Annotated in this window: 59 protein-coding genes (1 of these 59 only partly in view); 25 read left to right on the top strand and 34 right to left on the bottom strand. The window is 71.3% G+C overall.

The window, feature by feature from the left end; all coding sequences use genetic code 11:
• Positions 1 to 152: 152 nt before the first annotated feature.
• Both FF100_RS27315 and FF100_RS27310 read right to left on the bottom strand, forming a co-directional pair.
• Entirely contained in the window at positions 153 to 659 is a 507-nt protein-coding gene (locus FF100_RS27315; protein WP_139038918.1) for an A24 family peptidase, read from the bottom strand.
• A 190-nt stretch (positions 660 to 849) separates the two neighbouring features.
• Positions 850 to 1,020 (bottom strand): Flp family type IVb pilin, encoded by a 171-nt coding sequence (locus FF100_RS27310; RefSeq protein ID WP_139038917.1) that lies wholly within the window; start codon positions 1,018 to 1,020, stop codon positions 850 to 852.
• Between the two features lie 305 nt (positions 1,021 to 1,325).
• On the opposite strand from FF100_RS27310, the gene FF100_RS27305 reads away from it, so the two are divergent.
• From FF100_RS27305 to FF100_RS27295, 3 genes are all read left to right on the top strand, one after another.
• Complete coding sequence (locus FF100_RS27305; RefSeq protein WP_139038916.1) at positions 1,326 to 1,862, top strand: pilus assembly protein N-terminal domain-containing protein; 537 nt, start codon at positions 1,326 to 1,328, stop codon at positions 1,860 to 1,862.
• Between the two features lie 83 nt (positions 1,863 to 1,945).
• A complete protein-coding gene (locus tag FF100_RS27300; RefSeq protein WP_139038915.1) occupies positions 1,946 to 2,566 on the top strand; it encodes a TadE/TadG family type IV pilus assembly protein in 621 nt (206 codons plus the stop codon).
• 44 nt (positions 2,567 to 2,610) lie between these two features.
• Positions 2,611 to 3,261 (top strand): TadE/TadG family type IV pilus assembly protein, encoded by a 651-nt coding sequence (locus FF100_RS27295; protein WP_246102414.1) that lies wholly within the window; start codon positions 2,611 to 2,613, stop codon positions 3,259 to 3,261.
• An 18-nt stretch (positions 3,262 to 3,279) separates the two neighbouring features.
• Here FF100_RS27295 and FF100_RS27290 read toward each other — a convergent pair whose 3' ends face one another.
• Complete coding sequence (locus FF100_RS27290; protein WP_139038913.1) at positions 3,280 to 3,792, bottom strand: retropepsin-like aspartic protease family protein; 513 nt, start codon at positions 3,790 to 3,792, stop codon at positions 3,280 to 3,282.
• Positions 3,793 to 4,061: 269 nt separating this feature from the next.
• Here FF100_RS27290 and FF100_RS27285 point away from each other — a divergent pair, with 269 nt between their 5' ends.
• The 5 genes from FF100_RS27285 to FF100_RS27265 all read left to right on the top strand — a co-directional run bounded on the left by FF100_RS27285 (position 4,062) and on the right by FF100_RS27265 (position 8,350).
• On the top strand, positions 4,062 to 4,739 hold the full coding sequence (locus FF100_RS27285) for a 50S ribosomal protein L25/general stress protein Ctc (RefSeq protein WP_139038912.1): 678 nt from the start codon (positions 4,062 to 4,064) through the stop codon (positions 4,737 to 4,739).
• A 94-nt stretch (positions 4,740 to 4,833) separates the two neighbouring features.
• Complete coding sequence (pth, locus tag FF100_RS27280) at positions 4,834 to 5,445, top strand: aminoacyl-tRNA hydrolase (protein ID WP_139038911.1); 612 nt, start codon at positions 4,834 to 4,836, stop codon at positions 5,443 to 5,445.
• A 79-nt stretch (positions 5,446 to 5,524) separates the two neighbouring features.
• Entirely contained in the window at positions 5,525 to 6,622 is a 1,098-nt protein-coding gene (gene ychF / locus FF100_RS27275; RefSeq protein ID WP_139038910.1) for a redox-regulated ATPase YchF, read from the top strand.
• Positions 6,622 to 7,287 (top strand): deoxyribonuclease V, encoded by a 666-nt coding sequence (gene nfi / locus FF100_RS27270; RefSeq protein ID WP_139038909.1) that lies wholly within the window; start codon positions 6,622 to 6,624, stop codon positions 7,285 to 7,287. Before ychF ends, nfi begins: the two co-directional genes overlap by 1 nt.
• Positions 7,288 to 7,351: 64 nt before the next feature.
• On the top strand, positions 7,352 to 8,350 hold the full coding sequence (locus FF100_RS27265; RefSeq protein WP_139038908.1) for a MaoC family dehydratase: 999 nt from the start codon (positions 7,352 to 7,354) through the stop codon (positions 8,348 to 8,350).
• Between the two features lie 326 nt (positions 8,351 to 8,676).
• On the opposite strand, the gene mtnA is transcribed toward FF100_RS27265, so the two are convergent.
• The 4 genes from mtnA to FF100_RS27245 all read right to left on the bottom strand — a co-directional run bounded on the left by mtnA (position 8,677) and on the right by FF100_RS27245 (position 13,289).
• Positions 8,677 to 9,774, bottom strand: coding sequence for an S-methyl-5-thioribose-1-phosphate isomerase (gene mtnA / locus FF100_RS27260; protein WP_139038907.1), 1,098 nt, complete (start codon positions 9,772 to 9,774; stop codon positions 8,677 to 8,679).
• 84 nt (positions 9,775 to 9,858) lie between these two features.
• Entirely contained in the window at positions 9,859 to 11,472 is a 1,614-nt protein-coding gene (gene serA, locus FF100_RS27255) for a phosphoglycerate dehydrogenase (RefSeq protein WP_139038906.1), read from the bottom strand.
• 279 nt (positions 11,473 to 11,751) lie between these two features.
• Positions 11,752 to 12,921 (bottom strand): phosphoserine transaminase, encoded by a 1,170-nt coding sequence (locus FF100_RS27250; RefSeq protein ID WP_139038905.1) that lies wholly within the window; start codon positions 12,919 to 12,921, stop codon positions 11,752 to 11,754.
• Positions 12,922 to 13,064: 143 nt separating this feature from the next.
• Positions 13,065 to 13,289 (bottom strand): hypothetical protein, encoded by a 225-nt coding sequence (locus FF100_RS27245; protein WP_139038904.1) that lies wholly within the window; start codon positions 13,287 to 13,289, stop codon positions 13,065 to 13,067.
• Between the two features lie 144 nt (positions 13,290 to 13,433).
• On the opposite strand from FF100_RS27245, the gene FF100_RS27240 reads away from it, so the two are divergent.
• Entirely contained in the window at positions 13,434 to 14,138 is a 705-nt protein-coding gene (locus FF100_RS27240; protein WP_139038903.1) for an ABC transporter permease, read from the top strand.
• Positions 14,139 to 14,152: 14 nt separating this feature from the next.
• Here the strand turns inward: FF100_RS27240 and FF100_RS27235 are convergent, their stop codons facing one another.
• The 5 genes from FF100_RS27235 to FF100_RS27215 form a co-directional block, all read right to left on the bottom strand.
• Positions 14,153 to 14,992, bottom strand: a complete 840-nt coding sequence (locus FF100_RS27235; RefSeq protein WP_139038902.1) for an ABC transporter substrate-binding protein — start codon at positions 14,990 to 14,992, stop codon at positions 14,153 to 14,155.
• Positions 14,993 to 15,058: 66 nt separating this feature from the next.
• Positions 15,059 to 15,304: a hypothetical protein gene (locus tag FF100_RS27230; protein WP_139038901.1), complete on the bottom strand. Its 246-nt coding sequence runs from the start codon at positions 15,302 to 15,304 to the stop codon at positions 15,059 to 15,061.
• A 58-nt stretch (positions 15,305 to 15,362) separates the two neighbouring features.
• The gene (locus tag FF100_RS27225; protein WP_171070351.1) at positions 15,363 to 16,157 is read right to left on the bottom strand and encodes a Crp/Fnr family transcriptional regulator; all 795 of its coding nucleotides are present in this window, start codon (positions 16,155 to 16,157) and stop codon (positions 15,363 to 15,365) included.
• A gap of 146 nt (positions 16,158 to 16,303) precedes the next feature.
• Positions 16,304 to 17,026, bottom strand: a complete 723-nt coding sequence (trmD, locus tag FF100_RS27220; RefSeq protein WP_139038899.1) for a tRNA (guanosine(37)-N1)-methyltransferase TrmD — start codon at positions 17,024 to 17,026, stop codon at positions 16,304 to 16,306.
• 117 nt (positions 17,027 to 17,143) lie between these two features.
• The gene (locus tag FF100_RS27215; protein WP_139038898.1) at positions 17,144 to 18,544 is read right to left on the bottom strand and encodes a deoxyribodipyrimidine photo-lyase; all 1,401 of its coding nucleotides are present in this window, start codon (positions 18,542 to 18,544) and stop codon (positions 17,144 to 17,146) included.
• Positions 18,545 to 18,925: 381 nt separating this feature from the next.
• On the opposite strand from FF100_RS27215, the gene FF100_RS27210 reads away from it, so the two are divergent.
• Complete coding sequence (locus FF100_RS27210) at positions 18,926 to 19,117, top strand: hypothetical protein (RefSeq protein WP_048429329.1); 192 nt, start codon at positions 18,926 to 18,928, stop codon at positions 19,115 to 19,117.
• Positions 19,118 to 19,143: 26 nt separating this feature from the next.
• On the opposite strand, the gene FF100_RS27205 is transcribed toward FF100_RS27210, so the two are convergent.
• Positions 19,144 to 20,229, bottom strand: coding sequence for a TRAP transporter substrate-binding protein (locus FF100_RS27205; protein WP_139038897.1), 1,086 nt, complete (start codon positions 20,227 to 20,229; stop codon positions 19,144 to 19,146).
• A gap of 252 nt (positions 20,230 to 20,481) precedes the next feature.
• Between FF100_RS27205 and FF100_RS27200 the strand changes: the two genes are divergently transcribed.
• Together FF100_RS27200 and FF100_RS27195 are read left to right on the top strand one after the other, a co-directional pair.
• Complete coding sequence (locus FF100_RS27200; RefSeq protein ID WP_139038896.1) at positions 20,482 to 21,060, top strand: tyrosine phosphatase family protein; 579 nt, start codon at positions 20,482 to 20,484, stop codon at positions 21,058 to 21,060.
• Between the two features lie 195 nt (positions 21,061 to 21,255).
• Complete coding sequence (locus tag FF100_RS27195) at positions 21,256 to 21,630, top strand: hypothetical protein (protein ID WP_139038895.1); 375 nt, start codon at positions 21,256 to 21,258, stop codon at positions 21,628 to 21,630.
• A gap of 438 nt (positions 21,631 to 22,068) precedes the next feature.
• Here the strand turns inward: FF100_RS27195 and FF100_RS27190 are convergent, their stop codons facing one another.
• Complete coding sequence (locus tag FF100_RS27190; RefSeq protein ID WP_139038894.1) at positions 22,069 to 22,866, bottom strand: Cof-type HAD-IIB family hydrolase; 798 nt, start codon at positions 22,864 to 22,866, stop codon at positions 22,069 to 22,071.
• A gap of 54 nt (positions 22,867 to 22,920) precedes the next feature.
• Positions 22,921 to 24,183 (bottom strand): lipase family protein, encoded by a 1,263-nt coding sequence (locus FF100_RS27185; protein ID WP_139038893.1) that lies wholly within the window; start codon positions 24,181 to 24,183, stop codon positions 22,921 to 22,923.
• Positions 24,184 to 24,410: 227 nt separating this feature from the next.
• On the opposite strand from FF100_RS27185, the gene FF100_RS27180 reads away from it, so the two are divergent.
• A complete protein-coding gene (locus FF100_RS27180) occupies positions 24,411 to 25,580 on the top strand; it encodes a polysaccharide biosynthesis/export family protein (protein ID WP_139038892.1) in 1,170 nt (389 codons plus the stop codon).
• 72 nt (positions 25,581 to 25,652) lie between these two features.
• Here the strand turns inward: FF100_RS27180 and FF100_RS27175 are convergent, their stop codons facing one another.
• Positions 25,653 to 26,621 carry a D-2-hydroxyacid dehydrogenase family protein gene (locus FF100_RS27175; RefSeq protein ID WP_139038891.1) on the bottom strand — a complete coding sequence of 323 codons (969 nt, stop codon included), beginning with the start codon at positions 26,619 to 26,621 and terminating at the stop codon, positions 25,653 to 25,655.
• Positions 26,622 to 26,916: 295 nt separating this feature from the next.
• Between FF100_RS27175 and FF100_RS27170 the strand changes: the two genes are divergently transcribed.
• Complete coding sequence (locus FF100_RS27170) at positions 26,917 to 28,026, top strand: branched-chain amino acid ABC transporter substrate-binding protein (RefSeq protein ID WP_171070350.1); 1,110 nt, start codon at positions 26,917 to 26,919, stop codon at positions 28,024 to 28,026.
• Positions 28,027 to 28,038: 12 nt separating this feature from the next.
• Here the strand turns inward: FF100_RS27170 and FF100_RS27165 are convergent, their stop codons facing one another.
• The 6 genes from FF100_RS27165 to dctP form a co-directional block, all read right to left on the bottom strand.
• On the bottom strand, positions 28,039 to 28,902 hold the full coding sequence (locus FF100_RS27165; RefSeq protein ID WP_139038890.1) for a PhzF family phenazine biosynthesis protein: 864 nt from the start codon (positions 28,900 to 28,902) through the stop codon (positions 28,039 to 28,041).
• A gap of 153 nt (positions 28,903 to 29,055) precedes the next feature.
• Complete coding sequence (locus FF100_RS27160; protein WP_139038889.1) at positions 29,056 to 30,579, bottom strand: malonate--CoA ligase; 1,524 nt, start codon at positions 30,577 to 30,579, stop codon at positions 29,056 to 29,058.
• A gap of 263 nt (positions 30,580 to 30,842) precedes the next feature.
• Positions 30,843 to 32,249: a malonyl-CoA decarboxylase gene (locus FF100_RS27150; protein WP_139038887.1), complete on the bottom strand. Its 1,407-nt coding sequence runs from the start codon at positions 32,247 to 32,249 to the stop codon at positions 30,843 to 30,845.
• A 160-nt stretch (positions 32,250 to 32,409) separates the two neighbouring features.
• Positions 32,410 to 33,762: a TRAP transporter large permease gene (locus tag FF100_RS27145; protein ID WP_139038886.1), complete on the bottom strand. Its 1,353-nt coding sequence runs from the start codon at positions 33,760 to 33,762 to the stop codon at positions 32,410 to 32,412.
• Positions 33,759 to 34,469 carry a TRAP transporter small permease gene (locus FF100_RS27140; RefSeq protein WP_139038885.1) on the bottom strand — a complete coding sequence of 237 codons (711 nt, stop codon included), beginning with the start codon at positions 34,467 to 34,469 and terminating at the stop codon, positions 33,759 to 33,761. Before FF100_RS27140 ends, FF100_RS27145 begins: the two co-directional genes overlap by 4 nt.
• Positions 34,466 to 35,485, bottom strand: a complete 1,020-nt coding sequence (gene dctP / locus FF100_RS27135; protein ID WP_139038884.1) for a TRAP transporter substrate-binding protein DctP — start codon at positions 35,483 to 35,485, stop codon at positions 34,466 to 34,468. Before dctP ends, FF100_RS27140 begins: the two co-directional genes overlap by 4 nt.
• Before the next feature lie 175 nt (positions 35,486 to 35,660).
• Here dctP and FF100_RS27130 point away from each other — a divergent pair, with 175 nt between their 5' ends.
• The 3 genes from FF100_RS27130 (at position 35,661) to msrB (ending at position 38,115) form a co-directional block, all read left to right on the top strand.
• Positions 35,661 to 36,317 (top strand): GntR family transcriptional regulator, encoded by a 657-nt coding sequence (locus tag FF100_RS27130; protein ID WP_139038883.1) that lies wholly within the window; start codon positions 35,661 to 35,663, stop codon positions 36,315 to 36,317.
• A 135-nt stretch (positions 36,318 to 36,452) separates the two neighbouring features.
• Positions 36,453 to 37,613, top strand: coding sequence for a YihY/virulence factor BrkB family protein (locus FF100_RS27125; RefSeq protein WP_139038882.1), 1,161 nt, complete (start codon positions 36,453 to 36,455; stop codon positions 37,611 to 37,613).
• A 91-nt stretch (positions 37,614 to 37,704) separates the two neighbouring features.
• The gene (msrB, locus tag FF100_RS27120; protein WP_139038881.1) at positions 37,705 to 38,115 is read left to right on the top strand and encodes a peptide-methionine (R)-S-oxide reductase MsrB; all 411 of its coding nucleotides are present in this window, start codon (positions 37,705 to 37,707) and stop codon (positions 38,113 to 38,115) included.
• Positions 38,116 to 38,251: 136 nt separating this feature from the next.
• Here msrB and FF100_RS27115 read toward each other — a convergent pair whose 3' ends face one another.
• The 7 genes from FF100_RS27115 to pdxH all read right to left on the bottom strand — a co-directional run bounded on the left by FF100_RS27115 (position 38,252) and on the right by pdxH (position 43,368).
• A complete protein-coding gene (locus FF100_RS27115; RefSeq protein ID WP_139038880.1) occupies positions 38,252 to 39,340 on the bottom strand; it encodes an SPL family radical SAM protein in 1,089 nt (362 codons plus the stop codon).
• Positions 39,341 to 39,428: 88 nt separating this feature from the next.
• Positions 39,429 to 39,692, bottom strand: coding sequence for a hypothetical protein (locus FF100_RS27110; protein WP_139038879.1), 264 nt, complete (start codon positions 39,690 to 39,692; stop codon positions 39,429 to 39,431).
• A gap of 188 nt (positions 39,693 to 39,880) precedes the next feature.
• Positions 39,881 to 40,357, bottom strand: a complete 477-nt coding sequence (locus FF100_RS27105; RefSeq protein WP_425463361.1) for a TIGR02301 family protein — start codon at positions 40,355 to 40,357, stop codon at positions 39,881 to 39,883.
• Positions 40,354 to 40,830, bottom strand: a complete 477-nt coding sequence (locus tag FF100_RS27100; RefSeq protein ID WP_246102412.1) for an NUDIX hydrolase — start codon at positions 40,828 to 40,830, stop codon at positions 40,354 to 40,356. The genes FF100_RS27105 and FF100_RS27100 overlap by 4 nt, the downstream gene beginning before the upstream one ends.
• The gene (locus FF100_RS27095; RefSeq protein WP_139038877.1) at positions 40,827 to 41,879 is read right to left on the bottom strand and encodes a hypothetical protein; all 1,053 of its coding nucleotides are present in this window, start codon (positions 41,877 to 41,879) and stop codon (positions 40,827 to 40,829) included. Before FF100_RS27095 ends, FF100_RS27100 begins: the two co-directional genes overlap by 4 nt.
• Positions 41,872 to 42,594 carry an SDR family NAD(P)-dependent oxidoreductase gene (locus FF100_RS27090; RefSeq protein WP_139038930.1) on the bottom strand — a complete coding sequence of 241 codons (723 nt, stop codon included), beginning with the start codon at positions 42,592 to 42,594 and terminating at the stop codon, positions 41,872 to 41,874. Before FF100_RS27090 ends, FF100_RS27095 begins: the two co-directional genes overlap by 8 nt.
• 165 nt (positions 42,595 to 42,759) lie before the next feature.
• Entirely contained in the window at positions 42,760 to 43,368 is a 609-nt protein-coding gene (gene pdxH, locus FF100_RS27085) for a pyridoxamine 5'-phosphate oxidase (RefSeq protein ID WP_139038876.1), read from the bottom strand.
• A gap of 145 nt (positions 43,369 to 43,513) precedes the next feature.
• Here pdxH and FF100_RS27080 point away from each other — a divergent pair, with 145 nt between their 5' ends.
• The 4 genes from FF100_RS27080 to FF100_RS27065 all read left to right on the top strand — a co-directional run bounded on the left by FF100_RS27080 (position 43,514) and on the right by FF100_RS27065 (position 47,372).
• Entirely contained in the window at positions 43,514 to 43,963 is a 450-nt protein-coding gene (locus FF100_RS27080; RefSeq protein WP_425463360.1) for an RT0821/Lpp0805 family surface protein, read from the top strand.
• Positions 43,964 to 44,135: 172 nt separating this feature from the next.
• Positions 44,136 to 45,071 carry a DnaJ C-terminal domain-containing protein gene (locus FF100_RS27075; protein ID WP_139038874.1) on the top strand — a complete coding sequence of 312 codons (936 nt, stop codon included), beginning with the start codon at positions 44,136 to 44,138 and terminating at the stop codon, positions 45,069 to 45,071.
• A gap of 149 nt (positions 45,072 to 45,220) precedes the next feature.
• Complete coding sequence (gene fabI, locus FF100_RS27070; RefSeq protein ID WP_139038873.1) at positions 45,221 to 46,078, top strand: enoyl-ACP reductase FabI; 858 nt, start codon at positions 45,221 to 45,223, stop codon at positions 46,076 to 46,078.
• Positions 46,079 to 46,166: 88 nt separating this feature from the next.
• Positions 46,167 to 47,372, top strand: a complete 1,206-nt coding sequence (locus FF100_RS27065; protein WP_139038872.1) for a pyrophosphate--fructose-6-phosphate 1-phosphotransferase — start codon at positions 46,167 to 46,169, stop codon at positions 47,370 to 47,372.
• Positions 47,373 to 47,434: 62 nt separating this feature from the next.
• On the opposite strand, the gene FF100_RS27060 is transcribed toward FF100_RS27065, so the two are convergent.
• Positions 47,435 to 47,665, bottom strand: coding sequence for a hypothetical protein (locus tag FF100_RS27060; RefSeq protein ID WP_139038871.1), 231 nt, complete (start codon positions 47,663 to 47,665; stop codon positions 47,435 to 47,437).
• 129 nt (positions 47,666 to 47,794) lie between these two features.
• Positions 47,795 to 48,667 carry a lytic transglycosylase domain-containing protein gene (locus FF100_RS27055; RefSeq protein ID WP_139038870.1) on the bottom strand — a complete coding sequence of 291 codons (873 nt, stop codon included), beginning with the start codon at positions 48,665 to 48,667 and terminating at the stop codon, positions 47,795 to 47,797.
• A 98-nt stretch (positions 48,668 to 48,765) separates the two neighbouring features.
• On the opposite strand from FF100_RS27055, the gene FF100_RS27050 reads away from it, so the two are divergent.
• Positions 48,766 to 49,647 (top strand): methyltransferase domain-containing protein, encoded by an 882-nt coding sequence (locus tag FF100_RS27050; protein WP_171070349.1) that lies wholly within the window; start codon positions 48,766 to 48,768, stop codon positions 49,645 to 49,647.
• On the top strand, positions 49,644 to 49,997 hold the full coding sequence (locus FF100_RS27045) for a DUF427 domain-containing protein (protein ID WP_139038868.1): 354 nt from the start codon (positions 49,644 to 49,646) through the stop codon (positions 49,995 to 49,997). The genes FF100_RS27050 and FF100_RS27045 overlap by 4 nt, the downstream gene beginning before the upstream one ends.
• A 240-nt stretch (positions 49,998 to 50,237) precedes the next feature.
• Here FF100_RS27045 and FF100_RS27040 read toward each other — a convergent pair whose 3' ends face one another.
• The 3 genes from FF100_RS27040 to argJ are packed head-to-tail and all read right to left on the bottom strand — an operon-like array spanning position 50,238 to position 52,658.
• Entirely contained in the window at positions 50,238 to 50,654 is a 417-nt protein-coding gene (locus tag FF100_RS27040) for a (deoxy)nucleoside triphosphate pyrophosphohydrolase (protein ID WP_139038867.1), read from the bottom strand.
• 46 nt (positions 50,655 to 50,700) lie between these two features.
• Positions 50,701 to 51,420 (bottom strand): SIMPL domain-containing protein, encoded by a 720-nt coding sequence (locus FF100_RS27035; protein WP_246102410.1) that lies wholly within the window; start codon positions 51,418 to 51,420, stop codon positions 50,701 to 50,703.
• The gene (gene argJ / locus FF100_RS27030) at positions 51,417 to 52,658 is read right to left on the bottom strand and encodes a bifunctional glutamate N-acetyltransferase/amino-acid acetyltransferase ArgJ (RefSeq protein WP_139038866.1); all 1,242 of its coding nucleotides are present in this window, start codon (positions 52,656 to 52,658) and stop codon (positions 51,417 to 51,419) included. Before argJ ends, FF100_RS27035 begins: the two co-directional genes overlap by 4 nt.
• Positions 52,659 to 52,983: 325 nt before the next feature.
• Between argJ and FF100_RS27025 the strand changes: the two genes are divergently transcribed.
• Together FF100_RS27025 and FF100_RS27020 are read left to right on the top strand one after the other, a co-directional pair.
• Positions 52,984 to 53,946, top strand: coding sequence for a LysR family transcriptional regulator (locus tag FF100_RS27025; protein WP_139038865.1), 963 nt, complete (start codon positions 52,984 to 52,986; stop codon positions 53,944 to 53,946).
• Between the two features lie 47 nt (positions 53,947 to 53,993).
• Positions 53,994 to 54,127, top strand: partial view of a 4'-phosphopantetheinyl transferase family protein gene (locus FF100_RS27020; RefSeq protein ID WP_139038864.1) — the 5' end (the start) only. It continues 589 nt past the right edge of the window; the window shows 134 of its 723 coding nt (coding positions 1-134); its start codon is at positions 53,994 to 53,996; the stop codon falls past the right edge of the window.

Here is a 54,127-nt window from a genome sequence, read left to right as displayed (position 1 = left end):
GGTCGGGGGAGTGCCCGCGCGTCGACCGCGCCTCTCGCGACGCCGGTTCGTCGGCGCGCGGGCGCGGTCGGGGACAGCGACAGGAGGGGAAGCCGGGAGAGACGCGACCCTGGACGGGCGCGATTGCCGGCCGGCATCCCCCGGGGGGGTTTTCAGCCCTGCAGCACCATCCGCCACAGGGGCGCCGACGGGCAGGTGACGAGGGCGGAGGCCGAGAGGGCGACGCCGTAGGGCGTGCCGACCTTCGCGTCGTGCAGGTGAACCGCGAAGGGGAGGCCCAGGGCGAAGCCGGGGAGGGGATAGCTGCGCATATACAGGATGGCGAGGGCCAGCGCGCCGCCGAGCACCGAGAAGTTCACGACATAGTCCGGCAGGGCGTCGAACCCGAGCCAGAGGGCGGTCGCGGCCGCGAGCTTGACGTCGCCGGCGCCGGTCACGCCCGCGCAATAGAGGGCAAAGCCAATCGCGAAGACCAGCGCGCAGGCGCCGGCATGGCTGCCGAGCTCCGGCCAGCCGAGGCCCGCCGTCCATGCGAGCAGCACGAATGCGCCGACCAGGATCACGCTGACCCGGTTGGGGATCTTCATCGTGAGCACGTCCTTGCTGGCCGCGTAGGCCATCAGGAAGGGAAACACGACGAGGAGGCAGAGGCTGGCCATGCGGACTCGCGGCAGGAAGAGGACGCGATCGTCGAGCGCGGCGGCAGGATCGGCCGCTGCGCGTTCGCGCTCCGGGCAAGGCCGGAACAGGGACCCGCGGCGTGTCACGCAGCGGCCGGCTGACGAGGACGGGCCTTCCCGGTCGCCGGGGACGCGCCGACCCGCCGGGTGCGGGTCGGCTCCGTCGTCCTCAGCCGTTCTTCAGGTTGCCGGCAATCGAGTTGAACTGCAGCGACAGGTTGTTGCCGACCGTGCGGGCCGCAACGATCACCGCGAGGGCGATCAGGGTCGCGATCAGGCCGTACTCGATCGCGGTCGCGCCGGACTCGTCGCTGACGAAACGCTTCAGCTTGGTGATCATCACTCTAGTTCCCGCCTGATTGAGCTCGATGAGTCCGCCGACAATCGACTGGCGCCGACCGGGACTGACGACAACCTAGGCCCGGCCTCGTTGAAGTTGAGTTAAAGCGATCGCGGATCCAGGGCCTCCGGTGCGTGATTCCGCACTTGGTTAACGATCGGTCGCCCGAAATGGCGCTTCGCCTGTCCCTCGGTCAGATCGGTGCGCGGACGCCGTCGGGCGACGCCTCTGGGCTTAGCGGTTTGTCAACCGTCAGACGCTTGACTGTCACGTGCCCGCGCCGCGTTCGAAAGACCTCCCCGCCGATGACCCCGCTCCGCCCGAGCCACACGCGTCCGAGCCTCTCGCGCCGGAAGTTCCCTTGCGGGACCGGTCTTCGCGCCCTCGCCGTCGCCCTTGTTCTGGTTCCGGCCGCCGCCGCGCGGGCGAGTGAGCAGGCCACCGTGACGGTGACCGTCGACAACGCCAAGGTGATCCGCCTGCCCGAGCGCACCGCCACGGTGATCGTCGGCAACCCGATCATCGCCGACGTGTCGCTGCAGCGGAACGGCATCGTGGTTCTGACCGGCAAGAGCTTCGGCAGCACCAACCTCATCGCTCTCGACGCCGCCGGGACGATGCTGGCCGAATCGGCGATCAGCGTGCGGGCCGGCAGCCCGTCGGTGGTGACGGTCCAGCGTGGGCTCGAGCGCGAATCGTATTCCTGCACGCCCGCCTGCCAGCCGGCGATGCAGCTCGGCGACGCGCAGCGCTATTTCTCGGAGGTGAGCGGGCAGACCGGCCAGCGCAACTCCCTGGCGACGGCGGGGGCCGGCGCCGGCAGCGGTCCCGCCGCACGCTGATCGCTCGCGGATTGCTGCAACCGATCCGAAACCCTTCGTTGCGTATCCAGCATCGACGGCCGCGCAACGATCGGGATCGCGCCATGCTCCGCCCTTGCTCGACCCATCGTGGTCCGCCCGATGCCCGCGGGGCCTTGCGGGCGCGGATTGCCGGCTTCGCGTCCGGCCGCGACGGGGCGACCGCGGTGGAATTCGCCCTGGTCGGTCTGCCGTTCCTCTGCCTCGTGGCGGCGATCATCGAGACCGCGCTGGCGTTCTTCGCCGGCCAGGTCCTCGACAACGCGGTGTCGAGTGCCTCGCGCCAGCTCTATACTGGACAGTTCCAGGCCGCGCGGGCCTCAGATCCGCCCCCGCCCGCCGGCAAGTCCTCGCAGGACGTTGCGCTGCAGAAGTTCAAGGAGGGCCTGTGCAACGGCCGGGTGACGATCTTCTCGTGCAGCGCCCTCAAGATCGACGTGCTGGCGATGTCGGACAGCGCCGATTTCACGCCGCCGAGCCCGATCGATGCGGGCTCGCGATCCTGGCGCAGCTCTCCCACGGTGTTCGGCACGCAATATCAGAATCCGGGCTCGAACCAGATCGTCATCGTCCAGGCGGCGGTGGAATTTCCGGTCTTCTTCGGCTTTCTCAACCCCAACACCCTGGCGAACGGCAAGCGAGTGCTCCAGAGCACCGTCGCCTTCCGCACGGAGCCGTTCCAATGAGCCCGCGGTCGGCACGAGGCGCGGGGCGCCGGGCCATCTCACGCGTGTCGCGCGCGCTTCCGGGCGTCCTGCGCGGGCTCCTGCGCTTCGGGCGCGCGCAGGACGGCATCGCGGCGGTCGAGTTCGCGATGGTGTTGCCGCTCCTGCTGCTGCTCTATCTCGGCACCACCGACCTCGCCGGCTACATCAGCAACTTCCGCAAGGTGACGCTCGCGGCCCGCACCGTCGCCGACCTCGTCGCGCGGGAGGGCGGCACGATCTCCAGCAGTCAGTTCGCCACGATCGTGAAGGCCGGACGGGCGGTGCTCGCCCCCTATGACGGCGCCACGGCGCGGATCGCCGGCAAGGCGATCGGCGTCTACGATGCGGGCGGCAGCGCCCGGGTCTGCTCCTATGCGGTGGATGCCGGCAATGCCGGCGCGGCGGCCCCGATCGGACCGACCGCCGTGCCGCCGGTCCCGGAGGCGTTCAAGAAGGCGGGGGTCCGCTATGTCGTCGTCGAGCTGACGATGACCTACAAGCCGCTGTTCGGCGCGCAGCTCGCCAACAAGTTCAACCTCAGCACGATCACCGAAACGATCGTCTGGCCGGTGCGCAACGGCAAGGTCTACAACGTCTCGGTGACGAGCAACCCGGAGATCGTGCTGCCGACGGTCGTCGACTCGCGCAACGGCGGCGCCTGCCCGAGCTCCTGATCGCGCCTCCCCGCCCGGCTATCCCCGCAGGGTCATCCGCCCCGCCGCGACCTCGAAGCCGCGCAGGCGGCGCAGGAACGACATGCCGAGCAGGCTCGTCTCGAGCCGGCCGCTCGGCAGCACCAGCGCCTCGACATCGCGGACCGTGATCCCGCCGACCCGCATCTCGCGCACCCGGACCCGCGCCGCCGGGACCGCGCCGTTGGCGGTGCCGACCCGGGCGGTGAAGTCGCGCTCCGCGACGCGCAGCCCGATCCGGGCAGCGTCCTCGCTCGTGAAGACGCAGAGGGTGGCGCCGGTATCGACCAGCATCCGCAGCACCTGCCCCTCGACCTGCGGATGCGCCCGGAAATGCCCGGACCCGTCCTGCGACAGGGTCACGCTGTCGGCGCTGCCCGGGGCGATCTGGGCCGCCTCGGCGGCCGGGGCCGGACCGCCGCGGGTGAGCTTGGCGAACCGCTCGGTCATCGACCCGCCGGTGAGGGCGGCCGACGCGAGCACGCCGAGGGCCCAGAGGATCGGGCGCGTCACGGACAATCTCCGGCAAGGGTGGATCAAGGCCGGCAGAGTCGCGGCCGACCGGTTAAGGATCCGTCCGGCGATCGCGTCGAATGCCGCCGCATTCCCATCCTTGCCATCGGGGCCGTCGTCTGCTAGCAGCACCCCGCCCGCCGGACACCCTTGGAGGCCGGATTCCCATTACGGGAACGGGCGTGGCGACGTCGGTTCACAGGGCCGTCCTCGAGGGGGCGGCCTTCGGCGTTTGAGCCATCTGCAACACCAGTTTTAAGGATCACGCCATGAGCGCCGTGAAGCCGCTTGAGGCCGTGGCACGCGACCGGGTCGGCAAGGGGGCCGCCCGGGCCGTTCGTCGCCAGGGCCAGGTGCCGGCCGTCATCTACGGGGGCAACCAGCCGCCGCAGGCCATCGCCATCGACCTCATCCGCACCCGCACCCTGATCTACGCCGGTGGCTTCCGCACCACCGTGTTCGAGATCAGCGCCGGCGGCCGCAAGGTCCGGGCGATCCCGCGCGACTTCCAGCTCGACCCCGTCACCGGCGTGCCGCTGCACGTCGACTTCCTGCGCGTCGTCGCCGGGCAGACGATCGAGGTCGAGGTGCCGGTGCACTTCTCGAACGAGGACGCGGCCCCCGGCATCAAGCAGGAGGGCGGCACGCTCAACGTCGTCCACCACACGGTCGCCGTCGAGGTCGCCCCGGAGTCGATCCCCGACGCCATCACGGTCGACCTGACCGGCAAGGCGATCGGCGACACGGTCCACGTCTCCGACCTGCCGGCGCCGGCCGGCGTCTCCTTCGCGCTCGCCGGTGACGAGGTCGTCGCCACCATCGTGCCGCCGACCGTGCTCGGCGCCGAGGTCGAGGCCGAGGAGGCCGCGGTGGCCGAGGCTGCCCGCGCCGAGTCGGCCGCCGAGGCCGCCGAAGAGGCTGCCGAGGGCGAGACCAAGGAGGACTGAGCCGGCCTCCGGCTCGATCCTGTCCATCATCGGGACGCCCCGGTCGCGAGATCCGGGGCGTCTTTTCGTTGTCTCGGGGAGATCCTGCGTCGCCATGCGGCTGTTCGTCGGCCTCGGCAATCCCGGGACCCGCTACGCGGGCAACCGGCACAATATCGGCTTCATGGCCCTCGACGCGATCGCCCGCCGGCACCGCGCCGCGCCGTGGCGCCGCAAGTTCCAGGGCGAGAGCACCGAGGCGGTGATCGGCTCGGAGCGCGTGCTGCTGCTCAAGCCCCTGACCTTCATGAACGAATCCGGCCGGGCGGTCACGGAAGCGCAGCGCTTCTACAAGATCCCGCTCGACGGCGTGGTGGTGTTCCACGACGAGCTGGATCTCGCGCCGGCCAAGCTCCGGGTGAAGAAGGGCGGCGGCAATGCCGGCCATAACGGCCTGCGCTCGATCACCGCGCAGTGCGGCAACGAGTATTGGCGCGCCCGCCTCGGCATCGGGCATCCGGGCGACAAGGCCCTGGTCCATGCCTACGTTCTCAACGACTTCGCCAAGGCCGAGATGCCGTGGGTCGAGGACCTGTGCGACGCGATGGCCGACGCCGCCGAGCTCATGGCCGCGGGCGACGATGCCCGCTTCCAGAACAAGGTCCACGTCGCGATGGCCGGGCGGGGCTGGGACGAGGTGAAGCGCGTCGGCGAGAAGCCGGCTTGACCCGCGCGATCCGACCCCTCAATGGCGACGCAACACGGCCGCGCGCCGGCGGCTTTCAAGACTCGAACGGACTGATCTGATGGGCTTCAAATGCGGCATCGTCGGCCTGCCGAACGTCGGCAAGTCGACGCTCTTCAACGCGCTGACGCAGACCGCGGCGGCGCAGGCGGCGAATTATCCGTTCTGCACCATCGAGCCCAACGTGGGCGAGGTGGCGGTGCCGGATAGCCGGCTCGACGACCTCGCCCGGATCGCCTCCTCGAAGGAGATCATCCCGACCCGGCTGACCTTCGTCGACATCGCCGGCCTGGTGCGCGGCGCCTCGAAGGGCGAGGGGCTCGGCAACCAGTTCCTCGCCAACATCCGCGAGGTCGATGCCATCGCCCACGTCGTGCGCTGCTTCGAGGATGGCGACGTCACCCATGTCGAGGGCAAGGTCGACCCGATCGCCGACATCGAGACGATCGAGACCGAGCTGATGCTGGCCGATCTCGACAGCCTCGAGAAGCGCCTTACCGCGCTCGAGAAGAAGGCCAAGGGCGCCGACAAGGAGGCCAAGGAGGTCCTCGACCTCGTCCAGCGCGCCCTGCCGCTCCTGCGCGACGGCAAGCCGGCCCGGCTCGTCCAGCGCAAGCCGGAAGAGGAGCGGCTGTTCTCGCAGCTCGGCCTGATGACGGCCAAGCCCGTGCTCTATGTCTGCAACGTCGAGGAGGGCGCGGCCGATGCCGGCAACGCCCATTCGGCCGCGGTGTTCGCCCGGGCAAAGGAGGAGGGCGCCAAGGCGGTCGTCGTCTCGGCCAAGATCGAGAGCGAGATCGCGGTGCTGCCGCCGGCCGAACAGGTCGAGTACCTGGAGGCGGTCGGCCTCGCCGAGCCGGGCCTGAACCGGGTGATCCGCGCCGGCTACGAGCTTCTCGGCCTCATCACCTACTTCACCGTCGGCCCGAAGGAGGCCCGGGCCTGGACCATCACCAAGGGCACCCGCGCACCGGGCGCCGCCGGCGTGATCCATACCGACTTCGAGAAGGGCTTCATCCGCGCCGAGACCATCGCCTTCGCCGATTACACGGCGCTGAAGGGCGAGGCCGGGGCCCGCGAGGCCGGCAAGCTCCGGCTCGAGGGCAAGGAATACTTGGTGCAGGACGGCGACGTGCTGCATTTCCGCTTCAACACCTGATGGATCTCGTCCGGCGCCACGACTGGGATGTGACGCCCAAGGAGGCGGTCGCGCTCCAGCGCGACCTCGCCGCCGAGATCGTGGCCGACCGGCCGTTGCCTCTCGACGCCGTGCGGCTCGTCGCCGGCGTCGATGTCAGCGTGAAGAACGACCGCTCGCACGCGGCGATCGTGGTCGCGACCTATCCGGAATTCCGGGTGGTCGAGACCGTGACGGCACTCATGCCGACGCCGTTCCCCTACGTGCCCGGCCTGCTCAGCTTCCGCGAGGGCCCGGTGCTGGAGGAGGCGTTCGGACGGCTCGAGGCCGAGCCGGACGTGTTCCTGTTCGACGGCATGGGCACGGCGCATCCGCGCCGCATCGGCATCGCCAGCCATATGGGCCTGTGGCTCCAGCGCCCGACCATCGGCGTCGGCAAGACCCGGCTCTGCGGCCGCAACGCCCCGCTCGACGACGAGAAGGGCGCGCACCAGCCGCTGATCGACAAGGGCGAGACGATCGGCGCCGTGGTCCGGACACGGACGGGCAAGCACCCGCTGTTCATCTCGCCGGGCCACCTCGCCGACATCCCGACCAGCGTCGCCCTGGTGCTGGCCTGCGCGCCGAAGTTCCGGCTGCCGGAGCCGATCCGCCTCGCCCACAAGGCCGCCGGCGCTTTCGTGTAAGCGCATTTGCGCCGGGCTTTCGTCGTGCTAGCCCGGCGGTCCGCCCCACCGCCGGACGCGCCCCATGCCCCGCTACTGCTTCGAGGACCTCACGCCCGGTGTCACGCTCGATTTCGGGCCGCTGGCGGTGAGTCGCGACGACATCGTGGGCTTTGCCCGCGAGTTCGACCCGCAGGGCTTCCACACCGACGAGGCGGCAGCGCGCGAGAGCTTCGTCGGCGGCCTGATCGCCTCGGGCTGGCACACCTGCGCGCTCGGCATGCGCCTCGTCGCCGACGGCTTCATCCTGCAATCGTCCTCGATGGGTTCGCCCGGGATCGAAGAGGTGCGCTGGCTGCGCCCGGTGCGCCCCGGCGACGCCCTGTCGATGCGGATGAGCGTCACCGAGAGCCGTCCCTCCGGCAGCAAGCCCGACCGCGGCTTCGTGCGGTTCCTCCTGGAGATCGAGAACGGCGCCGGCCAGCCGGTGATGACCCAGGATTTCTGGGCGATGTTCGGGAAGGCCGGCACACCGCCCCTGCCGCCGCGCCCGCGCCCGCCGGAGGAACCGGCGCCCGCGGACCTGCCCGAGGGCGAGGCACTGCCCCCAGGGTACCTGGAGGATATGCCGTTGAACCGGCCCTTCGACCTCGGCGCCCATCACTTCACCCGCGACGACATCCTGCGTTTCGCCCGCGCCTTCGACCCGCAGCCGTTCCACGTCGACGAGGCGGCGGCGGCGCGGACGCATTTCGGCGGCCTGTGCGCGTCCGGCTGGCACACGGCGGCGGCCTGGATGAAGCGGATGGTGGCGGCCCGCGACCTTGGCCGTGCGCTGGCGGCCGAGCGGGGCGAGCCGCTGGTCGAGAGCGGGCCCTCGCCGGGTTTCCGAGACCTGCAATGGCTCAAACCTGTCTATGCCGGCGACACGATCCGCTACGGCGTGACCCTGACCGAGGCCCGGCCCTCGCGCACCCGCCCGGGCTGGGGCGTGGTCAGCCACACGGCGACCGGAACGAACCAGCGCGGCGAGCCGGTCTTTCGCTTCGCGGGAGCATGGTTGGCGCCCAGCCGGGGGGCATGAGGCGGTAATCCGCTTCGGCGTTCGTTGCGCCCCAGCCGACACCTGCACCCGCCGCGTCGTCCCGGGGCCGCGAAAGCGAAGTTCGGAATCCGGAACCGCGGGTGTCTCATACCGCAGCGCCTTCGAACGCACTCGGTCGACGCCGATGCGCCGGACACCTTCGCATCGACGTGTCGATGCGAAGGTGCGAGGGTATGAGGGAGGGGCGGTGAGAATCCGCTTGTGGCCGTTCCGTCCGCGGTTCCGGATCCCGGGTTCCGCTTGCGCGGTCCCGGGATGACCCTCTGAGGTGGACGCGTCTTCTCTGGTTCTACGATGAGGACGGCCTAGGCCGCCGCCCGCCGCTCCGGATACAGTCCCAGAAGCCCCTCCGGCGTCGCCTCCGCCACGCCGCGCTCGGTGATGATGCCCGTCACGAGACGCGCCGGGGTGACGTCGAAGGCCGGGTTCGCCACCGGGCTCCCGGGCGAGACCACCGCCACCGTGGCGAAGGCGCCGTCGTCGGTGCGGCCGGTGAGGTGGGTCACCTCGCGGGCGTCGCGCTCCTCGATCGGGATGCCGGCGACGCCGTCGGTCAGCGTCCAGTCGATGGTCGAGAACGGGAGGGCGGCGTAGAACGGCACGCCGCAATCGCGGGCGGCGAGCGCCTTCAGGTAGGTGCCGATCTTGTTGCAGACGTCGCCGGTCGAGGTGGTGCGGTCCGAGCCGACGATGCAGAGATCGACTTGCCCGTGCTGCATCAGGTGGCCGCCGGCATTGTCAGCGATGACGGTGTGCGGCACGCCGTGAGCGTTGAGCTCGAAGGCGGTCAGCGCCGCGCCCTGGTTGCGCGGCCGGGTCTCGTCGACGAAGACGTGGACCGGCAATCCGGCATCGTGCGCGACGTAGATCGGCGCCAGCGCCGTGCCCCAGTCGACGGTGGCGAGCCACCCGGCATTGCAATGGGTCAGGACGTTGACCGGGCCGGATTTCTTGGCGGCGATCCCGGCGATCAGTGCCGCGCCGTGCTCGCCGATCGCCCGGCAGCTCGCCACGTCCTCGTCGGCGATGCGGGCGGCCTCGGCGAAGGCGGCGGCCTCGCGCTCGGACGGCCTGAGCGGCTGCAGCACGGCTGCGACGCGGTCGAGGGCCCAAGCCAGGTTGATCGCGGTCGGCCGCGTGGCGGCGAGCCGGGCGCGCGCCCCGTCGAGGTTCTTGTCCGAGGGATCCTCGCGCATCGCCAGCGCCAGGCCGTAGGCGGCGGTGGCGCCGATCAGCGGCGCGCCCCGCACGATCATGGTGCGGATCGCGACCGCGGCCTCCGCCTCGAACCTCAACGTCTTCATCTCGAAGGCGAAGGGCAGGCGGGTCTGGTCGATCACGCAGATCCCCTCGCCGTCGGGCGCGGGGAAGATGGTGCGGTAGTGGCGGCCGTCGATCTTCATGGGGTGGGGTTTAGCATGGGCAGGGCGCGTCGCGCGACCACGTCGCGGAGGGCGGGATGCCCATGGCATCCCGCCCCGATCCCCTCAGAACCGCACCGCCCGCGCCCGCTTCACCTGCGGGATCGCCTCGATCGCCTGGAGCAGGTCGGGCGAGACCGCCTCGTCGATCGCGGCAAAGCAGATCGCGTCGCCGCCCGGCCGGTCGCGGCCGAGATGGAAGGTGGCGACGTTGACGCCGGCCTCGCCCATCAGCGTACCGAAGCGGCCGATGAAGCCGGGCTGGTCGGCATTGCGGATGTAGAGCATGTGCGGCGCCACCGCGGCTTCGAGGGCGATGCCGCGGATCTCGACGAAGCGCGGGCGGCCGTCGCCGAACACCGTGCCGGCGGCGTCGCGGGGCATGTCCTCGGCCTCGACGGTGAGGTGGAGGCGCGAGGCGTAGGGGCCTTCGACCGTGGTGCGGGTTGCGGTCTCGACCTGGATGCCGCGGGCCCGCGCCACCTCGATCGCCGAGACCATGTTGACGCCCTCAAGGAACGGCCGCAGCGCACCGGTCACCGCGGCCGCCGTCAGCGCCCGGGTGTTCAGCGCCGCCGCCTCGCCCTCGTAGACGAGGCGGATGCCGCGGATCGGCGCCTCGGTGAGCTGGCCGAGGAAGGAGCCGAGCTGCTCGGCGAGCGTCACGTAGGGCCGCAGGCGCGGTGCCTCCTCGGCCGAGATCGACGGGAAGTTGACCGCGTTGCGGATCGCGCCGTGGAGCAGGTAATCGCTCATCTGCTCGGCGACCTGGAGCGCCACGTTCTCCTGCGCCTCGGTGGTCGAGGCGCCGAGATGCGGCGTGCAGACCATGTTCGGGTGGCCGAACAGCACGTTGTCCTTCGCCGGCTCCTCGGTGAACACGTCGAAGGCCGCACCCGCGACGTGGCCGGTTTCGAGGGCCGCGCGCAATGCCACCTCGTCGACGAGGCCGCCGCGGGCGCAGTTGACGATCCGCACCCTGGGCTTGGCGCGCGCCAGCGCCTCGGCCGAGAGGATGTTGCGGGTCTTGTCGGTGAGCGGCACGTGCAGGGTGATGACGTCGGCGCGCCGCAGCAACTCGTCGAGCTCGACCTTCTCGACCCCGAGCGCCACCGCGCGCTCCGGCGTCAGGAACGGATCGTAGGCGATCACCCGCATCCGCAGGCCGATGCCGCGGTCGGCGACGATCGCCCCGATATTGCCGCAGCCGATCACGCCCAGCGTCTTGGCGGTCAGCTCGATGCCGAGGAAGCGGTTCTTCTCCCAGCGCCCGGCCTGCGTCGAGGCGTCGGCCTGCGGGATCTGGCGGGCGAGCGACAGCATCAGCGCGATGGCGTGCTCGGCCGTGGTCACCGCGTTGCCGTGCGGGGTGTTCATCACGATCACGCCGCGGGCGGTCGCGGCCGGCACGTCGATCGTGTCGACGCCGATGCCGGCGCGGCCGATCACCGAGAGCCGCCCGGCGCGCTCCAGCAGGGCGGCGGTGACCCGGGTGGTCGAGCGGACGGCGAGGCCGTCATACTCGCCGATGGCCGCGGCGAGCGCCTCCTTGTCCTTGCCGAGCTCCGGGCGGAGATCGGCCTGGATGCCGCGCTCGCGGAAGATCGCGACGGCGGCGGGGGAGAGGGTATCGGAGATCAGGATTTTCTTGATGGGTGTCGGCGTGACTTGGGCAGGCATGGCGGCCTCGAACGGGTGAGCGCCATCGCCCCGCGGGGAGCGGGTCGGCCGGGGGCTCGCGCGGTCACACCGGGTCGTGCGCAGTCCCCCTCTCCCCGCGAGAAGTCGGGCTTGCCCGACTTCGCCTGTCGCTTGCCGATCCCGGGCAAGCCCGGGATCTGTCGGGGAGAGGAGAGAACCTGCGCCTCATGCGGCGATGTGCGATCGGCGTGGGCCACGCCCGGCCGACGCCGGCTCCGCGGGGCTCCGGCGTCGGAATACGGCGATGATGGGCTTGGGTCAGGCCGCCTGGGTCAGGCGGGCCTTCTCCTGGGCGAAGGCCCAGTCGAGCCACGGCGTCAGGGCTTCGAGATCCGAAGCCTCGACCGTGGCGCCGCACCAGATCCGCAGGCCGGGCGGTGCGTCGCGATAGGCGCCGATGTCGTGGGCGACGCCCTCGCGGTCGAGCATCGTGGCGATGCCCTTGGCGACGGCGGCGACGGCCTCGGGGCCGCGCCCGACCACATCGGGATCGCTGACCACCAGGCAGACGCTGGTGTTCGAGGCGGTCGCGGGGTCCTCGGCGAGGCTGGCGATCCAGGGAGTGCGGGCGACCCAGTCGGCGATCACGCCGGCATTGCGGTCGGCGCGGGCGCGCAGGGCCGGCAGGCCACCCAGCGACTCGGCCCAGCGCAGGGCGTCGATGTAATCCTCGACCGCCAGCATCGACGGCGTGTTGATGGTCTCGCCCTCGAAGATGCCCTCGATCAGCTTGCCGCCCTTGGTCATGCGGAAGATCTTCGGCATCGGCCAGGCCGGGACATGGCTCTCCAGCCGGGCGACGGCGCGGGGCGAGAGGATCAGCATGCCGTGCGCCGCCTCGCCGCCGAGCACCTTCTGCCAGGAGAAGGTGACGACATCGAGCTTCGGCCAGTCGAGGTCCTGCGCGAAGGCCGCCGAGGTGGCGTCGCAGATCGTCAGGCCCTCACGGTCGGCGGCGATCCAGTCGGCGTTCGGCACGCGGACGCCCGAGGTGGTGCCGTTCCAGGTGAAGACCACGTCGCGGGTGCGGGTATCGACGGTCGAGAGGTCGGGCAGGCGGCCGTAGGGCGCCTTGATGACGCGGGCATCGAGCTTGAGCTGCTTGATCGCGTCGGTGACCCAGGTCTCGCCGAAGGATTCCCAGGCCAGCATGTCGACCGGGCGGGCGCCGAGCAGCGACCACATCGCCATCTCGACGGCGCCGGTGTCGGAGGCCGGCACGATGCCGATGCGGTAATCGGCCGGCACCTGCAGCACCGTGCGGGTGAGGTCGATCGATTGCTTGAGCTTGGCCTTGCCGAGCTTCGCCCGGTGCGAGCGGCCGAGCGCCGCGTCGGAGAGGGCGTCGGGCGTCCAGCCGGGGCGCTTGGCGCAGGGTCCGGACGAGAAGAAGGGCGCGCGCGGGCGCGCCGCGGGGCGGGTCGTCATGCTGGTATCCATCCTTCCAGATGGGCGCCTCTCGGTGGGGAGAGGTGTCCCGCCGACCCGGATGCGCCTGCCGGGACCCGGCGTCAAGATCCCGAGCCACCCAAGATCCCGAGTCACCCAAGCTCCCGTGCCGGGACGGTCCGTTAGGTCCGCGTCGGCGGGGTGACGCGCGCGAGATGGGCGCGGTGGGCGGCTAGATCGGACTGGAAATCGGCGAGCAGGGTTCGGGCCAGCTTGGCGACGTCTCCACCCCCCGCCCCGACGCGCGCGACGAGGGCACGCTGGCGCACGACCCGGGCCTCCGCCTCGATGACGTGGCGCAGGGCCATTTCGAGATCCGTCTCACCGAGCGGACCGGTCGGCGTCATGGCGAGGCCCTCCTGCCTCGGGCGCGGGGGCGGGGGGTGGGCGGCCGGCGGAACGGGTGCCGGTGCGGGTGCTATGCGGGCAGTATGGCACGGCCGGGCCCACCCGGATAGGACGGGCACGACGGATCGGCGAGGCGGGGTGACATGGACGAGTTCGGGCGAGCCCTGGGGCTGGCGGCCGCGATGATCCTGCGGGGCGATGCCGACCTCGTCGCCATCGTCGGCCTGTCCCTGCGCGTGAGCCTCACGGCGGCGGCCCTCGGCTTCGTGCTGGGCGCGCCCCTCGGGGCGCTGCTCGCCGCGGCGCGGTTTCCCGGCCGCGGGGCGCTCCTCGTCCTGCTCAACGCGCTGCTGGGCCTGCCGCCGGTGGTGGTGGGGCTGGTGCTCTACCTGCTGGTCTCGCGCTCGGGGCCGCTCGGGGGCTTCGGCCTGCTGTTCACCCCGGGCGCGATGGTGATCGCGCAGGGCGCGCTCGCCCTGCCGATCGTGGCGGCCCTGTCGCACCGCACCTGCGAGGCGCTGTGGGCCGAATACGGCGATGCGCTGAGGGTCGACGGGGTCGGGACCGGGCACGCCGCCCTGATCCTGCTTGCGATGGCGCCGGCCCCCCTGGTCACCGCGTTCCTGGCGGCGTTCGGGCGGGCGATCGCCGAGGTCGGCGCCATCCTGATGGTGGGCGGCAACATCCGCGGCTACACCCGCACCATGACGACCAGCATCGCGCTGGAGACGAGCCGCGGCGATCTCGCGCTTGCGCTCGGCCTCGGCCTCGTCCTCGTCAGCCTGACGCTGGTGGTGAGCGCCGCCGCCTTCGGGATCAACCGGGTGGCGGCGCTCCCCAGGACGTAGCAATCACTGGGCGGTTACTGGCTCGGCATCGTGCCGGTCGGGAAGAACAGCTGCTCGCCGTTGATCCTGAACGAGGCGATGGCCGTCCGGCCGCGTTCCGAGGTCAGCCACTCGTGCCAGATCCTGGCGTCGGCCGCGTGGATCTGCGGGTTCTTGGCGGGATTCACCAGGATCGAGCCGTAGGGGTTGAACAGGGCCGGATCACCCTGGACCAGGATCACGAGGTTCTGGCGGTTCTTGAAGTTCGCCCAGGTCGCCCGGTCGGTCAGGGTGTAGGCATCCATGGCGGCAGCGGCGTTCAGGGTCGGGCCCATGCCCTGGCCGAGCTCGCGGTAGCGGCTGCCTAAGCCCCGGGCGTCGATGCCGGCCGTCTTCCACAGGCGCAACTCGGTGCGGTTGGTGCCGCTGTCGTCGCCGCGACTGGCGAAGGCGGCCTTGGCGCCGGCGATGCGCGATAGCGCCTCGGTCGCATCGCGCCCACCCCTGATGCCGGCCGGGTCGCCGCCGGGCCCGACGATCACGAAGTCGTTCGCCATCACGTCCCGGCGGTCGAGGCCGTGGCCGTCGGCCACGAACTTGTCCTCGCCGGCCCGGTCATGGACGAGGAGCGCGTCGGCATCGCCCTTCGCCCCGATGGCGAGCGCTTGGCCAGTGCCGACCGCGACCACCCGGACGGTGATGCCGGTTTCGCGCTGGAAGATCGGCAGCAGGTGGCCGAACAGGCCCGATTGCTCGGTGGAGGTGGTGGAGGCCAGCGTGATCGCCCGCTCCTGCGCGGCTGCGGGCCAGGCGTGGAGGGGAGCGGCCAGCAGCAGGGCCAGGACCGCGAGGCGGCGTGACGGCAGGGGGATCACGGGGGACTCCGGTTGAGGTCGCCCACCCAGCGATACCCCGCGGTCGCCTCCCGGCACCAGGGCGAATCAGCGCGGCCGGGCCGGTCCCGCCGCCGCGAGGCTGTTGGCGATGGTGGTGAGCATCGCGACGGCCTGACCCGCCACCTTCGGCTCGTGTCCCTCCGCCGCCAGGCGGCGCTTGGTGTCGATCACGGTCTCGACCGCTTCGATCAGCTCCATGGCGGGGATCGTCCCGCGCTCGACCAGGGCCAGCATCAGGCTCTCGACCAGCATCAGGGCCGCCTGGCCGGCGGCGGCATGCTCGCGCGTCATCCCGTCGCGATCCATGCCGGGCCCATGGGGCGAGCCCGTGTCGCCCGTCGTACCCGTCTCAGCGGCCGTCATCGGCGCCCCCCTTGCCCTCGGTGAAGGGCTCGGCGTCCCGCGGGCCGACGAATTCCGGGCGTTCGCGCTCGGAGATGTCGAGGAGCGGGGCCGCGATCCGCACCAGGGCGTCGAGGTCGCCGATCGTCACCCGGCGGCCGCGCATCGTCACGAGGCCGTCCTCCCGGAACGCCCGCAACACCCGGTTGACGTGCACGTTGGAGATGCCGAGATGGTCGCCGATCTGCTCCTGGGTCATCGGCAAGTCGTAGGCCAGGGCGCCGGGCGGCAGCGTGCCCGACAGGATCAGGCGGCCGCGGAAATCGATCAGCAGCAGCGCCAGGCGCTCGTCGGCGCTGCCGCGGCCGAGCCCGACGACCCAGTTGTGCAGCCGGCGCTCCTCCTCGATCACCTGCCACATGCACCGCGTCGCGAGGTCGGCGTCGCGCTCGTAGGCCTCGCGCAGGGTGCGGTGATCGACCTGCTCGACCAGCACCTCGGACAAGGCCTGGATCGCGTCCGGGCTGTGGGTGACGAACAGGCTTTTGACCGCGAACAGGTCGCCGGGCAGGAAGATCAGGATGAACTGGCTGCGTCCGTCCTCGAGTGTGCGCAGGCGGCCGACCCAGCCCTTGCGCAGGCGGAAGATCTGGGTGTTCGGGCTGTCCGGCTCCACCAGCAGACGGCCGGCGGGGTAGAGGCGGCCCGATCCGACCATCACCCGGTCGATGGCGGCCTCGCCCCGGCGCAGGGCGTTCAGGATCTCGGGCCTGTGCAGGAGGTAGCGGGCGGAGTCGGGCATGGCGGCGGCAGTTCGTCCGGTGAGGCGTCGCGAAGGACGGCGCGCGGGAGAAGCGCCGGGTGAGGGGAGCGCTCTAGGAAGCGCCGCCCCCGCCGACATTCACCTGCGTTGTCTCGCGTGCATACTCTATCGGAGTTCTCTGCCGGTTACGTCGTCCGCTCATGCTTCGGCCGCACCAGGTCCGGGCGGCGCTCGCGGGTGATCCGGTCGGATTGCGCCGCGCGCCAGCGGGCGATCGCCGCGTGGTTGCCGCCGGTCAGCACCTCCGGGATCCCGTGCCCCTCCCAGTCCCGCGGCCTCGTGTAGTGCGGATATTCGAGGGCGCCGCCCTCGAAGCTCTCCTCGACGCCGGAGGCGTGCTTGCCCATGGTGCCGGGCAGCAGGCGCACGCAGGCATCGAGCACCACCAGGGCCGCGGGCTCGCCGCCCGACAGCACGTAATCGCCGATTGACACCTCCTCGAGGCCCCGCCCGGCGATCACCCGCTCGTCGACGCCCTCGAACCGGCCGCAGACCACGATCACCCCCGGTCCTTCCGCCAGCGCCCGCACCCGGGCCTGGGTGAGCGGCCGGCCGCGCGGGCTCATCAGCAGGCGCGGGCGGGGATCGTCGGCGGGGGAGGCGGCATCGATCGCCGCGGCGAGCACGTCGCAGCGCAGCACCATCCCGGCCCCGCCCCCCGCCGGGGTGTCGTCCACCGCCCGGTGCCGGCCGATGCCGTGGTCGCGGATGTTGCGCGCCTCGAGGCTCCAGGCGCCCCGCGCCAGCGCGTCGCCGGCGAGCGACAGGCCGAGATGGCCGGGGAACATCTCGGGATAGAGGGTCAGGATCGTGGCGCGCCAGGGGGCGGGAGCGGGCAGGGAGGTCATGCGGGTTGATGGCCTCGGCGGGGCCGGGCGGTCAACCGGGGGGCATCAGGGGTCCCGAGGAGGATTCGGAGAGCCCGTCCGGGTGACCCGACCTCGAGAGCGCCGAGACCGTCGGGACTATCGGCCGATCTCTTCCTCTTCCGCCCGGCACAACGCGTCCACCGCCTTCAGATACGCCTTCGCGTCGAACTTCTTCAGCGTGTTCGGGCCGAGGTAGCGCACCGTGCCGAACACCTTGCGCCGGCCCCACGGCCGGTCGTGCAGGCCGAAGATCCAGGCGACGTTGGTGAACGAGTTCGCGTCGCGCCCGTCGAGGAAGTAGCGGTTGTTGAGCCGCAGCGTCACCGCGAAGGCCTGCTCCGGCGAGGGCGACCATTCGAGGATCTTCTTGCCCCAGTACATGCGCAGGTGGTTGTGCATGTAGCCGGTCTCGCGCATCTCGCGCATCGCGGCGTTCCAGTATTCGTCGTGGGTGCGCCCCTGCGCCAGCGCCTCCTCGTCATAGAGGTGCGGGCGCGGGTCGCCGGCATGCTCCGCCAGCGCCTTGCGCGACCAGTCCGGCAGGGCGGTCTCGTAGGCCGCGTAGCCCGGATTGAAGTGGACGTGGTTCATCGCCAGCTCGCGCCGGACGATCAGTTCCTCGAGGAACGCCGCCCGGTCCTCCGGGCCGCCGGTCTTGGCCGCCTGCACCTTGAGGGCGGCGGCCACCGGCGAGATCTGGCCGAAATGCAGGTAGGGGCTCAGATGCGAGGCGGCCCCGGCCTCGGGCCGGTTGCGCACCGTGCCGTACTCGGCGAAGGGCCCGGCGAGATAGGCCTCCAGCCGGGCATAGGCCTCGACCTCGCCGCCGCGGAAGCGCCGCACCGGCGCCACCCCGCGGTCGAGCGTCATCGCGGCGAGCGCCGCATCGGGATCGGAGACGTCGATGTCGCTCTTCAGCTTGAGATCGTCGGCCGGATGCTTGACCTTCCGCGCCCGCAGCGGGGCGAGGTAGGGCTCCCAGATCTTGTGCAGCTTCGGCCGCAGGGTGCGGGCGGCGAATTCGTGCTTCCCCGAGGCGACGTCGACCGGCACCACCACGTCGCCCTCGACCTGGACCAGCCGGCCGTCGAAGCCGCGTTCGATCTCGGCGTACCAGCCCTTCTGGATCGTCAGGTAGCCGCGGTCGAGGACCAGCATCGCGGCCTTCGCCCCGAGCGTGAGCGCGGCCTTCGCCGGCGTGGCGCGGTGCAGCACGAAGGCGATGCCGCGGCGTTCCAGGCCGGCCTTGGCGTCGGCCAGCCCCTGGAGCAGGAAGGCGTAGTGCCGGGCATTCGCCTCGGGGAAATGCGCGCCGCCGTCGAGCAGGCCGAACCCCGCCACCACCGGCAGCCCGAGACGGTTGGCCTCCTCCACCGCATATTCGAGGGCCGGGTTGTCGCGGCTGCGCATCCCCTGCTGCATCAGGTACAGCACGTAGGCCCCGTCCCGCGGCTCCATGTCCTTCAGAACCCGGATCCGCCCCGCCTGAATCGCCATCCTGCGCCCCCGTCAGGAAGCGGAACCTAGGCCGTGGCGCCGGTGGGTCCAGCGCGGCGTGCCGCCGCTGCTCGCAAAAGCGGCAACCGTGCCGACAATCGCGCCTTGCCTTCCGGCACGGCATACTTATCTTATTGCAGTGCGGGAACGCGATGGCGTCGCGCTCCCGCACTGCCCTTCTTGGGCGTTTCCTCCCTAGACTTGGGGCCACTCGCAAGAGTGGCCTTTTTTCTGTCTTTCATGCTTCGTTAGGAATTTTCAGGCCGGCATTTCGCTGCGTCCGGCGGAGCTTATGGCCGCGCTCCGCGTTGTCCCCGCAGATTTGGCCCGCCTCGTGCATCGCGGGGCAATCGGAGCCGAGCGTGAGGGAGCGGTCGAGCGATGCGGCAATTCACCCTGCGGGTCGAGGAGAGTGGAGAGGGCCTCGTCTGCATCACCAGCCCGGAAATCAAGAGCCTGTTCGTGGCCGATGAGACCCTGGCGGGCGCCCTGGAAGCGGTGCCGAGCGTGGTGCGGGCGCTGATGCGCGAGGAGGGGCGCGGCACCCTGCCGGGCGAGGAGGCCGCCGAGTAGGCGGCATCCTTACGCCCGGGGCGGAGTCAGCCCCGGGCGCGGGCCCGGATCATGAAGTTGTCGTAGGTGTATTCCGCGACCTGGAACCAGAGGTATTCCTCATTGCGGAAGGTCCTCAGGCCGTCATAGACGCGCTTGAAGTCCGGGTTCTTGGCGCCGAGTTCGGCGTAGATCTCGTTCGCCGCCTTCAGGGCTGCCTCCATGACGTCCTGCGGGAACGGGCGCAGCTGCGCGCCGCCGCCGACGAGGCGCCGGAGGGCCGCCGGGTTGCGCGCATCGTACTTGGCCTGGAGGTCGCCGTTGACGCTCGCCGCTGCCGCCGTCGCGACCGCCCGGTAGGCCTTCGGCAGCTCGGCCCATTTCTGGGCGTTGAACCAGAAATGCAGCATCGCGCCGCCCTCCCAGAAGCCCGGATAATAGTAGAATGGCGCCACTTTGTTGAGGCCGAGCTTCTCATCGTCGTAGGGGCCGATCCACTCGGCGGCGTCGAGGGTCTTGGCCTCGAGCGCCGCGTAGAGGTCGGCGCCCGGCAGGGTCTGGGGCGCGACGCCGAGCTTGGCCAGCACCTGGGCGCCGAGGCCGGCGATGCGGAAGCGCAGGCCCTGGAGGTCGGCGGTGGTCTTCACCTCGCGCCGGAACCAGCCGCCCATCTGGGTGCCGGTATTGCCGCCCGGCAGGGCGTAGAGCTTGCTCTTGGCGAAGATCTCGTTGAACAGGTCCAGCGCCCCGCCCTGGAGCATCCAGGCATTCTGCTGGCGGGCATTGAGGCCGAACGGGATCGCGGTGGCGAGCGCGAAGGTCGGATCGCGGCCGACCTCGTAATAGGCGGCTGAATAGGCCATCTCCAGCGTGCCGGACCCGACCGCGTCGAGGAGGGCGGCGGATTCGCCCGTGGGCGCGGCCGCGACCTCGATCTGGAAGCGGTTGTCGGTCGCCTCGGCGACGAGGCGGGAGAACAGCTCGGCGGCGCCGTAGAGCGCGTCGAGGTTGCGCGGGAACGCCGAGTGCAGGCGCCAGCGCAGCTCGGGCGCGCCCTGCGCCACGGCCGGGGCCGCCAGGGCGGTGCTGCCGGCGAGGCCGAGCCCGGCCGTCAGGATGTCGCGACGCTTCATGCTCTCCCCATCGAGGGTGGTGTCCAAGCCCTGTCACGGCCAGAGGTAGCGCGGTTCCGGCGAAAGCGCACCCGGGACGCAGGGCGGGAGCCCTGGCCCCAGAAGATCCCGGGCTTGCCCGGCATCTGCAAGCGAAAGGCGAAGTCGGGCAAGCCCGACTTGTCGCGCGGCGGTGATGCCTATGCTAATTCCCGGCCAGATCCATCGGCGGCGCCTTGGCGCCCCGCCGGCCCGCCGGAGCGCGACCCGACCGTGAAGCCCGAACCGATCTCCCTGCACACGGTCTGCGGCCTCGAGGAGCTGGGCCACCACTCAACCCGCGGGGTCACCCACGTCCTGTCGATCCTCGACCCAGCCTGGCCCGAGCCGGAGGCCTTCGGCGGCTACGACGCGCATCACCGCACGACCTTGCGCTTCCACGACATCATCGAGCCGACCGACGGCCAGATCCTGCCCGAGCGCCGGGACGTCGAGGCGATCCTGCGCTTCGGCGAGGAGCTGATAGCCGAGACCGCGCGGCGCAAGACCCACCTGCTGATCCATTGCCACGCCGGCATCTCGCGCTCCACTGCCGCGATGACGATGCTGCTCGGCCAGGCCCATCCGGACCTCGACGCCGAGTCGGTCGTCGCCAAGGTCCATTCCCTGCGCGAGAAGGCTTGGCCCAACGCCCGCATGATCGCCTTCGCGGACGACATCCTGCATTATGACGGCCACCTCACCGAGGCGGTGCGCCGCCTGCACGCCAAGCAATTGCGGGTGCGCCCGAACCTCGTCGAGCTGATGCGGAGCTTGGGGCGGGGGCGGGAGGTGGATGCGGCGCTCGCCTGACCGATCGCGGATGTCGCGTCTTCGATTATCCTTGCGGCAGGGCAAGACGAAGGATAGTTCTTGTCTTGCGTAAACGGACTTCGGCGGGCGAACGCCGCATCGGCAGTGTTTTTCATCTGTCAAGGACCGTCGACGCTCTCATCACGCGAGACATGATCGATGCGCGATCACAGGATTGTCTGAGGCGCCGTGCTTTTGTGCCTGGCGCCGACGAGCGCTTTTGCCTGGCCGCGGCCCATTCCGACGGTCGAGAAGGTCATCAAGCCCGGACAGAGCCAGAAGTTCGGGTGGTTCCTCTCGGTCGACCCGACCTGCCGCCCGATCGGCCCATGGACCGTCAACCTGATCGAGCCCTCCGGCAAGGGGCAGGTCATCGTCGAGCAGGGTCCGGGATATCCGAGTTTCCCGCCGATGAATCCGCGCTCGGCGTGCAACAAGCACACGATCTCGGCAACCCGGCTCATCTATAGCGCGCCGCCCGGCCCGGCGGATGACGACCAGTTCGTCATCGAGATCGTCGACCCTCTGGGGAACGCGAAGCAGGTCCGCTATCACGTCGGGCTGCATTGACGGGCAGGGGTGCGGCGAGCGCGGGCCGGGGTCGCCCGGAGGCGATTGCACCCATTGCGCCGTTGCGAGGCCGCGCGGCGCCGTGGTTACGACACCGGACGATCACACCGGCAGGCTCGGTGTCTGCCGTATGCCAATCCCTTTCGCGGATCTCCGTCCGCTGACGCTTCAGTCGTCCGGGACAGGGGAAGGGACGGGAAGCTCAGCCTGTCGCGGATCGGCACGGCGGTTGCCGGGGTCGTCTCCGGTCGGCGCAGTGGAGCCTGGGATCCAGAACCGGGGACGTCGGACATCAAGCGGACCGTGGACCGGCTTATCCCGAACGTCCTGCGGTCCTGGATCCCGGGCTCCGCTGCGCGGCCCCGAGATGACGCGGTGGGCGTGGGGACCGCCCTCCCGAAAGACCGTACCGCGCGGGCCACGCCGATCGGGAAGGGCCTAACCCAGCACGTACCGCTCGATCGCGTCCGCGAACCCGTCCGCCTCGTTCGTCCCGGTCACGTAGGTCGCCGCCCCCTTCACCGCGTCGCTCGCATTGCCCATCGCGATCGACAGCCCGGCGCGGGCAAACATCGCCGTGTCGTTCGCCATGTCGCCGAGCACCGCCACCTCGGCGAGCGGAACCCCCAATTCCCCGGCGATGCGGGCGACGAAATGGCCTTTGTCGATGTGGGGCGGGGTCACGTCGAGGTAGTAGACCTGCGAGCGGTGAACGGCCGCGCCGTCGCCGATCTCTTCGGCCAGGCGCGGCTCGAGGGCGGCGAGGCCTGCATGGTCGCGCGACACGCCGACGAGCTTCGCCGCCCGGGCAAGATGCGGCGTCAGGTCATCCACCACCCGGGGCTCGGCTTGAAGGGTGCGGCGCTCGAGGTCGGTATAGGGGCCGTCCGGATTGGTCAGGAGCCACGCCCCCTCGGCGAAGACCCAGAGGTCGATCCCCTCGGCGGAAAACCGCGCGGCGGCGTGCCGGGCGGCCTCCTCGGGGATCAGGGTCTCGTCGACGAGCGAGAGGTCGGGCCGCACCACCGTCGAGCCGTTGAAGGCGCCCATCGGCCGGTCGAGCCCGAGCGGCGCCACGAGCGGGCGCAGGCCGATCGGCGGCCGGCTCGACGCCACCGTGAAGGCGATGCCGCGGGCACGCAGGGCGGCGACGGCCGCGATCGCCCGGGGCGTCAGCTGCTTGTCGCCGGTGACGAGGGTGCCGTCGACGTCGGTGACCACGAGGGAGATGGGCATCGGAGAAGCGTCCTCGGATTTCACGCTGCTGTTTCCAGGCTCAGAGGTCCGAGCTCAGATTTCCCTGTGCACCGGCACCGGCTCGGGCGGCGTCTCGGGCCGCAAGGGGACGATCTCGGGCGCCCGCACCCGCTCGCCAAGGGCCTGCGGCCCGAGCGTCAGGGCGAAGAAGTCGTATTCGCCCGGCAGGTCGTTCGCCATCAGGAACTGGAAGTGCATCCGGAACGGCCGGAACGAGATCCGCCGGTACACGGCCGGGTCGATGATCTCGCGGAACTTCGTCGAGCGGATCAGCGGGTTGCGGACCGGACCGGCCGGACTCTCGCCGAGGTCGCGGGCGGGGTTGAAGCCCGGGAAGTTCATCCAGTCCTGCGGCGCCTGGTAATCGGCCCAGACCAGCCGGCCGCTGGTGACGAGCCGCATCACGTCGTCCCGCACCCGGCGTGCCCGCGGGTTGATGGTGACGAGCGGCAGCCCGGCCCCGAGCGTCAGGAGCGACAGGCGCGGCGTCGCGGGCAGGTCGTGCGCCAGCACCCGCGCGGCGACCTCGGCGGCGGTGAGGCCGCCGGAGGAATGCCCGACGATCATCACCTCGTCGACCCCGCCGGCCCGGACGATCCCGGCGACATGGTCGGCGAACAGGGCGAGGCGGTCCTCGTAGTCCCGGCGCCAGCCATTGCTGTGCTGCCAGTTGAACACCCAGTCGTTGATGAGCTGGCGCAGGAAGATCCGGTCGAGGAGCGGGGTCGCGGCGAGCACGAGCCCGATGCCGGCGAGCGCGCCGACGATGCCGGCGGCGAGGCCCGGCAGCCACCCGGCCAGCAGATGCGCGACCCCGGTGCCGAGCAGGGCGGCGAGCGCGCCCAGGATCAGCACCATGCCGAACGGGTACAGGATGACGTTGCCGTATTTCCAGTTGAGGCCGTAGAGCCGGAACAGCTTGCCGGTCACGAGGCTGTGCAGCATGCCGGCGGTCAGGAGCGCCATCGAGGCGATCAGCGGCCGTTGGAAATCCGCCCGCACCAGATCGTCCGCCAACAGCACCTGGTAGGTCGTGCGGGTCTCGGCGCCATTGCGACCGGCTGCGACGGTCCAGGTCTGGACCAGCCCGTCCGGCCGGGTCTCGGCCCGGGTGATGGTGCGCGTCGCGAGGTCGAAGCGCTTGGCGTAGCGCGTGAATTCCCGGGCGTAGAGCGCCCGGTAGCGCTTGCCCGCCTCCGGGTCGTAGCCCGGCAGGTAGACGACGTGCCGCCGCCTTACCGGCCCGGGAGCCTGCTCGGCCGCATCGGGCGGCGTGAAGCCGATCTGTATGGTCATCTCTGCCCTGTCATCCGCATCGCGCCATCCTGCAGCCGTGATTTCGTAACCTTTGTCGTGCTTGGACGGCACGATGGTGACGGTCCCGGGGGGCGTCGGTCCTGTGTCTAGCGGGGAAGGCGGCGTCGGGGGAGGGCTCCCGAAGGCACTGTGACACGCGGGCCACGGACACAGGGCCGCGACTCGGCTAGGGACCACTCTCAAGCTAAGGACGAGCAATCTCCCTGATGCGCGCATTCCCGATCGCCCTCTGCACCGCGCTCGCGGTCTCGGGCTGCTCCAGCTTCCTGCCCGCGTCCGGCCCGACGGCGAGCGCGGTCGAGAAGGGCGCCGACATGGCGACCGACCAGGGCCTGCTCGCCCGCTACGAGATCGTTGACGTCGACGCCGCCGTGGTCGAGGCCCTGCGCGGCCGCCCGCTCGACAGCCTGCTCGCCTCCTTCGGCGACCGACGCCCCTCCGTCGAGCCGGTGATCGGCATCGGCGACACCGTGGCGGTGACCATCTACGAGGCCAGCACCGGCGGCCTGTTCTCCGGCTCGCTGTCGATCGACCGGTTCTCCTCCGGCTCGAAATCGGCCACCATCCCGCCCCAGGTCGTCAACCGCGACGGGTCGATCACGGTGCCGTATGCCGGCCGCGTCCAGGTCGCGGGCAAGCGCGTCCAGGACGTGCAGGTCCAGATCGAGCAGGAGCTCGCCGGCAAGGCGATCGAGCCGCAGGTCATCGTCACCGTCGTGCAGCCGACCAGCACCGCCGTGACGGTGACCGGCGAGGTCACGGCGGGCGCCCGCGTGCCGCTCTCCACCAAGGGCGACCGCCTGCTCGACGTGGTGGCCGGCGCCGGCGGCGTGCGCGCCCCGGTGGCCGAGACCTTCGTGCGGCTGTCGCGCGGCTCCACCACCGCGACGGTGCCGCTCACCGCCGTGGTCTCGAACCCGCGCGAGAACATCTTCCTGCGCCCGGGCGACACCCTCACCCTGGTGCGCGATCCCCAGACCTTCCTGGCGATCGGGGCGCTCGGGGCGCAATCCGAGATCCCCTTCGCCGCCGAGGGCATCACCCTGGCCCAGGCGCTCGCCAAGGCCCGCGGCCTCTCCGACCTCCAGGCCGACCCGGCGGGCGTGTTCCTGTTCCGGTTCGAGCCGGCCTCGGTGGTGCGCCGTCTGCGCCCGAACAGCCCGCTGCTCTCCTCGAACTTCGTGCCGGTGGTCTACCGGATCAACATGCGCGACCCCAACAGCCTGTTCGTCTCCCAGGCGTTCCGGATGCGCAACCGCGACCTCGTCTACGTCTCGAACGCGCCCTTCACCGAGGTCCAGAAGGTGCTCGGCGTGTTCTCGACCATCACGGCGCCGGTCTCGGCCGGCGCCTCGGTCTATGCCGGCGTGCGCTGACGAGGCGGGCGCCGCGGGCGCCCGCTCGACGCCCTGGGCGGGCGACGCGTCGGCCTGCCAAGGCAAGCCTGCTCAGGCCGTCACCACCCGTACCGGCGCGCCCCGGCGCCAGGCGGCGATGGCCTCCACCGTATCCTCGTAGAACATCCGGAAGGTGCTGTCGGTGACGTAGCCGAGATGCGGCGTCAGCACGGCGTTCGGCACGCTCCGCAGGGGATGGTCGGCGGGCAGGGGCTCGCGGTCGTAGACGTCGAGCCCGGCCCGGATGCGACCCTCGCGCAGGGCCGCGATCAGCGCCGCCTCGTCGACGAGCGGCCCGCGGGAGGTGTTGATCAGGATCGCGCCGCGCCGCATCCGGGCGATCTCCGCTGCGCCGACGATGCCGCGGGTCGAGGGCGCCAGCACCATGTGCAGGCTGACGACGTCGCTCTCCGAGAACAGCGCCGCGCGGGTGGCGAGCTCGGCGCCGCCGGCCTCGGCCCGCTCGGGCGTGAGGTTCGGGCTCCAGGCCGTCACCCGCATGCCGAGCGCCCGTCCGACCGCCGCCACCCGGGCGCCGATCCGCCCGAGGCCGACGAGCCCGAGGCAGCGGCCCTCCAGCCCCTCGCCCAGGGTCTCCTGCCAGCGCCCGCCGGCCATGTTGGCGAATTCCCGCGGCAACGAGCGGGCGCAGGCCAGCATCAGCGCGACCGTCAGCTCCGCGGTGGCGATGCCGCCCTCGCCGTTGCGGGTGTTGCAGACGGTGATGCCGCGGGCCTGGAGCGCCGCCGTGTCGACGGACGGGTTGCGCCCGCCGGTGAACACCACGAGCTTGAGGGCGGGCAACTGCGCGATCAGCGCGGCGTCGAGCGGCATGCGCTCGCGCATCAGGCAGAGCACGTCGTAGGGGGCGAGCCGCGCCGCGGCCTCCGCCCGCGGCACCGGCTCGCGGAGGAACTCCACCGCCGCCGACGGCCCGAGGCCGGCCCAGTCGGCCAGCCCGGCGGCCACGCCCTGGTAGTCGTCGAGCACCGCGACCCGGATGCCGTCAGCCTGATTCATCGAAGGATCCCCTTTGAATTCCTCAATATCCCGCGTCGGACGGGCGTTCCAGCCGTGGCGTCCGTGCTATCATCGCCGCCGCACCCTGACGCGCCGCGGCCCTCTTACGCGCTGCGGCCCCCTTGCGCCCCTGCGGGCTCGCACCCGATAGAGCGGGCGCCCTCGCGGGTCCGTGAGGGCGGCTTCGGGTGGTCGGCCTCGGAGGTCGGCACGGACAAGGGGGCCACGGCCGTGCTAAGCGGCCGGATTCGAGGCCGGAGGTCGGAGTGGGTCGAACGATGCGGGAGCGCCGGGGATGACGCGCACCAGGGCCGTCGCCGCCCTGTGGCTGGCGATCGCAGCGCTGCTGACCGGGACGGGTGCCGCCCGTGCCGACGTGACCATTGGGGTCGCGGTCCCGCGGACCGGCCCGGTCGCGGGGATCGGCGAGCAGGTGCTCCAGGGCGTGCAGGCCGCCGTCCGGGACGCCAATGCCCGCGGCGGGATCGCCGGCGAGCCGATCGTCCTCGACGTGCAGGACGATGCCTGCGACCCGGGCCAGGCGATGGCGGTGGCCGAGCGCTTCGTGCGCGCCGGCGTGCGGCTGGTGATCGGCCATGTCTGCTCCAGCGCCTCGCTCGCCGCCTCCGACGTCTACGCGGCGGCCGGCGCGGTGATGATCAGCCCGGCCTCCAACGCCGCGCGCCTGACCGATCGCGGCCTGCCGACGATCTTCCGGGTCTCGGGGCGGGAGGACGACCAGGGGCGCCTCTCGGCCACGATCCTGGCCGAGCGTTTTCGCGACAAGAAGATCGCGATCCTCTACGACGACACCCCGTTGTCGCGGAACCTCGCGGAATCGACCAAGGCCAACCTCAACAAGATCGGCCAGAACGAGACGCTGTTCTCGGCCATCGTCCCGGGCCAGACCGACGACGCGGCGCTGATCAAGCGCCTGCAGGGCGCAGGGATCGAGGTGGTCTATTACGGCGGCCACTACCAGGAAATGGGCAAGCTGGTGCGGAAGGCGGCGGAAGCCGGCTACCGCCCGCAATGGTTCGGCACCTCCGGCATCGCCACGAAGGAGTTCGGCTCGCTTGCCGGTCCGGCGAGCGACGGCGTGCTGATGACCTTCAACCCGGACCTGCGCCGCAAGCCCGAGGCCGCCGCCGCCGTGAAGGCCCTGACGGCCGATGGGATCGATGCCGCCGGCTTCACCCTCTACGGCTACGCCGCACTCCAGGCCCTGGTCGAGGCCGGCAACTTCGCCAGGTCCACCGACCCGAAGGCCATCGCCGAGACGCTGCATGCCGAGCGCTTCAACCTGGTGCTCGGCAATGTCGGGTTCGACCAGAAGGGCGACGTGACCGCCCCCGGATACGTGCTCTACGTCTGGCGCGACGGCGCGTTCACCTACGCGAATTAGGGCCGGCGCCCCTCAAGGCTGGCGCGGCGTGAGAGCCGAGAGGTCGAGAGGCAGGATGCCCTCGGCCACCGTGAGGGTGCGGCCGCCGATCCAGTCTGCGCCGTCATAGGCGACGAAGATCCGGCCGCGCCGTCCGAGCGCCGTCCCTTGCGCGGCGATGTAGGGCCCGGTGGCGCGGCCGGTCTCGCGCAGCCAGCCCGCCACCGCCGCGTTGAAGCTGCCGGTCACCGGATCCTCGACCAGGGCACCGGCGCCGTCGCTGAACAGGGTGCGGATCTCCCACGCGACCTCCCCGCCGGGCGGATGGGCGCCGACGAGCCCGATATCGATCCGGCCCTCGATCCGTCGGACCGGTTCCACCGCCAGCACCTCCTCGGCCGATCGGAGCATCACCCCGACCCAGCCCGGGCCGTTGTCGCACCAGCGCGCCTCCACGATCTGCTCGGGCGAGATCCGCAGCACCGCCACGATCTCCCGCATCGTCGCGTCGTCCACCGGCCCCGCGCGCAGCAACCGCGGCGCCGCGAAGGCGAGGCGGTCCTGGTCCTGCCGGATCGGCACGAGGCCGGCGCCGCATTCCTGAACGATGCGCCCGGTCTCGCGCGGCCGGCCCCCGAGTGCCGCCCAAGCATGGCAGGCGCCGAGCGTCGGGTGGCCGGCGAAGGGGAGTTCGTGGGCGAGGGTGAAGATCCGTGCCCGGTAATCGGCGCCGGGATCGGTTGGCGGCAGCAGGAACACCGTCTCCGACAGGTTGAACCAGCGGGTCATCGCCTGCATCGTCGCGGTGTCGGGCTCGGCGCCGCTCACCACGGCGAGCGGGTTGCCGGTGAAGGCGCCGTCGTGGAACACGTCGATCAGGGCGAAGCGGGCGGTCATGGCGGGGCTCCGGGGGATGGGCCGAGGCATGATCTGCCTGATTCTCCACTCTCGTCCCACCCGGGATTTCGGCGAACCTCCCCGTCATTCCAGGGCCGCGCGGCAGAGCCCGGAATGACGCTGAGAGTGGGAGAGAGAGCGGCGAGGCCGCGCTCAGCCCTCGTACAGCCCCTTATGCGTCTCACGCAGCAGGTTCTTCTGCACCTTGCCCATCGTGTTGCGCGGCAATTCGTCGACGACGATCACGCGCTTGGGAAGCTTGAACTTGGCGAGCCGGCCCTCGAGAGCCGACAGGATCGCCGCCTCGCTCGGCGTGTCGCTTCCGCGCGGCACCACCACGGCGGTGACGCCCTCGCCGAAATCCGGGTGCGGCACCCCGATCACGGCCGATTCGAGCACGCCGGGCAGTCCGTCGATCTCGGTCTCGACCTCCTTCGGATAGACGTTGAAGCCGCCGGTGATGATCAGGTCCTTGCCGCGGCCGACGATGTGGACGTAGCCGCGGTCATCGACCTTGCCGAGATCGCCGGTGATGAAGAAGCCGTCGGCCTTGAACTCGGCGGCGGTCTTCTCCGGCATGCGCCAGTAGCCCTTGAACACGTTGGGGCCGCGCACCTCGATCATCCCAACCTGATCCGCCGCCATCGCCCGGCCGGTCTCCGGATCGACCACCCGCAGCGACACGCCCGGCAGCGGGAACCCGACCGTGCCGGCGACCCGGTCGCCGTCATAGGGGTTCGACGTGCTCATGTTGGTCTCGGTCATGCCGTAGCGCTCGAGGATCGCGTGGCCGGTCCGCTCCTGCCACTCGCGATGGGTCTCGGCGAGCAGCGGCGCCGAGCCGGAGACGAACAGGCGCATGCCGGCCGCCGCCTCGCGGGTCAGGCCCGGCTCCTTGAGCAGGCGGGTGTAGAAGGTCGGCACGCCCATCAGCGCCGTCGCGCGGCCCATCAGCGACAGGATCAGCGACGGATCGAGCTTGGGCAGGAACACCATCGCGGCGCCCGACATCAGCACCGTGTTGGTGGCGACGAACAGGCCGTGGGTGTGGAACACCGGCAGGGCGTGGATCAGCACGTCGTCCGGCGTGAAGCGCCAGTACTCGACCAGGGTCAGCGCATTCGACGACAGGTTGTCGTGGGTGAGCATCGCGCCCTTCGAGCGCCCGGTGGTGCCCGAGGTGTAGAGGATCGCCGCGAGATCGTCGGAGGCGCGCGGCACGTCGGCGAAGTCGCCGGTCTGGCCCGCGGCCTCGGCCGCCATCGTGCCCTCGCCCTTGGCATCCAGGGTGCCGACTTGGCTGACACCAGCCGCCTCGGCCACGGGCTTCAGCGCGTCGAGCTTCCCCGGGTCGCAAACGAACAGGGCCGGCTCGGCGTCGCCGAGGAAATAGGCGATCTCGGCCGGGGTGTAGCCGGTGTTGAGCGGCAGGAACACCGCGCCGGCGCGCACGCAGCCGAGATAGAGCGCGATCACCGCCGGGCTCTTCTCGACCTGCACCGCCACCCGGTCGCCGGGCGCGACGCCGAGGCCGACCAGCGCCGCGGCGTAGCGGCCGGATTCGGCGATCAGGCCGGCGTAGCTCCAGCGCAGGCCCTCGGTGGTTTCGAGGAACGTTCTGGCCGACGGATCGGCGGGGAGGCGGGAGCGGACGATGTCGAAGAAGTGGTTGGACATGGGCAAGACTCTTGGATCATCGGCGACGATGATAGTCGCGCCGTCCGCTCGAAGAACGCGGGTGTCTCTCCTCGCCCCGCGGGCGGGGAGAGGGCTGCGTCTCCGTTCAGGAGATGCAGCAAGCCCGCAGGGCGGGGGTGAGGGGGTGTTTCCGAATCAGGCTCCTCCGGACACACCCCCTCACCCTCGGTTGCCGCCTCGCCGCGCCGACGACAAGGTCGCCGCGGCACTCTCCCCGCCCGCGGGGAGAGGAGGATGCGCAGCTACGCCTCCGCCAGCGCCACCGCCCGCGCCGGCGGCAGGTTCTGGCGCAACTCGCGGTTGACCGTGAGCGAGGCCGAGACGGTGCCGAGATTGGCGTAGGTCTCGTGGTTCTTCTCGATCGCGGCGAGGTCGTAGAGGTAGTTCACCATCAGCCCGTAGCCCTGCGACAGGCCCTTGGCCGAGACGTCGCCGAGGAAGTTAAGGCGTTCCAAGCGGGCGCCGTTGCCGAGATGGAAGCGGGCCACCGGATCGACCGGCTTGCCGCGGGCGGTCTTGGCGCGCAGGAAGTAATAGGCGGCGGCCGGCAGCAGGGCCTTCTTCACCGCCTCGGCCTTGGCCTTGTCGGCGTGCCAGTCCGGCTGGTCGAGGAGGCGCAGGGTCTCGACATCCTCCCGCGTCAGCCCCTGCGGTGCGTCCGCCCGGCGCTCGCGGTCGAGCCAGGTGCGGAAGGTCGGTACCGGCGACAGCGTCACGAAGGTCTTCAAGCCCGGCATCTCGCGGCACAGATCCTCCACGACCTGCTTGATCAGGAAGTTGCCGAACGTGATGCCGGCCAGGCCCTTCTGGCAGTTCGAGATCGAGTAGAAGATCGCGGTCGTCGCCTCGCTCGTGTCGGTCCGCGGGCGCTCGTTGGCGAGGATCGGGGCGATCGCCGCGGCGATGCCGGTGGTCAGCGCCACCTCGACGAAGATCAAGGGCTCGTCGAGCAGCGCCGGGTGGAAGAACGCGAAGCAGCGCCGGTCCGGCGGCTCGATGCGCCGGCGCAGGTCGTCCCAGCCGGAGATCGCGTGCACCGCCTCGTAGCGAATGATCTTTTCCAGGATATGCGCCGGCGTCGTCCAGTCGATCCGGCGCAGCACCAGGAAGCCGCGGTTGAACCACGAGGCGAACAGGTGCTCGAAATCGGCGTCGAGGCTGTCGACCGCCTCGGCCAGAGCCGGATCCGGCGTGTCGGCCTTGCGGGCGGCGTCGCGCAGGGAAAACAGATCCTCGCGCATCCGCACCAGCGCGATCGTGCCGTTGCGGGCGAGGTTGAGGCGGCGGATCAGTTCCTGCGAGCGCGGCTCGGCCGCCTCGTGCAGGCGGCCGAGGGCCGCCCGCGACGGCGCGGTCTCGTAAGCCGCGATGGCGCTCGCCACCGCCGCGTGGTCGGCCCCGAAATCGAGGGCGATGCGGCGCAGGAACTCGTGCCGGTCGGAGCGCGAGAAGCTGTCGTAGCGGTCGAGGATGATGCGGGCGAGCGCCACCCCCGAGGCTTCGCCGCGCCGGGAGATGAGGTCCTCGGCGAGCTTCACCACCTCGGGGACGCTCGCCTTGGCGAGGTCGCTGCGGCCGAAGGCGATCAGCCCGCGGCCCCGGTCGGAGATGCTCTGGAGAAGGTCGCCGAGGAACGAGATCGCCGCCATGGGGCCCTGCTCACTGTCGCTCTGCTCGTGGCCGGACCGCCCCCGCCCGGGAACGGCATCGGCCTTCGGTCGATGGGGCTCCGCCGGGGCAGCGGAGAATCGGGAGGGACGGCGCCGTCGCGCGTCGCGGTCGGGTGCCGTGTCCCGCATGGTGCCGCCTCTACTTGGTCGAGGGCAAGAGCAGATCCGGCAGCCAGAGGGCGATGCCGGGGACCACGCAGAGCACCAGGATCGCCACCGCCATCAGGATCACGAAGGGCAGGGTGCCCCAGATGATGTCGGAGAGCGGGATGTCCGGGGCGATGTTCTTGATGACGAAGATGTTGAGGCCCACCGGCGGGTGGATCAGCCCCATCTCCATGGTGATCGTCATGACGACGCCGAACCAGACCAGGTCGAAGCCCGCCTCGCGCAGCGGCGGCAGGATGATCGGCGCGGTCATCAGGATGATCGAGACCGGCGGCAGGAAGAACCCGAGCCCCACCACCAGCAGCAGGATGGTGAGGAGCAGCAGCCACGGCGAGAGATGCAGCGCCACGATCGCCGCGGCGGCGGCCTGCGAGATGTGGAGGTAGCTCATCACGTAGGCGTAGAGCAGCGACATGCCGATGATCAGCATCAGCATGGTGGATTCGCGCAGGGTCGCGATGAGGATCGGGCTCACGTCGCGGGCCCGCCACACCCCGTAGATCGCCGCGATCAGCGCCAGCGCCAGGAGGCCGCCGAGGCCGGCCGTCTCGGAGGGGGTGGCGTAGCCGCCGTAGAGCGCCACCATCACACCGGTGAGCAGCACCACGAAGGGCAGCACCCGCGGCAGGGTCGAGAAGCGCTCCGCCATCGAGTAGCGGTCCTCGGCCAGGATGGGGTGCTCCGGCCCGCCGGTGACGTAGGCCGCGCGCGCCATGGCGAATTCGCGCCGGAAGCGCCAGGCGGCGTAGGCGGCGAACAGCAGCACCAGCAGCAGCCCCGGCCCGATCCCGGCGAGGAACAGCCGCCCGAGGGACTGCTCGGCCGCCACCGCGTAGAGGATCATGGTGATCGAGGGCGGCAGCAGGATGCCCAGCGTCCCGCCCGCCGCGATGATGCCGGCGGCGAACCCCCCGGAATAGCCGCGCCGGCGCATCTCCGGGATGCCGGCCGAGCCGATCGCCGAGCAGGTCGCCGGGCTCGATCCCGCCATGGCGGCGAAGAGCGCGCAGGCGAAGACGTTGGCGATGCCGAGACCCCCGGGGATCTTGTGCATCCAGGCATGCATCGCCGAGTAGAGGTCCTGGCCCGCCTTCGACCGGCCGATCGCCGCGCCCTTCAGGATGAAGAGCGGGATTGACAGCAGGGTGATCGAGGCCATCTCCTCGTAGACGTTCTGCGCCACCGTATCGAGGGAGGCGCCGGGCATGAAGGCCAGCATGAAGACGAGCGCCACGGCGCCGAGCGCGAAGGCGATCGGGATGCCGGCGAGCATCGCCCCCAGGGTCGCGCCGGCGTAGAGCGTGCCGATGATCGCGGTGCTCATCGGGCGGCGTCCTTCTTGGCGTGCGTCTTGGTGCCAGGCGTCTTGGTGCCGGGCGTCTTGGCGTCGTGCATCTTGGCGTCGTGCGTCTTGGCCCGTTCGAGGTCGGCCCCGAGCCCGATCTTCGGATCCGCGAAGCCGGCCGCGTCCGGGCCGCGGGCGAGCGCCTCGGCGACCTGGAGCAGGAACTGCAGGGCGAGCAGCGTCATGCCGAGCGCCATCAACGAGTACGGGATCCAGAGCGGCGGGCCCCAGGTCGATTGCGAGATCTGGCCGTCGACCCAGGCCTCGTGCAGCAGCGTCCAGCTCTTCCAGGCGAAGAACCCGACGAAGCCGAGGCTGATCACGTCGGCGACGATCAGGCGGATCCGGTTCGCCCGCGGCGACAGGAGCCCCGTCAGCGCCTCGATGGCGACGTGGCCGCGCTTCGCCTGCACGCCCGCCGCCGACAGGAAGGTGGCGCCGACGATGAGGAACACCGCCGTCTCGTCCTGCCAGTCGGTCGGGATCTTCAGGAAGTAGCGGACGACGACGCTGTAGCTCAGCACCAGGCAGGCGGCGACGAGGGCGACGCCGCCGAGGAGCAGGATCACCCGGTTGAGGCCGCCCATCGCCGCCTCGATCGCGGCGAGCGGCCCCGGCAGGCGGCTGCGTGCCGTGGACCGCTCCGGCTCCGCGGCGGCGGAGGCCGCGTCGAAAGCGTGGCTCACGCGACCGCCTCCGCGAGCTTCAGCATCTCGGCGCAGGACGACGACTTCGCCGCATAATCCTTCCAGGCCGAATCGCGGGCGATGTCACGCCAGCGGCCGAGCGTCGCCTCGTCGAGGGTCTCGACCTTGGCGCCGGCCTTGCCGAAGATCTGCTCGACCCGGGTGTCGTCGGCCTGCGCGCCCTCCTGTCCGAAGGATTCGAGCTCGGCGCCGACCGCCATGATCAGGTCGCGCTGATCCTGCGGCAGGCCGTCGAAGACGGTCTTCGACATCATGATCGGCTCGAGCATGAACCAGTAGGACCGGCCACGGCCGGACGTGAGCGACTTCGACAGCTCCTCGAGCCGGAACGAGATCAGGCTGGTGGAGGAGGTGATGACCGCGTCGCAGGCGCCGGTCTGCATCGCGGCGTAGGATTCGTTCGAGGGCAGGCTCAGCGTCGCGGCGCCGGCGGCCTTCATCATCAGGTCCATCTCGCGCGAGCCGCCGCGGACCTTCAGGCCCTTGGCATCCTCCGGCCGCACCAGCGGGCGCTCGCGGCTCGCGACCCCGCCGGCCTGCCAGACCCAGGAGACCAGCACGATGTTCTTCGACAGCAGGATCTCGGTGAGCTTGCGCCCGACCGGCGCTTTCTTCCAGGCCATGGCCTGCTGGTAGGAGGTCACGAGCGCCGGCATCAGCCCGATATTGGTCTCCGGCACCTCGCCGCCGGCATAGGGCAGCGGGTAGAGGCTCATATCGAGCGCGCCCTTGCGCATCGCGCTGAACTGGGCGTTGGTCTTCATCAGCGACGAGCCGGGATAGACCTGGACCTCGATCGCGCCCTTCGAGCGCTCCTTCACGGCGGCGGCGAACTTGCGGCACATCCGATCGCGAAAATCGCCCTCGTCGATCGTGCCGCCGGGGAACTGGTGCGACAGCTTCAGGATCGTGGCGGCCTGCGCGGCGCGCCCGAGGCCGATCAGCGCGGGGGCCGCGAGGCCGGCGGCCACGAGAGTGCGACGGGTGAGAGCCATGGCGGTTCCTCTGGACGGAGCGCGGGTCTTGAGCCCGCGTCTCTCGGCGATGGCGAAAGGGGGGGGGCCGCCCTGCCGCCTCATGCACTCAGAAGACGCCAATCTTGTATATTTTGTCAATCGGCGTGCATACTCTTCGATGGTTGGTGTCGGGATCATCCAAGAGACGCGCGTCATGAGCCATGCCCAGCGGCTGCGGCAAACGATCGAGGACGAGATCGTCGACGGCGTCCTGCGGCCCGGCGACCGCCTCGACGAGGTCCAGCTCGCCGCCCGGTTCGGGGTCTCCCGCACGCCGATCCGCGAGGCGCTGCTGCAACTTGCCGTCACCGGCCTGATCGAGGTCAAGCCGCGGCGCGGCGCGGTGGTGAGCACGCCGGAGCCGGCGCGGCTGTTCGAGATGTTCGAGACGATGGCGGAGCTCGAGGCCGCCTGCGGCCGCCTCGCCGCCCGGCGCCTGACCGAGCCGGACCAGCGCGACCTCGTCGCGGCCCTCGACGCCTGCCGGATCGCGGCGGCCACCGGCGACACCGAGACCTATTACGCCGAGAACGCGGTGTTCCACGCGGTGATCTACCGGGCCTCGCGCAACGGCTTCCTGTGCGAGCAGGCCCTCACCTTGAGCCGGCGCCTGGCGCCGTTTCGGCGCATCCAGCTGCGCGCCAGAAACCGGCTGCGGCAATCCTTGGCCGAGCACGAGGGCGCGGTCGAGGCGATCCTGGCCGGAGACGAGGCGCTGGCCGGCGAGCGCCTGCGCGCCCACGTCCTGGTCCAGGGCGACCGGTTCTCGGAGCTGATCCGCAGCCTGCCGGGCGGCAGCGCCGCGGCGTGACCGTTGACGCGGGTCAACCCATTGACCCTACGGCGCTTTCGTGAAGTCGGAACGACCCCCGGGACGCGACGTTGTGACTCCGAGCGCCCACGCTTGCGGGCGCCGCCCGACGACCCTCCTTCTTTCCGGTGTCTGATGCCGCCCGAACCTCGTCCCGGTTCCGCCCCGTCCGGCGTATCCTCGGCCCTGTGGACCGTGTTCCTCGGCCTCGCCCTGGTGCGCCTCGTCACCGCGCGGCGGCCGGACGGGGTGCAGGACGCTCCGCCCGACCCGACCCGGCATCTCGGCGGCGGCGCCAAGTCGTATTCCGGGCGCCCGGCCCAGTGGGTCGCCGACACGGAGGGCGACCGCGGCCGCAAGGCTTCCGCCCCCACCGACATCCCGGCCAAGGGCTGGAAGGACGTGCTCTACCGCGTCTATCTCGAGTTCCAGAAGGATCGCGTGCTGTCGGTGGCGGCCGGCGTCACCTTCTACACCCTGCTCGCCATCTTTCCGGCGGTGGCCGCGCTCGTCTCGCTCTACGGGCTGTTCACCGATCCGAGCACCATCAACGACCACCTGTCCCTTCTCCAGGGCGTGCTGCCCTCCGGCGCGCTGGAGATCATCGGCGATCAGGTCAAGCGGATCACCGCGAAGGGCGGCACCACCCTCGGCATCACCTTCTTCACCAGCCTCGCGATCTCGCTCTGGAGCGCCAATGCCGGCATGAAGGCGATGTTCGACGCGCTCAACATCGTCTACGAGGAGGAGGAGAAGCGCAGCTTCATCCAGCTCAACCTGCGCTCGCTCGCCTTCACCTTCGGCGCCCTGGTCTTCGTCATCGTGGCGATCGGCTGCATCGTGGTGCTGCCGGTGGCGCTGAACTTCCTCGGCTATTTCGGCATCTCGATCAGCCCGAAGGCGTGGTACATCGCGCTGCTGCGCTGGCCGGCCCTGCTCGCGGTCCTGCTGTTCGTGCTGGCGCTGCTCTACCGCTACGGCCCGAGCCGCGATCTGCCGCGCTGGCGCTGGGTCACGCCCGGCAGCCTTACCGCCGGGGTGGTGTGGCTCGCCGCCTCGATCGGCTTCTCCTGGTACGTCGCGCATTTCGGCAGCTACAACGAGACCTACGGCTCGCTCGGCGCCGCGATCGGCTTCATGACCTGGATCTGGATCTCGTCGACGATCGTGCTGATCGGCGGCGAGATCAACGCCGAGCTCGAGCACCAGACTGCCCGCGACACCACCACCGGACCCGAGCAGCCGATGGGCACCCGCCGGGCGCGGATGGCCGACACGATCGGAGCGCCGGCGTAAGGCGTTAACGCGCCGCACCATCTCGCGGGGTGCGGCGCCCGCCACTATCTTGAGGCCTCGCCAATCACGGATGGGACGAGGAGAAGGCCTGATGGCCGCCAACGAGACCGGCACCGCCGAGACCCGCAGCGAGGCGGAGTGGCGCCGGAGCCTGACGCCCGAGCAGTTCCGCATCCTGCGCGAGCACTGCACCGAGCGGGCCGGCACCAGCCCGCTCAATCACGAGGCACGCAGCGGCACCTTCGCCTGCGCCGGCTGCGGCCAGCCGCTGTTCGCGTCCGGAACCAAGTTCGACTCCGGCACGGGCTGGCCGAGCTTCTTCGCCCCCCTCGACGGGGCGGTGGAGACGCAGACCGACCGCTCGTTCTTCATGACCCGCACCGAGGTCCATTGCGCCCGCTGCCACGGCCATCTCGGTCACGTCTTCGATGACGGCCCGGCCCCGACCGGGCTTCGCTACTGCATGAATGGCGGCGCGATGAGGTTCGAGCCGGAGGGGTGAAGGGGGCGCCGCGGCGAGCAGGCCGGACGCGGCGTGCACCGACGATCCCTCGCCTCCACGTCACCCGGGTTCCGCCGCACGGCCCCGGGATGACGTGGAGGGCCGCGGCGGCCAAGGCGGTGAGCGGGGGGACGGTCTAGGTCCAGTACAACACCCGCGCCGCCGGCACTCTCTCCGCCAGCTCCCGCGTCAGGCATGCCTTCATCTCCCGCATCAGCTCCGCCGGGAAGACGTACTTGACCGAGCCGAACTTGGTGAGCTTGCGGCTGCGCTCCTCCTCCCGCATCGGCAGGTCGGAGCCCGGATACCAGCCCTCCAGCACCTCCTTCGAGCCGGGGGTGAAGCGGTGGGTGATGAGTTCCGCGGTGAGGTCGAGATCCCGGACGCCGTCGAGCGCCGCGGCGGCGTGCGCGAACACATCGGCATAGGCGTCGCGCCAGTCCGGCACGGGTAGGATCGGCGCCACCGTGAGCCCGACCGGATAGCCGGCGCGGGCCAGCGCACCCATGGCTGCGAGCCGGTCGCGCAAGGGGGCGGTGCCGCCCTCGTAGCGCGTGGCGGATGCCGCGTTGACCGAGAAGCGCACCCGCGTGCGGCGCCCGTGCTCCAGCTTAAGCAACGGCTCGACGGCGGCGAACTTGGTCGTCGCCCGCAACGACACCGGTGCGTCCCAGGCGCCAAAATGCCGGATCGCCGCCGAGAGCGAACCGGTCAGGTGCTCGATGCCGAGAGGATCGGTGTAGCAGGAGGCCTCGAAGGTGGTGCCCTCATGCGCCCTCGCCGCGCTCGCCGAGGTGACGCTGCCCTGCCCGACATAGCCGGCGAGGGTGTCCAGGATTTCAGGGAGGTTGGCGTAGACCCGGGTGACCGGCGGTCCCGCGAGCGAGCCGGCGAGGTAGCAGTACTGGCAATGGGCCGGGCAGCCCTCGGCAAGGTCGACGCGCCAATCGGCGCTCGGGGGGATCGGCTGCAGCTTCAGCTTGGTCGGCGGCGCCACCACCACCGCCAGGGTGTTCTTCGCCTCGATATAGGCCCGGCGCGGGTCGGGGTGGCGCAGCCCCGTGAGGCGGTTGCCGGGCAGTTCCTCGACCGGAAGTCCGAGCGAAGCCGCCCGTGCCGCGATCGCCCGCCCGTGGGCGTGCTCCCGCGCCGCCGCGGTGATGACGACCCGGCGGGGGCGCCAGAGGCGGGCCGTACGGGCAGGGGCGGGATCGTGGAACGTCATGCCCGGCGAACGCGCGGGCGGTCGTCCGGGTCCCGCCCGCGACGTTGAGGAGCGGGGCCCGGCCCCGGAGCGTCAAGGCCGGGCTTTTTTAATGCCGGGCATCCGGCCGCACCGTGTAGGTGCCGCCGCGGATACGCTCGGGGAATCCCTCGGCGTAGCGGGCGGTGGCTTCCTCGCCGTAGGTTTGGACCAGTTCCTGGAACGCCGCGAACAGGGCGGCCTGGGCCATGCAATCGCCGTCGAGCCCGTCCAGGCAACCTTCCGCGAAGGCCTCCGAGACGTAGCTCAGGGCGGCCCGCTTCGCCTCCTGGTCGGAGTCGAGCGCGGGGTCGTGGGTTTCGAATTCGGTCATCGGCGGCCTTGAGATCGGGGGGAGAACGGCGGTGTCGAATCCGCCGCGGCCTCAGGTGATGCCCCGATTCATAGGATCTCCGCCGGCGCCGGGCCAGCAAGGAATTGCGAAGAGGTTAACGCCGCCGCGAGAATGCCTTACGCCTCGACGCCGGCGCCACAGCTGTGGCGCCTCCGCAACACGCCGCGTCAGCCGCCGAACCGGTTCGCCAGGGTGGCGGACAGCCGCTCGCCCTCCGCGATGTAGCGGGTGGCCGCCTCGACCGCCGACGGCGTGCAGACCCGGTAGGTGACGGCGTAGCCGCCATAGCCGCGGTTATAGGCTCCGGCGAGGCGATCGCGCCGGCCCGGGCTGGTGCCCTCGGCATCGAGCAGGGCCTTCATGCGGGCCGGCCATTCCGGCGCGTCGGCCGTGCCGCACAGCTCGCGCAGGAAGCTGAGCGAGCCGATGATCTCTGACAGGCGCAGAAGGTCACGGTCGTAGGGCGCCGGGGTGTCCGGCGGCGGAGGCGGGGCGGACGCCTCCTTGTCCGCTGGCTTGGTCTCGGGCGGCTTGGCGGCGGGCTTCGGCCGGCTCTGGGCCGCGGCCGGCAGGATCACGGCCGGCAGGACCAGGCCGGGCAACGCCGCGACCAGGCAGGCGGCCAGGAGGACGGCGCGCCTCACGACGCGTTCCCCATCACCGCAAGGGCCTGCGCGATCACGTCGTGCAATCCGCGCGTGGTCGGCAGGTCGCGCGCGTCCGCCGGCGTCACCCAGCGCAGGTCGAGGGCTTCCGGTCCGGTGGTCGGCTCGCCGGCGATCCATCGCGCGGCATGGGGATGGATCACGAAATGGTGCAGGACGGCGCCCTGCGCGTCCCGTTCGATCACCTCCAGCGGCGTCAGGGCCGCCACCGCCTCGGCCACCACGCCGACCTCCTCGTGCAGCTCGCGCAGCGCCGCCTCGGCCAGCGTCTCGCCGATCTCCACTTGCCCGCCGGGCAAGGTATAGATTCCGCGCATCGGTGCCTGGCCGCGGGCGGCGAGCAGCACGCGCCCGTCCCGCACCACGGCCGCCGAGGCGGCGAGGAACGGCCGGACGGGATAGCGCCGGCGCCAGGCGGCCGTCAGGGCGGGATCGTCGGATTCGGCGCTCACGGGCGGGCATCCCCGTCCTGAACCGTCGCCAGGCGCCCATCCGCGAGCGCCACGATCACGGGAGCGTTGCGCCCGGATCCCAGCACCGCGAGCCCGGCGCCGATCGGCGCCGGCAGCGTCGCGCGCGTCCGCTCGGCGAGGTCCTTCAGCGAGAGATAGGCGAGGGCGGTCCGATCCCGGGTCGCCAGCACCATCTCGCCCTCGGCCAGCACCGCGCCGGGCGCGGAGAACCCCTTGCCGTCCTGGCTCTTCCCGTCCTGGCTGGTGTTGCCCTGGGCCTGCCGGACGGGCTTCGACCCTGCGAGGCTCCAGAGCTCGATCTTGCCCTCCTCGCCGCGCACCAGCACGGCGCCGGGACCCGGAAGCGCGGCGGCCACGCGCAAGGGGCCGGGTGCGGGCGGCGTCTCCGCCCGAACCCGCCAAGTCCCCTCCGGGCCCCCGGTCTTCTCACGTCCGATCACCGCCAGGCTCGCGCCCTCCGGGCGCTCGCTCAGCGCCAGCAGGGCGAGGGAGCCATCGGTCTCGACCGGCCGCAGGGTATCGGGGGCGAAGACCGCCCCTGCGCCCGGCGGCACCGTCGCGGTCGCCACCGGCACCGGCTTCGGGTCGGCGCTCATCGCGACCTTCTGGCGCTCGCGGATCGTCACGCCGGCGGCGCCCGGGCGCCCGTCCGGGCCGGTCGTCGGGCCCGACAAATAGGCGCTCACAGGGCCGGACAGCACACGGCGCGAACCCGGAAGCGCGCCTTTCGGCGTCTCGGCGGCGGTCAAGCCCTCGACCGCGTCGAGCGAGAGGGGCACGACCGTGACCCGATCGCCCGAGAGGGCGAGAACCGCCGCGCCGGTCTCGCCCCAGGCGACGGCGATCGGGCCGGCTCTCCGCGGCAGCTGCGGCAGACCGGCGGTCGCGACCGCCAGGGCCGCCTCGCTGCCCGGATCGCGCAGCTGCGTCACCCGGAACGGCAGGTCGAGGAGCGTGACCCGCGGCTCGGCGGCGGCGGGCGAGGCGAGGAGCAGGCAGGCGAGGGCGAAAGCCGCCCGTTCAGACATGCTGGCCGCCGTTGATGTGCAGCTCGGCGCCGTTCACGTAGGACGAGGCCTCGGTGCACAGGAAATAGATCGCCTTGGCGACCTCGTCGGGGGTGCCGAGGCGGCGCTGCGGGATCTGCGCCACCAGCTTGTCGGTCCCCGGCGACAGGATCGAGGTATCGATCTCGCCGGGCGAGATCGCGTTCACCCGCACGCCGAGCGGGCCGAAATCCGAGGCCATCTCGCGGGTGAGACCGGCGAGCGCCGCCTTCGAGGTGGCGTAGGCCGCCCCCGCGAAGGGGTGGACGCGCGAGCCCGCGATCGACGTCACGTTGACGATCGAGCCGCGGGCGCGGGTCAGCTCGTCGCACAGGCCGCGGGCGAGCAGGATCGGCGCGAAGAAATTGACCTGGAACACCCGCTGCCAATCGGAGAACGGGGTCGAGATGGCGCCCAGCCGCGCGCCGCCGGCGCCTTTCGGCGAGATGCCGGCATTGTTGACGAGGGCGTGCAGCAGCCCGCCCTCGGCCTCGAGCCGCCCGGCCACCTCCTTGACCGCGCGGATCGTGTCCTCGGGGTCGGCGAGGTCGACCTGCAGGTGGTCCTCCGGCCCCATCTCCCACGGGCAGTTCTCCGGGAAGGGGTGGCGCGAGCAGGTGATGACGCGCCAGCCCGCCGCCGAGAAGCGCTTGACGGTGGCGTGGCCGATCCCCCGGCTCGCGCCGGTGAGCAGCATCACGCGGCGGCGTTCGTTCGACGGTGGGGCCACGGCCGTTCCTCGGGATGTCCGGTGCGGGGCGCCGCCGGAAGACAGGGGGCGCGGAAGAGCCTCAGGGTAGGGCCCGGCGGCCCGGAAATCCAGGGCTCGCCGCGCCGCAGCAAAGCTCACATGGCCGCCGCCTCACGGATAGAGGCGGTTGCCCTCCCACGCCTCGCCCCGGCGGGTGAAGCGCACCCGGTCGTGCAGGCGGTAGGCGCCGTCGTGCCAGAACTCCATCGAGGTGGGCGCGATGCGGTAGCCGGTCCAGTGCGGCGGGCGCAGGACGGCCTCGCCGGGAAAGCGGCTGCCGACCTCCTCCACCGCCCGGATCAGCGTCTCGCGGCTGTCGAGCGGCTGCGACTGCCGGCTCGCCCAGGCGCCGAGGCGGCTGTCGCGGGCGCGGCTGGCGAAATAGGCGTCGGCCTCGGCGTCATCGACCTTCGTCACCGGGCCGCGGGCCCGCACCTGGCGGCGCAGGCTCTTCCAGTGCAGCACGATCGCGGCGCGCGGATTGTCCGCGAGCTCCCGCCCCTTCATCGACAGGGTATTGGTGTAGAACACGAATCCGCGCTCGTCGACGCCCTTGAGGAGCACGACGCGCACGTCCGGCAGCCCGTCGGCGTCGCAGGTCGCGAGCGCCATGGCGTTCGGATCCTCCGGCTCGGAGGCCTCGGCATCCGCAAACCATTGCCGGAACAGCGCCCAGGGATCCGGGTTCTGCGTGAAATCATCCTTCGTTAACCCGTCCACGGCATCGTCCTTACCCAAGTGGCTGTTCAGCCAATGTGACAACCGGAACCGGGGGCGGGCCGGCGTCGCATCCTCATGCGTCGCGACGGGCCGCCCGGTCGTGAGAACAGGTGTAATGCGTCTTGGTGCGTGTAAAGTCGGTTCTGTGACGCTCGGCCTCGCCCTGGCGGCGAGCGCGCTTGCGGGCGTCCTGGCGATCGGCGGCTGCAGCCAGCCGCTCATCATGTTCACGCCGCAGGTCGATACCGCCCCGCCGGAGCCCGAGAGCACCGGCAGCATCGAGCCTGCGGCCCCGAGAAGCTTCGGCTCCGACCTCTCCGGGGAGGATTGGCGCCGGGCCAAGGCGGCGCTCGGCGTCGCCCTCGATCCGCAGGGCAACGGCCAGCCGGTGAAGTGGGACAATCCGGATTCGGGCATGCGCGGCATGGTCAACCCGACCGGGCTGCCCTTCGTGAAGAACGACGAGATCTGCCGCGGCTTCCTCGCCTCGGTGATCGGCCCCTCGAGCAACCGTTTCGTGCGCGGCACCGGCTGCCGGCCCTCCGGCGGCGCGTGGGAGCTGAAGAGCCTGAAGACGACCACGAAGCCGGGTTGACCCGGCGTGGCGCTCCCGCCGGACTTGACGTAACCTTGCCGTTCGGGGCTCCGCCTGCGTTGCAATCCGGCAACACGGTCGCCAGATAGGGCTCACCCCTTTTTCCCAGGGCGGCTCCGGGCCCGGACGCGTTGCGCCGAGGCCGGACCGCCCGAATCGCCATCGGATCGCCATGCGCAACCCCTATGACGTACTCGGCGTGAGCCGTTCGGCCGACGAGGCGGAGATCAAGAAGGCTTTCCGCAAGCTCGCCAAGGCCTACCACCCCGACCGCAACAAGAACGACGCCAAGGCGCAGGACCGCTTCGCCGAGGTCAACCAGGCCTACGAGATCCTGGGCGACGCCAAGAAGCGCGAGCAGTTCGATCGCGGCGCGATCGACGGCGACGGCAAGCCCCGGTTCACCGGCGGCTTCGAGGGCTTCGGGGCGGGGCGCGGCGGTGGCGGCGGCGGTGGCTTCGACTTCGAATCGATGGCCCGCGCCCGGAGCGGGGCGGGCGGTGGCGCCGGCGGCGGCTTCGGCGAGGACATCTTCTCGCACCTGTTCGGCGAGGCGTTCCGTTCCGCCGGCGGGGCCGGCCGCGCCGCGCCCCAGAAGGGCGAGGACGTCGCCGCCGAGCTGACGGTCACCCTCGACCAGATCGCCGGCGAGGCGAAGCTGCGTCTCACCCTGCCGAGCGGCCGCGAGGTCGACGTGGTGGTGCCCAAGGGCGTGGTCGACGGGCAGGCGATCCGCCTGCGCGGCCTCGGCTATCCGGGCGCGCACGGCGCCGATCCGGGCGACGCCCTGCTCACCATCCGGGTCGCGCCGGATGCGCGCTTCCAGGTCGAGGGCGCGGATCTGCGCACCTCCGCCGAGGTGCCGCTCGAGGATGCGGTGCTCGGGGGCCCGATCCGGATCCAGACCCTGACCGGCGCGGTCGAGATGAAGATTCCGCCGATGACGAGCTCCGGCCGGGTCTTCCGCCTGCGCGGCAAGGGCCTGCCGAAGAAGGACGGCACCCGCGGCGACCTGCTGGCCACCATCGCCGTCGTCTTGCCGGCCACCGCCGACGAGGCTCTGACCGAGTTCGCCCGCAAGCGCCGCGCCGCCGCCGCGACCACCTGACCGGCGGATCGGCCGCGTGAGTCTTTACCGGAGCCGCCGCACTTCCGTCGCCCGCGGCCGTCGGTTAAGGAAGCCGATGGGGAGTCATGCACGGCCGGGTCCAACCAGCCGCCGCGCGCTCCCCGTGGCGGCTGTTCTTTGGGTGACACATGGCTGACTCCAACCGGGCACAGGTACAGGATGACGGGCAGCCCCGCACCGGGCTTCTCGCCGGCAAGCGCGGCCTCGTGCTCGGCGTCGCCAACAACCGCTCGATCGCCTGGGGCATCGCACGCAGCGCCCGCCAGCACGGCGCGGAACTGGCCTTCACCTACCAGGGCGAGGCGCTGAGGAAGAGGGTCGAGCCGCTGGCCCGCGAGCTCGATGCCGCCGTCGTCGGCCATTGCGACGTCACCGACCCGGCCTCGATCGACGCGGTGTTCGAGGCTGCCGGCCGGCACTTTCCCGACGGGATCGACTTCGTCATCCACTGCATCGCGTTCTCGGACAAGGACGAGCTGACCGGCCGCTACATCGAGACCAGCGAGGCGAACTTCACCAAGTCGCTGCTGATTTCCTGCTACTCGTTCACCGCGGTCGCCCAGCGGGCCGAGAAGCTGATGCGCAACGGCGGCTCGCTCCTCACGCTGACCTATTACGGCGCCGAGAAGTGGATGCCGCACTACAACGTCATGGGCGTCGCCAAGGCGGCGCTGGAGGCGTCGGTGCGCTACCTCGCGGCCGATCTCGGCCCGCAGAAGATCCGCGTCAACGCGATCTCGGCCGGTCCGATCAAGACGCTGGCCGCCTCCGGCATCGGCGATTTCCGCTACATCCTGAAGTGGAACGAGTACAACGCCCCGCTGCGGCGCACCGTGACCATCGATGAGGTCGGCGAGACCGCCGCCTACCTGATCTCCGACATGTCCCGCGGCATGACCGGCGAGATCCTGCACGTCGATGCCGGCTACCACGTCGTCGGCATGAAGAATCCCGAGGCCCCCGACCTCAGCCTCGACAAGGATTGAGCCTGCCGGGGCCGGATGCACCGGCGAGGGCTGGACCGCGGAGCCGTTCAGCCCAATGTGGTCTTCGCAGCGTAACGCGGAGCCCATGATGTCCAGCTTGAAGATCGCCATGCTCACCGCCGGCGGCCTCGCGCCCTGCCTGTCGGCGGCGGTCGGCGGGCTGATCGCCCGCTACACCGACCTCGCGCCCGAGGCCGAGATCATCGGCTACCGCAGCGGTTACAAGGGTCTGCTGCTCGGAGATCACCTCACCGTCACCCCGGAGGTCCGGGCCCGCGCGGACAGATTGCTGCGCCATGGCGGGTCCCCGCTTGGGAACAGCCGGATCAAGCTCACCAACGTCAAGGATTGCGTCAAACGCGGCCTCGTGACCGAGGGGCAGGACCCGCTCAAGGTGGCGGCCGACCAGCTCGCCCGCGACCGGGTCACGGTGCTGCACACGATCGGCGGCGACGATACCAACACCACGGCGGCCGACCTCGCGGCCTATCTCGAGGCCAACGGCTATCATCTGACGGTGGTGGGCCTGCCGAAGACCATCGACAACGACGTGGTGCCGATCCGCCAGACCCTCGGTGCCCTCACGGCGGCCGAGCAGGGCGCGATCTTCGCCGAGAACATCGTCAACGAGCAGAGCGCCAACCCGCGCATGCTGATCGTCCACGAGATCATGGGCCGCAAATGCGGCTGGCTCACCGCCGCCACGGCCCGGGCCTATCGCGAGCGGCTGGACCGCACCGCCTTCCTGCCAGAATTCGGGCTCGACCGGGCGCACAAGGACGTCGACGCGGTCTACCTGCCGGAACTCCCCCTCGACATCGCGCGGGAGGCCGCGCGGCTCAAGGACCGGCTCGACGCCAAGGATTGCGTCACGGTCTTCCTGAGCGAGGGCGCCGGGCTCGACGAGATCGTGGCCGAGATCGAGGGGCGCGGCGAGGTGCTGGGTCGCGATCCGTTCGGCCATGTCAAGATCGACACGATCAATGTCGGCAAGTGGTTCGCCGACCGCTTCGCGCCGATGATCGGGGCGGAGAAGTCCCTGGTGCTGAAATCCGGCCATTTCTGCCGATCGGCCGCGCCGAATCCCGACGACCTGCGGCTGATCCAGGGCATGGTCGACCTCGCGGTCGAGTGCGGCCTGAAGGGGATGTCCGGCGTGATCGGCCACGACGAGGACCGGAACGGGCAGCTGCGCGCGATCGAGTTCCCGCGCATCCGCGGGGGAAAGGCCTTCGACCCAACCACCCCGTGGTTCACGGCTCTCCTGGACGAGATCGGCCAGGGCCGGGGCTGACCGCGTGAGCCGGACGGGGCCGGGCGGCGGTGCCCGGCCCCGATCTGACCTGAGGTTTTCTGTTACGACCCCGTCGCGTCGAGCGGCGCGGCTTCGTCGGGACCTGCGGCCGGTGCTCGGCGGAGGAAGGGCAGGACATTGCTGCCGGCCGCGACGGTCGTTCCGTCGGCTCTCTTCCGGCGATCCTGCGGCCCGAACGCCATCCAGCGGACCACCTTGCCGTCGCTGTGACGCGCGCGGTGCCGCTCCGCCCGCCTCCGCGCCCACCGGGGTACGCCGTAGCCGCTGGTCATGGGGCTTCCCTCCCTGCTCGCCCATCGTGCGATCCAAGCCGCGAGCCGTGGTTCGCGTCATGTCGCCTTGCGAACGAACCAAGCCGGCTGTCGCCTGTCATCACCCATTTGGGTGAGGTTGATCGCACCTTAAGTTTTGAGCACGATACAGGCGCCGCCGCTTCCGCGGATGCGGCCGCACAGGGCCTCGGCGCTGGCGCGGGTCTCCGACGGGACCCGGATGCGGTAGAAGGCGCGCGTCCCGCGGTGGCGCAGCCGCGTGCCGATGATCATCGGCCTCACGTCGCCGAGGATCGCGGCGTAGCGGTCGCGGGCCCGGCCGAAGCTCGCGAGGGCGATCGACTTCGAGAAGTTGCCGGCAAGCTGGACGCCCCAGGGCGCCAGCGCCGCCGCGGTCTCGGCGAAGAAGGTCTCGGTGCGTCCGCGGATGCGCAGCGCCGCCGTCACCTGAAGGCAGCGGGTATCCTCGGGCTCGGCGAGGTCGCTCTTCGGATCGGCCTTGGCGGCGGCGGCCCAGTCCTCGGCGCTGCGCCCGGTGATCGCCGCGACATAGGCCCGGGTCTCGGCCGGCAGGCCGCCGGTACCGGCGAGCCAGGCCGAGACCCGGCCCGGGCCGCCGTTATAGGCCGCCGCCGCGAGGCCGAGATTGCCGAAGCGCCCGCGCAGGTCGATCAGGAAGCGTGCCGCCGCCGGGATCGCCTGCTCGGGGTCGAACGGATCGAGGAGGCCGCGCTCCTGCGCCGTGCCGGGCATGAACTGCGCCACGCCCTGGGCTCCGGCCCGGCTGACCACGCTCGGCCGGAAGCTGCTCTCGCGCCAGATCAGCCGTGTGAGGAAGGCGACCGGCAGACCCTTGGACTGCGCCGCGCCCTCGATCAGCCGGCACAGGGCCTGCTCGACCGTTTCCTCCTTGCTCTCGGCGGGGGCGGGCGCGGCCGGGGCGGCGAGGGCCGGGCCGCTCAGGGCCGCGGCGAGGACGAGGAGGAGGAGATGTCGGGTCACGGCATCACCTTTACCGCAATTTGCTGAACGATTCGGCACGCTGCGATCGTCGCGGGGCCCCCTGGCGCCGCGCGCCGGCCCGCGCCATCTAGTGGGTGATGTCCTCGCCGCTCCTGTTCGACACCCCTCTGATCCGCAAGCGCCTCGCCCGCGCCCGACGCGCGGGCTTCGCCGATTTCCTGGTCGCGCGCGCGGTCGAGGACCTGTCGGACCGCCTCGGCGCGGTCTTGCGGGAGTTTCCCCACGCCCTCGACCTCGCCACCCCGGTGCCGACGGCGGCGGCCTGGCTCAAGGCGAGCGGACGGGCCGCCGCGGTGACCCGCCTCGCGCCGGCGCCGGAGCCGGGCAGCCCCGGCCTCGCGGTCGCGGTCGGCGATCCGGAGGCCCTGCCCTTCGGCGAGCGGCGTTTCGACCTCGCGGTGTCGCTGCTCGCGCTCCAGCACGCCAACGACCTGCCGGGGGCCCTGGTGCAGGTGCGCCGCGCGCTCAAGCCGGACGGGCTGTTCGTCGGTTGCCTGCTCGGCGGCCGGACCCTGACGGAACTTCGTCAGGTCCTGACCCAGGCCGAAAGCGAGATCGAGGGGGGCGTGAGCCCGCGGGTGGCGCCTTTCGCGGAGGTGCGCGACCTCGGCGGCCTGCTCCAGCGCGCCGGCTTTGCCCTGCCGGTGACCGACGTCGAGACGGTGACGGTGCGCTACGGCGATCCCTTCGGGCTGATGCGCGACCTGCGTGCCATGGGGCTCACCAACGCCCTGCGCGAGCGTCGCGGCTCCTTGCGCCGCGAGACCCTGATCCGGGCCGCCCACCTCTATGCCGAGCGATTCGCCGATCCGGACGGCCGCCTGCGCGCGACCTTCGAGCTGATCTGGCTCTCGGGCTGGGTGCCGCACGAGAGCCAGCAGAAGCCGCTGCGGCCGGGCAGTGCCCAGGCGCGGCTGGCCGATGCCCTCGGCACCGTCGAACGCAAGGAGCCGTCATGACGGACACCGCCATCACGATCACGCCGAACCCGCACCGCATCCGCGTGATGCTCGGCGGCACGATCGTCGCCGAGACCACCCGGGCCCTCACCCTGCGCGAGGGCAGCCTGCCGCCGGTGCAGTACATCCCGCGCGAGGATGCCGAGATGGATCTGTTCGCGCGCACCGAGCACCGCACGCATTGCCCGCACAAGGGCGATGCGCACTACTTCTCGCTCACGGCGGGCGGGGTCGAGCGGACGAACGCAGTGTGGAGCTACGAGGCGCCGTTCCCCAAGGTGGCGGCCATCGAAGGGTACCTGGCGTTCTACCCGAACAAGGTCGACGCGATCGAGGAATTCACCGATTGACGATCGTCGGGTGACGCCCAGTTCCAGACCGACCACCCTCCTGGTTATCCCGGGATGCGGCGTCGCCGAGAACCCGGGATCCGTCGCCGCCGATAGCGGCGGATGAGGCGGCCGGCGTTTCGCCCCTCCCTGCATGGTCCGCGGATCTCGATCCCGGGCTTTCGCGGTGCCGGCCCAGGATGACGCGGGGGATGGCGGGCTCGTCGCGAGGAACGAACCCCGGCCAGACGGGCCCCCGCCTCACGGCCCCAGCAGATCGACGATCGCCGGCAGCAGCGGCACGTCGGCCGGGGGCATCGGGTAGCGCGCGAGGTCCCGCGGGCGTACCCATTTGAGCGCCTGCCCCTCGCGCGACTGCACGAGGCCCTCCCAGCGCCGGCAGACGTAGAGCGGCATCAGCAGGTGGAAGGTCTCGTAGGCGTGGCTCGCGAAGGTGAGCGGAGCGAGGCAATCCGCCTTCACGGTGATGCCGAGCTCTTCCGCCAGCTCGCGGATCAGCGACTCCTCCGGCCGCTCGCCGGGCTCGAGCTTGCCGCCGGGGAACTCCCACAGGCCTTCGAGCTGCTTGCCGGGCGGGCGCTGCGCCAGCAGCACGCGCCCGTCCGGATCGACGAGGGCGACCGCCACCACGAGGAGGAGCTTGACGGGATCGGCCATGCGGGGTGGCTCACGCGACGAGGGGGTGAGGGGACGCCGCGCCCTGCTAGGGCGCGACCTGGTACGTGGCCTCGACCGCGGCCTCGACGGTGATCGGGCCGGGCTCGATCGGAACCGCGATGCCGCCACCCGAGGCCTTGGCGGCGAAGCTCCGCGCGTGCATCGGCGCCGCCGCGCCATCCCGTGGCGGCGAGACGAGGTTGTCGAGGCGCCCGAGGCGGGTACCCGCCGCCTCGGCCAGGGCCTCGGCCTGGCGGCGGGCATCCCGTACCGCGTCGGCCCGGACGGCGTTCTCGGTCTGGCGGGGATCCGACAGGCCAAAGGAGACGCCGCCGATCCGGTCGGCTCCGCCGTCGATGAGGCGTCGCATCAGGGCGCCGAGGCGCGCGAGGTCGCGCACCCGGACGCTGACCGCGTTGGTGGCCTGGTAGCCGTCCGGGACGTCGCGCATCTCGCCCCCTGGATCGCGCACCGTCTTGGAGGCGGGACGCAGCGACAGGGCGGCCGTGGCGAGATCGGCCCCGCGGATGCCGAACTCGCCGGCGAGGTCAGCGACCTTGCGGGCGGCCGACGAGGTCCGGTCGAGGGCGGCGGCCGGCGTCGCGCCGCGGGACTCGACCGCGATCTCGACGGTGGCGAAATCCGGGGCGACCTCCCGGCTTGCCCGGCCGACGACGCTGATCCGCCCGGGCGCCTCCGGAGGGGCGTTCTGGGCGAGGGCCGGTCCTGCCAGGAGCAGCCCGAGCAGGCCCGCCGCCGCCCTCACGAGCGGTAATCCCCGTTGATCTCGACGTAGGCCTTGGTGAGGTCGCAGGTCCAGACCCGGGCGGTGCCGGCGCCGAGGCCCAGATCGACCCGGATCGTCACCGCGTCGCCGCGCATCGCGGCCGATGCCGCCTCCTCGTCGTAGCCGGCATCGCGGGCCCCCTCGACGGCGACGCGCACGTCGCCGAACCAGATCGCCAGCCGGTCGCGGTCGGCCGGCTCGCCGGCCTTGCCGACCGCCATCACCACCCGGCCCCAATTCGCGTCCTCGCCCGCCACCGCGGTCTTCACCAGCGGCGAGTTGGCGATCGACATCGCGATGCGGTGGGCCGAGGCGTCGTCGGTCGCGCCGCCGACCTCGACGGTGACGAACTTGCGCGCGCCCTCTCCGTCGCGGGCGACCAGTTGCGCGAGCTCGATCAGCAGGTCGTCGAGGGCCGCCGTGAACTCGGCGAGAGCCGGGTCCTCGAGCGACGCGACCGGGGCGTTGCCGGCTTTCCCCGTCGCGAACAGCATCAGGGTGTCGGAGGTCGAGGTGTCGCCGTCGACGGTGCAGCAATTGAAGCTCTTGGCGACGCCGCGGGTGAGCAGAGCCTGCAGCACCTCGGCCGGCAGGTCGGCATCGGTGAACACGAAGGACAGCATCGTCGCCATGTCGGGGGCGATCATGCCGGCGCCCTTGGCGATGCCGTTGATCGTCACATCGGCTCCGCCGAGCCGCACCCGGCGGGTCGCGAGCTTCGGGAAGGTGTCGGTGGTCATGATGGCGCGGGCGGCCTCGGTCCACCGCTCGGCGCCGGGGCCGGTGCGGCCGGCGCAGTCCGCGAGCACGCCGTCGAACTTGGTGGCGTCGAGGGGTTCCCCGATCACCCCGGTCGAGGCGATGAAGACCTCGCCGGGGGCGCATCCCGCGGCCTTGCTGGCGATCTCGGCGGTGAGGCGCACCGAGTCGCGGCCCTTGAGGCCGGTGAAGGCGTTGGCATTGCCGGAATTGACCACCAGCGCCCGGGCCGAGTGACCGCCGCTCAGGGTCTCGCGGCACCAGTCGACCGCCGCCGAGGGACATTTCGAGCGGGTGAACACCCCGGCCGCCCGGGTGCCGGGATCGAGCAGGACCAGCAGCACGTCGGTGCGGCCGCGATAGCGGATGCCCGCCTGCGCGGTGGCGAGGCGCACGCCGGCGATCGGCGGCAGGTCGGGCTGATGCTTGGGCGCGAGCGGCGAGACGGGATGAGACATGCGGGACTCCGGTCCGCCGACGCCGCGTCGTCCGCGTCGGCGCCGCGGTGTTGCCCCGCGAAGGTGCACTGCGTCAACCGGCCCGACCCGGGTTGCGCCTCCGGTTGTGTTTGTGGTTGTGCAGACCTGGGCTGAAATTCCTAGCCCTACTCCCGGTCACGCCCGGCTCGCAGGGGGAGTGACGTGGGGAAACTGTTTTTCGCCGAGGGGCTGACGCAGGGGCCGATCGGAGTTCCCTTATCTAGAGTTGCAGACTATCATCTAGAGGATCAGAATCGGGGTGCGCATCCGCGTGCATCACCGTGCGTCGCCCGGAGGTTCCCGCTTGGCCCACCCGCAAGTCCTTCGCGACATGGCGCTCTTCGTCGAGGTCGCGAAGCGGAAGAGTTTCAGCCAGGCCGCGGTCGCGCTCGACGTGCCGATCTCATCCCTGTCCCGCCGCATCACCCAGTTCGAAACCTCGATCGGCCTGCGCCTGCTCGACCGGACGACCCGCAAGCTCGTGCTGACGCCGCATGGCGAGGCCTATTACGCGCAGGCGACCCGGCTGGTGGAGGAGGCGCAGCGCACCTTCGACGAGCTGATCGCCCAGGCAAAGGGACCGAGCGGCCTTCTTAAGATCGCAGCGCCCCCGGACCCGTGGGTGCTGCACCACCTCTCGCTCGTGATGGCCGAGTTCTCGCTCCGCTATGCCCAGGTCCGGGTGCATCTCGATCTCTGGCCGCATCTCGTCGACCTCGCCCAGGACGGCTATGACCTGGCGCTCGCCGTCGGGGCGCCGCGGGAGACCTCGATGATCACCCGCAAGGTGGCCCAGCTTGAGAACGGCCTGTTCGCCGCACCCGACTACCTCGACCGGGCCGGACGGCCGGAGCGGCCGGGCGATCTTGCGCGCCACCGGGCCGTCATCGTCGGGCCGCCGGCGGCGTCGAGTGCCTGGCTGCTGGAGGGCGGCGGCGAGACGGCTTCGGTGACGGTCGCCAGCACCGTGTCGAGCAACAGCCAGGGCATGGCGCGGCGCTTCGCGACGGCGGGTCACGGCATCGCCCTGCTGCAGGCGATCGACGTCGAGCTGGACGTCGAGGCCGGCCGCCTGGAACGGGTGCTGCCGGAGTGGCAGGGCCAGCCGAGCCCGATCTTCATCGTCACGACCTCGCGGCTGCTGCCGGCCAAGACCCGCAGCTTCATCGCCTGCGCCTCGCGCCACTTCGCCGAGCAGCTGTTGCCCCGCGGCGTCACCCTCGACGACGCCGAACTCGCCGCCCTGTACGACCTCGAAGAGGCGTGACGCGCCGCCGTCTCCCGTGCATGACGCCGTGCGGCGCGGGAGGGGCGATGCCGGGCGAATTCCTCAACATCGGCGAATTCCCGAGTCTCGATTGGCTCTCGGGGCGCGACGCTTCGGGCGATGCGCTGGTGGTCGCGGTGCCGGCCGTCCGGGTGGCCCGCTTGGCCGAGGCGCGGCTGCG

It is taken from the genome of Methylobacterium terricola (assembly GCF_006151805.1).
Classification (GTDB): Bacteria; Pseudomonadota; Alphaproteobacteria; order Rhizobiales; family Beijerinckiaceae; genus Methylobacterium; species Methylobacterium terricola.
This window is presented reverse-complemented; position numbering and strand designations above follow the sequence as displayed.

Coding starts and splice junctions, on each gene's coding strand:
- FF100_RS27250 (WP_139038905.1), bottom strand. CDS start 12,921: ATGACGACCCGCCCCGCGGCGCGCCCGCGCGCGCCCTTCTTCTCGTCC.
- FF100_RS27170 (WP_171070350.1), top strand. CDS start 26,917: ATGACGCGCACCAGGGCCGTCGCCGCCCTGTGGCTGGCGATCGCAGCG.
- serA (WP_139038906.1), bottom strand. CDS start 11,472: ATGCCTGCCCAAGTCACGCCGACACCCATCAAGAAAATCCTGATCTCC.
- trmD (WP_139038899.1), bottom strand. CDS start 17,026: ATGACCTCCCTGCCCGCTCCCGCCCCCTGGCGCGCCACGATCCTGACC.
- fabI (WP_139038873.1), top strand. CDS start 45,221: ATGGCTGACTCCAACCGGGCACAGGTACAGGATGACGGGCAGCCCCGC.
- FF100_RS27175 (WP_139038891.1), bottom strand. CDS start 26,621: ATGAATCAGGCTGACGGCATCCGGGTCGCGGTGCTCGACGACTACCAG.
- FF100_RS27180 (WP_139038892.1), top strand. CDS start 24,411: ATGCGCGCATTCCCGATCGCCCTCTGCACCGCGCTCGCGGTCTCGGGC.
- FF100_RS27165 (WP_139038890.1), bottom strand. CDS start 28,902: ATGACCGCCCGCTTCGCCCTGATCGACGTGTTCCACGACGGCGCCTTC.
- FF100_RS27300 (WP_139038915.1), top strand. CDS start 1,946: ATGCTCCGCCCTTGCTCGACCCATCGTGGTCCGCCCGATGCCCGCGGG.
- FF100_RS27230 (WP_139038901.1), bottom strand. CDS start 15,304: ATGACGCGCGAGCATGCCGCCGCCGGCCAGGCGGCCCTGATGCTGGTC.
- FF100_RS27190 (WP_139038894.1), bottom strand. CDS start 22,866: ATGCCCATCTCCCTCGTGGTCACCGACGTCGACGGCACCCTCGTCACC.
- FF100_RS27205 (WP_139038897.1), bottom strand. CDS start 20,229: ATGAAGCGTCGCGACATCCTGACGGCCGGGCTCGGCCTCGCCGGCAGC.
- pth (WP_139038911.1), top strand. CDS start 4,834: ATGCGGCTGTTCGTCGGCCTCGGCAATCCCGGGACCCGCTACGCGGGC.
- FF100_RS27075 (WP_139038874.1), top strand. CDS start 44,136: ATGCGCAACCCCTATGACGTACTCGGCGTGAGCCGTTCGGCCGACGAG.
- FF100_RS27115 (WP_139038880.1), bottom strand. CDS start 39,340: ATGACGTTCCACGATCCCGCCCCTGCCCGTACGGCCCGCCTCTGGCGC.
- FF100_RS27245 (WP_139038904.1), bottom strand. CDS start 13,289: ATGACGCCGACCGGTCCGCTCGGTGAGACGGATCTCGAAATGGCCCTG.
- FF100_RS27185 (WP_139038893.1), bottom strand. CDS start 24,183: ATGACCATACAGATCGGCTTCACGCCGCCCGATGCGGCCGAGCAGGCT.
- FF100_RS27210 (WP_048429329.1), top strand. CDS start 18,926: ATGCGGCAATTCACCCTGCGGGTCGAGGAGAGTGGAGAGGGCCTCGTC.
- FF100_RS27060 (WP_139038871.1), bottom strand. CDS start 47,665: ATGACCAGCGGCTACGGCGTACCCCGGTGGGCGCGGAGGCGGGCGGAG.
- FF100_RS27310 (WP_139038917.1), bottom strand. CDS start 1,020: ATGATCACCAAGCTGAAGCGTTTCGTCAGCGACGAGTCCGGCGCGACC.
- FF100_RS27265 (WP_139038908.1), top strand. CDS start 7,352: ATGCCCCGCTACTGCTTCGAGGACCTCACGCCCGGTGTCACGCTCGAT.
- FF100_RS27315 (WP_139038918.1), bottom strand. CDS start 659: ATGGCCAGCCTCTGCCTCCTCGTCGTGTTTCCCTTCCTGATGGCCTAC.
- FF100_RS27305 (WP_139038916.1), top strand. CDS start 1,326: ATGACCCCGCTCCGCCCGAGCCACACGCGTCCGAGCCTCTCGCGCCGG.
- FF100_RS27240 (WP_139038903.1), top strand. CDS start 13,434: ATGGACGAGTTCGGGCGAGCCCTGGGGCTGGCGGCCGCGATGATCCTG.
- FF100_RS27215 (WP_139038898.1), bottom strand. CDS start 18,544: ATGGCGATTCAGGCGGGGCGGATCCGGGTTCTGAAGGACATGGAGCCG.
- FF100_RS27110 (WP_139038879.1), bottom strand. CDS start 39,692: ATGACCGAATTCGAAACCCACGACCCCGCGCTCGACTCCGACCAGGAG.
- ychF (WP_139038910.1), top strand. CDS start 5,525: ATGGGCTTCAAATGCGGCATCGTCGGCCTGCCGAACGTCGGCAAGTCG.
- dctP (WP_139038884.1), bottom strand. CDS start 35,485: ATGGCTCTCACCCGTCGCACTCTCGTGGCCGCCGGCCTCGCGGCCCCC.
- FF100_RS27065 (WP_139038872.1), top strand. CDS start 46,167: ATGTCCAGCTTGAAGATCGCCATGCTCACCGCCGGCGGCCTCGCGCCC.
- FF100_RS27225 (WP_171070351.1), bottom strand. CDS start 16,157: ATGCCCGACTCCGCCCGCTACCTCCTGCACAGGCCCGAGATCCTGAAC.
- FF100_RS27125 (WP_139038882.1), top strand. CDS start 36,453: ATGCCGCCCGAACCTCGTCCCGGTTCCGCCCCGTCCGGCGTATCCTCG.
- FF100_RS27285 (WP_139038912.1), top strand. CDS start 4,062: ATGAGCGCCGTGAAGCCGCTTGAGGCCGTGGCACGCGACCGGGTCGGC.
- FF100_RS27095 (WP_139038877.1), bottom strand. CDS start 41,879: ATGTCTGAACGGGCGGCTTTCGCCCTCGCCTGCCTGCTCCTCGCCTCG.
- FF100_RS27130 (WP_139038883.1), top strand. CDS start 35,661: ATGAGCCATGCCCAGCGGCTGCGGCAAACGATCGAGGACGAGATCGTC.
- FF100_RS27090 (WP_139038930.1), bottom strand. CDS start 42,594: ATGCTGCTCACCGGCGCGAGCCGGGGGATCGGCCACGCCACCGTCAAG.
- FF100_RS27045 (WP_139038868.1), top strand. CDS start 49,644: ATGACGGACACCGCCATCACGATCACGCCGAACCCGCACCGCATCCGC.
- FF100_RS27160 (WP_139038889.1), bottom strand. CDS start 30,579: ATGTCCAACCACTTCTTCGACATCGTCCGCTCCCGCCTCCCCGCCGAT.
- mtnA (WP_139038907.1), bottom strand. CDS start 9,774: ATGAAGATCGACGGCCGCCACTACCGCACCATCTTCCCCGCGCCCGAC.
- argJ (WP_139038866.1), bottom strand. CDS start 52,658: ATGTCTCATCCCGTCTCGCCGCTCGCGCCCAAGCATCAGCCCGACCTG.
- FF100_RS27150 (WP_139038887.1), bottom strand. CDS start 32,249: ATGGCGGCGATCTCGTTCCTCGGCGACCTTCTCCAGAGCATCTCCGAC.
- FF100_RS27040 (WP_139038867.1), bottom strand. CDS start 50,654: ATGGCCGATCCCGTCAAGCTCCTCCTCGTGGTGGCGGTCGCCCTCGTC.
- FF100_RS27145 (WP_139038886.1), bottom strand. CDS start 33,762: ATGAGCACCGCGATCATCGGCACGCTCTACGCCGGCGCGACCCTGGGG.
- msrB (WP_139038881.1), top strand. CDS start 37,705: ATGGCCGCCAACGAGACCGGCACCGCCGAGACCCGCAGCGAGGCGGAG.
- FF100_RS27050 (WP_171070349.1), top strand. CDS start 48,766: ATGTCCTCGCCGCTCCTGTTCGACACCCCTCTGATCCGCAAGCGCCTC.
- nfi (WP_139038909.1), top strand. CDS start 6,622: ATGGATCTCGTCCGGCGCCACGACTGGGATGTGACGCCCAAGGAGGCG.